The 57,671-nt window shown below is 43.3% G+C and carries 49 protein-coding genes, 1 tRNA gene and 1 pseudogene (1 of these 51 only partly in view); 20 read left to right on the top strand and 31 right to left on the bottom strand.

What is annotated here, in order from left to right; all coding sequences use genetic code 11:
- Both M992_RS06025 and M992_RS06030 read right to left on the bottom strand, forming a co-directional pair.
- Positions 1-512: the beginning of an efflux RND transporter permease subunit gene (locus M992_RS06025; protein ID WP_053907760.1), read on the bottom strand. The gene continues 2,638 nt to the left of window position 1, outside the view; only the first 512 of its 3,150 coding nucleotides appear in the window; its start codon is at positions 510-512; its stop codon lies beyond the left edge, outside the window.
- A gap of 17 nt (positions 513-529) precedes the next feature.
- Positions 530-1,714, bottom strand: coding sequence for an efflux RND transporter periplasmic adaptor subunit (locus tag M992_RS06030; RefSeq protein ID WP_053907761.1), 1,185 nt, complete (start codon positions 1,712-1,714; stop codon positions 530-532).
- Positions 1,715-1,961: 247 nt separating this feature from the next.
- On the opposite strand from M992_RS06030, the gene acrR reads away from it, so the two are divergent.
- The 3 genes from acrR to mscK all read left to right on the top strand — a co-directional run bounded on the left by acrR (position 1,962) and on the right by mscK (position 6,477).
- Positions 1,962-2,612: a multidrug efflux transporter transcriptional repressor AcrR gene (gene acrR / locus M992_RS06035; protein ID WP_047256873.1), complete on the top strand. Its 651-nt coding sequence runs from the start codon at positions 1,962-1,964 to the stop codon at positions 2,610-2,612.
- 11 nt (positions 2,613-2,623) lie between these two features.
- Complete coding sequence (locus tag M992_RS06040) at positions 2,624-2,977, top strand: DsrE/DsrF/TusD sulfur relay family protein (protein WP_047256872.1); 354 nt, start codon at positions 2,624-2,626, stop codon at positions 2,975-2,977.
- 92 nt (positions 2,978-3,069) lie between these two features.
- On the top strand, positions 3,070-6,477 hold the full coding sequence (mscK, locus tag M992_RS06045) for a mechanosensitive channel MscK (protein ID WP_053907762.1): 3,408 nt from the start codon (positions 3,070-3,072) through the stop codon (positions 6,475-6,477).
- Positions 6,478-6,503: 26 nt separating this feature from the next.
- On the opposite strand, the gene rsmS is transcribed toward mscK, so the two are convergent.
- Together rsmS and priC are read right to left on the bottom strand one after the other, a co-directional pair.
- Positions 6,504-6,698, bottom strand: coding sequence for a pleiotropic regulatory protein RsmS (gene rsmS, locus M992_RS06050; protein WP_053907763.1), 195 nt, complete (start codon positions 6,696-6,698; stop codon positions 6,504-6,506).
- 99 nt (positions 6,699-6,797) lie between these two features.
- Positions 6,798-7,346, bottom strand: a complete 549-nt coding sequence (priC, locus tag M992_RS06055) for a primosomal replication protein PriC (RefSeq protein ID WP_053907764.1) — start codon at positions 7,344-7,346, stop codon at positions 6,798-6,800.
- A 132-nt stretch (positions 7,347-7,478) separates the two neighbouring features.
- Here priC and apt point away from each other — a divergent pair, with 132 nt between their 5' ends.
- The 8 genes from apt (at position 7,479) to M992_RS06095 (ending at position 16,606) form a co-directional block, all read left to right on the top strand.
- The gene (gene apt / locus M992_RS06060; RefSeq protein ID WP_047256914.1) at positions 7,479-8,030 is read left to right on the top strand and encodes an adenine phosphoribosyltransferase; all 552 of its coding nucleotides are present in this window, start codon (positions 7,479-7,481) and stop codon (positions 8,028-8,030) included.
- Between the two features lie 97 nt (positions 8,031-8,127).
- A complete protein-coding gene (gene dnaX, locus M992_RS06065) occupies positions 8,128-10,098 on the top strand; it encodes a DNA polymerase III subunit gamma/tau (RefSeq protein ID WP_053907806.1) in 1,971 nt (656 codons plus the stop codon).
- 40 nt (positions 10,099-10,138) lie between these two features.
- Entirely contained in the window at positions 10,139-10,468 is a 330-nt protein-coding gene (locus M992_RS06070; RefSeq protein WP_047256868.1) for a YbaB/EbfC family nucleoid-associated protein, read from the top strand.
- Entirely contained in the window at positions 10,468-11,073 is a 606-nt protein-coding gene (recR, locus tag M992_RS06075; RefSeq protein WP_053907765.1) for a recombination mediator RecR, read from the top strand. The genes M992_RS06070 and recR overlap by 1 nt, the downstream gene beginning before the upstream one ends.
- Before the next feature lie 219 nt (positions 11,074-11,292).
- Complete coding sequence (gene htpG, locus M992_RS06080) at positions 11,293-13,167, top strand: molecular chaperone HtpG (protein WP_053907766.1); 1,875 nt, start codon at positions 11,293-11,295, stop codon at positions 13,165-13,167.
- 191 nt (positions 13,168-13,358) lie between these two features.
- Positions 13,359-14,003: an adenylate kinase gene (adk, locus tag M992_RS06085; RefSeq protein WP_047256865.1), complete on the top strand. Its 645-nt coding sequence runs from the start codon at positions 13,359-13,361 to the stop codon at positions 14,001-14,003.
- A 145-nt stretch (positions 14,004-14,148) separates the two neighbouring features.
- Entirely contained in the window at positions 14,149-15,150 is a 1,002-nt protein-coding gene (gene hemH, locus M992_RS06090) for a ferrochelatase (protein ID WP_053907767.1), read from the top strand.
- A gap of 145 nt (positions 15,151-15,295) precedes the next feature.
- Positions 15,296-16,606 carry an inosine/guanosine kinase gene (locus tag M992_RS06095; RefSeq protein ID WP_053907768.1) on the top strand — a complete coding sequence of 437 codons (1,311 nt, stop codon included), beginning with the start codon at positions 15,296-15,298 and terminating at the stop codon, positions 16,604-16,606.
- 118 nt (positions 16,607-16,724) lie between these two features.
- On the opposite strand, the gene ybaL is transcribed toward M992_RS06095, so the two are convergent.
- Both ybaL and M992_RS06105 read right to left on the bottom strand, forming a co-directional pair.
- A complete protein-coding gene (gene ybaL / locus M992_RS06100; RefSeq protein WP_053907769.1) occupies positions 16,725-18,476 on the bottom strand; it encodes a YbaL family putative K(+) efflux transporter in 1,752 nt (583 codons plus the stop codon).
- A gap of 242 nt (positions 18,477-18,718) precedes the next feature.
- Entirely contained in the window at positions 18,719-19,945 is a 1,227-nt protein-coding gene (locus M992_RS06105; RefSeq protein ID WP_053907770.1) for an MFS transporter, read from the bottom strand.
- Between the two features lie 255 nt (positions 19,946-20,200).
- On the opposite strand from M992_RS06105, the gene ushA reads away from it, so the two are divergent.
- Positions 20,201-21,871, top strand: coding sequence for a bifunctional UDP-sugar hydrolase/5'-nucleotidase UshA (ushA, locus tag M992_RS06110; protein ID WP_053907771.1), 1,671 nt, complete (start codon positions 20,201-20,203; stop codon positions 21,869-21,871).
- Positions 21,872-21,954: 83 nt separating this feature from the next.
- On the opposite strand, the gene ybaK is transcribed toward ushA, so the two are convergent.
- The 3 genes from ybaK to copA all read right to left on the bottom strand — a co-directional run bounded on the left by ybaK (position 21,955) and on the right by copA (position 26,520).
- The gene (gene ybaK / locus M992_RS06115) at positions 21,955-22,431 is read right to left on the bottom strand and encodes a Cys-tRNA(Pro)/Cys-tRNA(Cys) deacylase YbaK (protein ID WP_047256859.1); all 477 of its coding nucleotides are present in this window, start codon (positions 22,429-22,431) and stop codon (positions 21,955-21,957) included.
- A gap of 48 nt (positions 22,432-22,479) precedes the next feature.
- Positions 22,480-23,283 carry a TraB/GumN family protein gene (locus M992_RS06120; RefSeq protein ID WP_053907772.1) on the bottom strand — a complete coding sequence of 268 codons (804 nt, stop codon included), beginning with the start codon at positions 23,281-23,283 and terminating at the stop codon, positions 22,480-22,482.
- 237 nt (positions 23,284-23,520) lie between these two features.
- The gene (gene copA / locus M992_RS06125; RefSeq protein ID WP_053907773.1) at positions 23,521-26,520 is read right to left on the bottom strand and encodes a copper-exporting P-type ATPase CopA; all 3,000 of its coding nucleotides are present in this window, start codon (positions 26,518-26,520) and stop codon (positions 23,521-23,523) included.
- A 276-nt stretch (positions 26,521-26,796) separates the two neighbouring features.
- On the opposite strand from copA, the gene cueR reads away from it, so the two are divergent.
- On the top strand, positions 26,797-27,207 hold the full coding sequence (gene cueR, locus M992_RS06130; RefSeq protein ID WP_053907774.1) for a Cu(I)-responsive transcriptional regulator: 411 nt from the start codon (positions 26,797-26,799) through the stop codon (positions 27,205-27,207).
- On the opposite strand, the gene M992_RS06135 is transcribed toward cueR, so the two are convergent.
- The 5 genes from M992_RS06135 to tesA form a co-directional block, all read right to left on the bottom strand.
- Positions 27,161-27,640 (bottom strand): NfeD family protein, encoded by a 480-nt coding sequence (locus tag M992_RS06135; RefSeq protein WP_053907775.1) that lies wholly within the window; start codon positions 27,638-27,640, stop codon positions 27,161-27,163. The genes cueR and M992_RS06135 overlap by 47 nt on opposite strands.
- Positions 27,637-28,587 (bottom strand): SPFH domain-containing protein, encoded by a 951-nt coding sequence (locus M992_RS06140; RefSeq protein WP_047256370.1) that lies wholly within the window; start codon positions 28,585-28,587, stop codon positions 27,637-27,639. The genes M992_RS06135 and M992_RS06140 overlap by 4 nt, the downstream gene beginning before the upstream one ends.
- A 35-nt stretch (positions 28,588-28,622) precedes the next feature.
- Entirely contained in the window at positions 28,623-29,480 is an 858-nt protein-coding gene (locus M992_RS06145; RefSeq protein ID WP_053907776.1) for a co-chaperone YbbN, read from the bottom strand.
- Between the two features lie 60 nt (positions 29,481-29,540).
- Complete coding sequence (locus tag M992_RS06150; RefSeq protein WP_047256372.1) at positions 29,541-30,326, bottom strand: SDR family oxidoreductase; 786 nt, start codon at positions 30,324-30,326, stop codon at positions 29,541-29,543.
- A gap of 184 nt (positions 30,327-30,510) precedes the next feature.
- Positions 30,511-31,143: a multifunctional acyl-CoA thioesterase I/protease I/lysophospholipase L1 gene (tesA, locus tag M992_RS06155; RefSeq protein WP_072165924.1), complete on the bottom strand. Its 633-nt coding sequence runs from the start codon at positions 31,141-31,143 to the stop codon at positions 30,511-30,513.
- Between tesA and ybbA the strand changes: the two genes are divergently transcribed.
- Both ybbA and ybbP read left to right on the top strand, forming a co-directional pair.
- The gene (gene ybbA, locus M992_RS06160) at positions 31,111-31,797 is read left to right on the top strand and encodes a putative ABC transporter ATP-binding protein YbbA (RefSeq protein WP_053907777.1); all 687 of its coding nucleotides are present in this window, start codon (positions 31,111-31,113) and stop codon (positions 31,795-31,797) included. The genes tesA and ybbA overlap by 33 nt on opposite strands.
- Entirely contained in the window at positions 31,794-34,238 is a 2,445-nt protein-coding gene (ybbP, locus tag M992_RS06165; RefSeq protein WP_053907778.1) for a putative ABC transporter permease subunit YbbP, read from the top strand. Before ybbA ends, ybbP begins: the two co-directional genes overlap by 4 nt.
- 180 nt (positions 34,239-34,418) lie before the next feature.
- Here the strand turns inward: ybbP and M992_RS06170 are convergent, their stop codons facing one another.
- From M992_RS06170 to purE, 3 genes are all read right to left on the bottom strand, one after another.
- Positions 34,419-35,660 carry an MFS transporter gene (locus tag M992_RS06170; protein WP_053907779.1) on the bottom strand — a complete coding sequence of 414 codons (1,242 nt, stop codon included), beginning with the start codon at positions 35,658-35,660 and terminating at the stop codon, positions 34,419-34,421.
- A 288-nt stretch (positions 35,661-35,948) separates the two neighbouring features.
- Positions 35,949-37,016 (bottom strand): 5-(carboxyamino)imidazole ribonucleotide synthase, encoded by a 1,068-nt coding sequence (gene purK / locus M992_RS06175; RefSeq protein ID WP_047256377.1) that lies wholly within the window; start codon positions 37,014-37,016, stop codon positions 35,949-35,951.
- Positions 37,016-37,528: a 5-(carboxyamino)imidazole ribonucleotide mutase gene (purE, locus tag M992_RS06180; RefSeq protein ID WP_047256378.1), complete on the bottom strand. Its 513-nt coding sequence runs from the start codon at positions 37,526-37,528 to the stop codon at positions 37,016-37,018. The genes purK and purE overlap by 1 nt, the downstream gene beginning before the upstream one ends.
- Before the next feature lie 90 nt (positions 37,529-37,618).
- On the opposite strand from purE, the gene M992_RS06185 reads away from it, so the two are divergent.
- On the top strand, positions 37,619-37,891 hold the full coding sequence (locus tag M992_RS06185) for a hypothetical protein (RefSeq protein WP_053907780.1): 273 nt from the start codon (positions 37,619-37,621) through the stop codon (positions 37,889-37,891).
- Here M992_RS06185 and M992_RS06190 read toward each other — a convergent pair.
- Both M992_RS06190 and ppiB read right to left on the bottom strand, forming a co-directional pair.
- Complete coding sequence (locus M992_RS06190; RefSeq protein ID WP_053907781.1) at positions 37,866-38,588, bottom strand: UDP-2,3-diacylglucosamine diphosphatase; 723 nt, start codon at positions 38,586-38,588, stop codon at positions 37,866-37,868. The genes M992_RS06185 and M992_RS06190 overlap by 26 nt on opposite strands.
- 12 nt (positions 38,589-38,600) lie before the next feature.
- The gene (ppiB, locus tag M992_RS06195; protein ID WP_047256381.1) at positions 38,601-39,095 is read right to left on the bottom strand and encodes a peptidylprolyl isomerase B; all 495 of its coding nucleotides are present in this window, start codon (positions 39,093-39,095) and stop codon (positions 38,601-38,603) included.
- Positions 39,096-39,689: 594 nt separating this feature from the next.
- On the opposite strand from ppiB, the gene cysS reads away from it, so the two are divergent.
- The gene (gene cysS, locus M992_RS06200) at positions 39,690-41,078 is read left to right on the top strand and encodes a cysteine--tRNA ligase (protein WP_047256382.1); all 1,389 of its coding nucleotides are present in this window, start codon (positions 39,690-39,692) and stop codon (positions 41,076-41,078) included.
- A 131-nt stretch (positions 41,079-41,209) separates the two neighbouring features.
- On the opposite strand, the gene M992_RS06205 is transcribed toward cysS, so the two are convergent.
- From M992_RS06205 to folD, 9 genes are all read right to left on the bottom strand, one after another.
- A complete protein-coding gene (locus M992_RS06205; protein ID WP_053907782.1) occupies positions 41,210-41,881 on the bottom strand; it encodes a YecA/YgfB family protein in 672 nt (223 codons plus the stop codon).
- 179 nt (positions 41,882-42,060) lie between these two features.
- Complete coding sequence (locus M992_RS06210) at positions 42,061-42,723, bottom strand: MarC family NAAT transporter (RefSeq protein WP_047256384.1); 663 nt, start codon at positions 42,721-42,723, stop codon at positions 42,061-42,063.
- 13 nt (positions 42,724-42,736) lie between these two features.
- Positions 42,737-44,437: an FUSC family protein gene (locus M992_RS06215; RefSeq protein ID WP_053907783.1), complete on the bottom strand. Its 1,701-nt coding sequence runs from the start codon at positions 44,435-44,437 to the stop codon at positions 42,737-42,739.
- Positions 44,438-45,289, bottom strand: coding sequence for an efflux RND transporter periplasmic adaptor subunit (locus tag M992_RS06220; RefSeq protein ID WP_047256385.1), 852 nt, complete (start codon positions 45,287-45,289; stop codon positions 44,438-44,440).
- A gap of 642 nt (positions 45,290-45,931) precedes the next feature.
- Entirely contained in the window at positions 45,932-47,650 is a 1,719-nt protein-coding gene (fruA, locus tag M992_RS06225; RefSeq protein ID WP_053907784.1) for a PTS fructose transporter subunit IIBC, read from the bottom strand.
- Positions 47,651-47,661: 11 nt separating this feature from the next.
- Positions 47,662-48,612 carry a 1-phosphofructokinase gene (gene fruK / locus M992_RS06230; RefSeq protein WP_047256387.1) on the bottom strand — a complete coding sequence of 317 codons (951 nt, stop codon included), beginning with the start codon at positions 48,610-48,612 and terminating at the stop codon, positions 47,662-47,664.
- Entirely contained in the window at positions 48,609-49,757 is a 1,149-nt protein-coding gene (fruB, locus tag M992_RS06235) for a fused PTS fructose transporter subunit IIA/HPr protein (RefSeq protein ID WP_047256388.1), read from the bottom strand. The genes fruK and fruB overlap by 4 nt, the downstream gene beginning before the upstream one ends.
- A gap of 876 nt (positions 49,758-50,633) precedes the next feature.
- Positions 50,634-50,846: a ribosome-associated protein YbcJ gene (gene ybcJ, locus M992_RS06240; protein WP_047256389.1), complete on the bottom strand. Its 213-nt coding sequence runs from the start codon at positions 50,844-50,846 to the stop codon at positions 50,634-50,636.
- A 13-nt stretch (positions 50,847-50,859) separates the two neighbouring features.
- The gene (gene folD / locus M992_RS06245; protein WP_047256390.1) at positions 50,860-51,726 is read right to left on the bottom strand and encodes a bifunctional methylenetetrahydrofolate dehydrogenase/methenyltetrahydrofolate cyclohydrolase FolD; all 867 of its coding nucleotides are present in this window, start codon (positions 51,724-51,726) and stop codon (positions 50,860-50,862) included.
- A gap of 190 nt (positions 51,727-51,916) precedes the next feature.
- On the opposite strand from folD, the gene M992_RS06250 reads away from it, so the two are divergent.
- Positions 51,917-51,993 (top strand) — tRNA-Arg (locus M992_RS06250).
- Here M992_RS06250 and M992_RS15425 read toward each other — a convergent pair.
- The 3 genes and pseudogenes from M992_RS15425 to norR all read right to left on the bottom strand — a co-directional run.
- Positions 51,994-52,182 (bottom strand): annotated as a pseudogene (locus M992_RS15425) (integrase); the annotation flags it as partial.
- Positions 52,183-52,423: 241 nt separating this feature from the next.
- On the bottom strand, positions 52,424-53,311 hold the full coding sequence (locus M992_RS06255; RefSeq protein WP_053907785.1) for a PhzF family phenazine biosynthesis protein: 888 nt from the start codon (positions 53,309-53,311) through the stop codon (positions 52,424-52,426).
- 8 nt (positions 53,312-53,319) lie between these two features.
- Positions 53,320-54,834, bottom strand: a complete 1,515-nt coding sequence (gene norR, locus M992_RS06260) for a nitric oxide reductase transcriptional regulator NorR (RefSeq protein ID WP_053907786.1) — start codon at positions 54,832-54,834, stop codon at positions 53,320-53,322.
- 219 nt (positions 54,835-55,053) lie between these two features.
- On the opposite strand from norR, the gene norV reads away from it, so the two are divergent.
- A complete protein-coding gene (gene norV / locus M992_RS06265) occupies positions 55,054-56,493 on the top strand; it encodes an anaerobic nitric oxide reductase flavorubredoxin (RefSeq protein WP_053907787.1) in 1,440 nt (479 codons plus the stop codon).
- Complete coding sequence (gene norW, locus M992_RS06270) at positions 56,490-57,623, top strand: NADH:flavorubredoxin reductase NorW (RefSeq protein WP_053907788.1); 1,134 nt, start codon at positions 56,490-56,492, stop codon at positions 57,621-57,623. Before norV ends, norW begins: the two co-directional genes overlap by 4 nt.
- Positions 57,624-57,671: the final 48 nt, after the last annotated feature.

Consider the following 57,671-nt stretch of genomic DNA (forward strand, 5'->3'; position numbering starts at 1 on the left):
CCGGTTACACGGCTGAGGGGATCCTTAATACTCGATCCCACATAGTCGGCGATATCATCCTGGTCCATAGAACCATCATTGGAGATAAACCCAGCAACCATCAAGAAGGAGCTGGTGGATTTATCTACGCTAATCCCTTGCTGCTGTACTTCTTGTGGCAGCAACGGCATCGCTAATTGCAGTTTGTTCTGTACCTGTACTTGTGCAATATCGGCATCAGTATCCGCATCAAAAGTCAGCGAGATATTCATGTTACCGGAAGAGTCACTGGTCGATGACATATACACCAAGTTATCGATACCGTTCATGTTCTGTTCGATAACCTGAGTTACTGTATTTTGTACCGTTGTGGCATCAGCACCTGGATAGCTAGCGGAGATAGAAATCGCCGGCGGTGCAATGGTCGGGTATTGAGATACAGGTAACTTGATAATTGCCAGCAGACCAGCAAGCATAGTAATAATCGCTATTACCCATGCAAATATTGGTCTATCTATAAAAAACTTAGGCATTAATCACCCACTCCTTGTTAAGACTTTTTCTCAGGGGTTGCCTGATTGTCTATGGATTGCGTTTCCAAATTAGCTTCTTTGGCTACGACTTTAGCGCCCGGTTTGATTTTTTGCAGGCCGATAACCACAACTTGATCGCCCGGCTGTAAGCCTTCCGTGATCAGCCATTGGTTACCAATGGCTTGAGATGCAGTAACTTGACGCGCCTCAACTTGATTATCTTTATTCACCACCATAACCTGGGCTTGTCCACGAGGTGTACGAGTCACCCCTTGTTGTGGTACCAGAATGGCATTTTCAATCACCCCATCTTCAAGAATTGCGCGGACAAACATTCCTGGCAATAACTCTTTTTCAGGATTAGGGAAAACAGCGCGCATGGTGATTGAACCGGTAGTTTCATCGACAGTCACATCAGAGAATTCTAAGTAACCCTCTTGACCATAAACTTTACCGCCATTCATAACCAAACTAACTGGCGCTTTACCGGGTTCTTTTTGCAATGAACCTTGAGCAATTTCATTTTTCAGACGAATAAAGTCATCACTGGATTGAGTGACATCCACATAGATTGGATCTAATTGTTGAATGACAGTCAATGGCGTTGTTTGGCCAGTAGCGACTAAAGCACCTTCCGTCACGCTTGATTTACCGGTACGACCTGAGATTGGTGCTGTCACTTTGGTATAATTTAGATTAATACGCGCTGTTTCAACCGCAGATTCAGCTGCTTTAACCGCAGCAACGGCCTGCGCATAGGTTGAGGTCGCCGTATCGTATTCTTGTTTACTGATATAGTTAGTACCCAATAGCGGTTTATAGCGATTGACCGTTAAACGGGCCATATCGGCATTTGCTTTGGCTTTAGCTAAATCAGCTTGTGCACTATTATAAGCAGCCTTGAAAGGTGCTGGATCAATTTGGTACAAAGAAGTTCCAGCGTCGATATCGCTGCCTTCTTTATAGTTTCTAGTTAAAATAATTCCACCCACTTGTGGGCGTACTTCGGCAATCCGATAGGCGGAAGTTCGGCCTGGTAATTCAGTCTTAACCGTCAGAGGTTCTGCTTTCAGCGTTACGATACCTACTTCAGGCGCCGGACGCTCTCCGCCACCTTGAGTGTCATCGTTACATCCTGATAAAGCTAAGCTACCTGAAAGTACCAATATAGCCAGAGGTAATACCCCTCTGTTAGTTCGCATAAGTCAACCTCAATTAATCAATATGACTATACCCACGATGCATTGAGCGGCAATTATTCTGCCCCGTATCGATATCCCGTTCCGTTATTTTTATCTGAAGAACAGGCACACTACTTTGCAGATTATCTGCGCTCAAGTTATTTTAGGTAACTATTAAGAAAATTATGACAGAATAAAATTTATCACGTGCTATAGTACAAACATACACGAATGTATGTAAATCAGCTTTCGACAAAAACAAAGAGCAATGGCACGAAAAACTAAACAACAAGCCGAGATAACCCGCCAAGAAATAATAGATGCCGCAATAAAGACGTTTTCAGAGCGGGGTGTATCTACCACATCTTTAGCTGATATAGCCAAAGCCGCGGGAGTCACTCGTGGCGCTATTTATTGGCACTTTAAAAATAAAGCGGATTTGTTTTATCAAGCTTGTGAATTCAGTGATAGCCAAATTCTCCTCGCTGAAAGAAATTATCGATTAAAATATATCAATGATCCACTCTCAAGCCTAAGAGAATTGTTAATATATATTTTAACCGAATTTATTGATAATCCTAAAAACCGTGCATTGATGGAAATATTCTTCCATAAGTGTGAAATGGTAGGCGAAATGGCGGCGGTAGTGGACTTTAAAAGAGAAAACTATATGGCAAGCCACAGTCGGATTGTAGATCAACTTCAATTATGTATCGACGCAGGACAACTCCCCGCTAATCTTAATGTCGAATGCGCTTCAATTATGGTGCATTCGATGATTTCTGGCATCTTAGAAAACTGGTTATTCCAACCTGAGAGTTTTAATATCTATCAACATACTGTTACCTTAGTCGATAGCCTGATTGAAATGATGCGATCATCTCCTTCGATAAGGCGACAACCTGCACCATCGGAATAACGGAGATCATTATGAGTTCTATCTTAATCATTGCAAATGGCGCACCATACGGTAGCGAGACTTTATTTAACTCACTGCGTTTAGCGATTACCTTAAAAGAAAATCATCCTCAAACCGAGTTGAAAGTTTTTTTGATGTCAGATGCTGTTACGGCAGGGTTAGCCGCTCAACATCCTAAAGAAGGCTATAATTTACAGCAAATGCTGGAAATTCTAACTGCTCAACAGGTGCCCGTTAAGTTGTGTAAAACCTGTACCGACGCCCGAGGTATCAGTGGATTAACTTTAGCCGAAGGCGTATCAGTGGGAACGTTAGTCGAACTGGCTGAATGGACCTTGGCGGCAGACAAGGTACTGACATTCTAACGCTATCAGATGCGTATTTTTATTGCGTCGGTTGTTTTGACTGGCGCAATGCTAATACATAATCTGACCAGTATAATTCGGATATATTTACCATGCACACATCAATTGATAATTATAAACTGCGTCGTTCATCATTTATTTTTCCTGTTATTTTATTCTTCTTAGTTTTTTTTATTGCCGCTGAGGCAAGGGCCTTAACTACCGGCACGATCCCTTCTCGTGATGATATACAGAACGAACTTAGCTTATTAAGCAAACGAAGTAATTTGACCGAAGAAGAGAAATTATCGGTTAACGACATAGAAAAAGCGTTAGTTTTTTATGATGGTATTGAAAAGCTCAATAAAGCCTCAGACGATCTGCAAAAAAAAATTAATCGAGCAGATTCAGAATCCAAACAAGCAATTAATAGTTTAAAACGGATTAAATCCCGGGGGCCTCAAGTTCAGGCGGAGTTTATCGCCCATTTAAAAACCTTGTCATTAGCGCAATTAGAAGCTGAGTTAAATAGCTTATTAGCTAAACTACAAACGGAACAAGCTGATTTAGCCAGTTTTAGTGCCCAGTTGGTTGGGTTACAGACTCAGCCCGAACGTGCACAATCAATTATGATGGAAAATGCACGCCGCTTACAAGAAATCCGTGATGAGCTAAACGGTACCTTAAATCGACCGGCCAATTTGCGCCCGACACAGACTGAATTATTACAAATAGAACAATATTACTTACAGCAACAAAATGATTTCCAAAAAAAGGTATTGCAAGCCAATACCCAGTTACAAGATGTATTACAAAAACAGCGAGATTACAGCGCTGAATTTATTGAAGTATTAAATGAGCAGATCCAGCAAGTTCAAGCCACTATTAGTGACAAACGGCTAGATAACTCCGAAGAAACTGCGCGTGAAGTGCAAAGCTCTCCCTCAGCCAATTTGAACGCCAGTAATAATCCGTTAGTGCAAAAAGAGATTGCGATTAATAAACAGTTGAGCGAGCGCTTGATCTCGGTCACCCAAGAAAATAATCTCATGGTGCAAAAGGGCATCAAAGTACAATCGTGGCTGGAAAGGGTGACACAAACTGAACGCAATTTAAAAGAGCAAATTAATGTGCTGCGCGGAAGTTTGCTATTATCGCGCATTTTGTTTCAAGAGCAGGTTAATCTTCCCCCCGATATCTTAACTAAGAATTTACCCAATACGATTGCCGACCTGCGCCTGGAACAGTTTGATATTAATAAACAGCGCGACGCCTTATATTTAACCTCAGATTATATTAATGAGCTGGTGGCTAAACAGTATGAAAATAATCTGGATGAAGCTGAAAAAAATGTGATTACCCCGGAGTTAAAAAATTCACTATCTGAGTTACTCGAGGTACGGCGTGATTTGCTCGATCAGCTTAATATCCAGTTAGGCGGGCAGATATCTCAAGCGATTAATTTGCAACTTGAACAAAAACAGCTGTTGAGTGTGATTAGTTCTTTAGAAAACACCTTAGCTCAGCAAATTTTTTGGGTAAATAGTAATAAACCGATGGATTTAACTTGGCTGCAAAGTTTCCCTGAGGCGGCTAAGAATGAACTGAAATCATTGGATTTTAGCTTATCGTGGAGTAGTTTGCAGAAAGGTTTAGTCAACGCATTACCAATAAGTCTGCCATTGTGGATATTAGCGATAGCTTTTCTGTGGCTTTCTAAAAAAGTAACGATACGCTTGCAGCAAATCAGTACCCAAGTGAATCGATTGTCCCAAGATAGCCAATTTAATACACCGTTGGCATTGTTACTTACCTTGTCGCAAACCTTACCAGCCTCAATGATAGCCATTGCTTGCGGTTATTGGTTTTTAAAAACGGGTAATGCACAAGGCGAATTTATTTGGGCTATTTTTCAACAATTTGCGCTATTCTGGGTACTGTTCGAATTCTGTTATCGCTTGTTAAAGCCGGAAGGTATCGCCGAGCAACATTTTGGTATTGATAAAGCAGTGATTGCACGCACACGCCGTCAGATTGCTAATTTATCTTTACCGTTACTGCCTCTTATTTATTGGTCGACTTACGGGGTTAACTATCCTTTACGGCTTGCTAATGACGTAATTGGACAGTTGGTGGTATTGATTTCGTTGCTGATGGTATTTTTGTTTACTTTACCATTCTGCCGCCACGTTTGGAAAGAAAATGGCAGTCATTTAACCCGTTCGATAGTGGTAACGCTGTTAACTTTCTCGCCATTAATTCTCATTGGGCTGATGATGGCGGGGTATTATTATACCACGCTGAGGCTGGCAAACCGCTGGATTGATAGCCTGTATCTGCTGTTACTCTGGTATATCGTGTATAACACCTGTCTCCGTGCATTGACTTTGGCAGCGCGAAAATTAGCGTATAAACGTGCGATTGAGCGGCGAAAAAGCCTAGGCCAGCCAGAAGATCCAGAAGGTGATCCGGTCAAAGAGCCACCGATGTCGATTGATTTAATCAGCCAGCAATCATTACGTTTAACCACCATGGCGTTATTTTTTATCTTTGTGCTGGCGTTTTATACCATTTGGTCTGATTTTATTACAATTTTTTCGTTCCTCGACAGCGTGACCTTGTGGCACACCACCGTACCTACTATCGCGGGTGAAAATGCATTACAAGCCGTCACGTTAGCTGATTTATTCTTAGCATTAATTATTATGGTCGTTGCTTGGGTCATGACCCGTAACTTGCCCGGATTATTAGAAGTCCTGGTATTGTCTCGGCTCAAACTGCGCCAAGGGTCAACTTACGCTATCACTACGTTATTGACCTACATTATTATTGGTATCGGCACCATTGCTTCTCTCGGAACCTTAGGGGTGACATGGAACCAGCTACAATGGTTAGCGGCGGCATTAACTTTTGGTTTAGGTTTTGGTTTACAAGAAATTTTTGCCAACTTTGTTTCGGGGATTATTTTGTTGTTTGAACGCCCGATCCGTATTGGTGATACCGTGACTATCGGTAATTTTTCGGGCACGGTGAGCAAAATTCGTATTCGTGCGACCACTATCATTGATTTTGATCGCAAAGAAGTGATTATTCCCAATAAAGCTTTTGTTACCGAACGACTGATTAACTGGTCGTTATCAGATACCGTTACGCGGATCACTATCGGATTAGGCGTAGCTTATGGTTCAGATTTAGACAAAGTAAAACAGGTGTTATTACAAGCGGCGACCAGTAATAGCAAAGTGATGACCGATCCTGCGCCAGGGGCCTATTTTACTGGCTTTGGAGCCAGTACGTTAGATCACGAATTACGTTTTTATGTGCGTCAAATTGGTGACCGTGGCGTGACTACCGATGAAGTGAATCGTACTATTGATAAATTGTGCCGAGAAAACGACATTAATATTGCGTTTAACCAGCTTGAGGTTCATCTGCATAATGAGAAAGGCGATCAAATTGAAGAAATTAAAACGCTGAAACCAAATTCTGATAACTCACCCGATAAGCCAACAGAGAATTAAGCTAACACGTTGATTATTTTGATAGATTAGCCGATGGGGGAAGAGTCAATACTAGGCTTTCCCCCTGTTTGTTGTTGGCTTTTTTTGCGTTGATAATCCATTTTAACGATATCTAATGCCTTCAAAACAACATCATTATCAATATGATGGCTTTCTAATAAATAAATTAAATCTACTGCCAGTTTTATTTCGGCAGGGGCATTATCGATATTATGACTCATTTATACAGTCCATGTTTATTATTCACCAAAATAGAAAGTTATTCACCAAAATAGAAAGTATTTATCGAAAATAGAAAGTTACCCCTCGAAAATAGATAGCTATTCACGAAATAGATTTTCTTGCTGCTCGATAGATTTATCAATTCGTAATAATGCTTGCCGGCAGCGGTAAAGTCGGCCAGCTAAAGCGGCTAATTCTTGTTGTAACTTGTGACGTGCCGCGTGATTAGTTTGCTTATCTAACACCAATTCACGATCGTTTATCATGGCGACCAATCGGCGTTCAAAATCTTGATGTTGAGATAGCCGCGCATATAAATCTACCTGCGCTTTTTTCTGGCTATAATTATCTTCTTTTTTGCGCAATGATTGAGTCGACACCTCGCGTGCTAGTGCTTGGATTTGACACACAATTTTTTCGGTTAAAAAGCCCACTTGCTGCTCATGTCCGAGAGAAACCGAATGGCATAGCTGGGCATAATAGTGGTTGAGTTCGGCCAAACAGTCGCCTAATTTTTGGCTTTTCCGATTAAATAAATTTTTATCGAAGCGCGCTTGACTAAAAATGTGCTCTGACAGCGGCGCAACTTGAGTTTCAAGATTATCAATTTGCGCTTTTAGTGCGGCCAACAGTGTTGATATTTTCATTTTAAACCTGAGTTAACCGGTTAAATAGTGGATTATTGATAAAAATCATGCCAAAGATACGGCTTTATGTTGCATTTTTATGGGACTTTGCATAGATTCTATCGTTTAGTGTTTATTAAATTGGCACCGATTATGACTGCAAAAGAGCAAGAACTGCAATTAATTAAAGACAGTATCGCCACCATCGTTGATTATCCGAAGGAAGGCATTCTATTTAGAGATATTACCACGCTATTAGATAATCCGACGGCGTATCAGGCCACTATTCGCCTGTTAGCTGAACGCTACCGTGATAAAGGCGTCACTAAAATTGTCGGTACAGAAGCCCGTGGATTTTTATTTGGTGCGCCCGTGGCATTAACTTTAGGTGTAGGTTTTGTGCCTGTGCGTAAAAAAGGTAAATTGCCGCGCGAAGTATTGAGTATGACATACGATCTTGAATATGGTACCGATACGTTGGAAATTCATAAAGATAGCATTAAGCCAGGAGATAACGTACTGGTTATCGATGATCTGCTCGCAACCGGTGGTACTATCGAAGCGACAGTGAAAATGATCGAACAGCTCGGTGGTAACATTGTTGAGGCCGCATTTATTATTTCTCTGCCTGATTTAGGTGGACAGGAACGTTTAGAAAAAGAAGGTATTCATACCTTTAGCCTGATTGAGTTCCCTGGTCACTAATTAGCCTCTACCTGACATTTTTAATCATAGCCTCGCCGTAATGTGTGAGGCTGTGGTAGCATGGTCATTATTATCATGTTTAATCGCTGCGGAATTCATGAGCTATCAGGTACTTGCCCGTAAGTGGCGCCCCCAAAAATTTTCAGATGTCGTGGGTCAGCAACATGTGCTGACAGCATTAGCTAACGGTCTTGAACACCAGCGGCTGCATCACGCTTATTTGTTTTCTGGCACTCGTGGTGTCGGAAAAACTACTATCGCCCGTTTATTCGCTAAAGGCCTTAATTGCGAACAAGGAATAACGGCTACCCCGTGCGGAAAATGCGTAAATTGCCTTGAAATAGAACAGGGCAGATTTGTCGATCTGATTGAAATCGATGCAGCTTCACGTACAAAAGTTGAAGATACCCGCGAATTGCTAGATAACGTGCAATACGCCCCTGCGCGCGGTCGGTTTAAAGTTTATCTTATTGACGAAGTGCATATGCTTTCTCGTCACAGTTTTAACGCGTTGCTTAAAACCTTAGAAGAGCCGCCTGAACATGTGAAATTCTTGCTGGCAACGACTGATCCACAAAAATTACCGGTGACAATATTGTCCCGCTGTTTGCAGTTCCATCTTAAAGCCCTCGATATTGATCAAATTAGCCAGCAGCTCGCGCATGTGCTTAACGAAGAACATATCGAAAGCGACAATCGGGCAAGGCAACTCTTATCCCGTGCAGCCGATGGCAGTATGCGCGATGCGTTGAGTTTAGCGGACCAAGCTATCGCCATGGGCCAAGGTAAAGTGACTACTGACATCGTTAGCCAAATGCTCGGGACATTGGACGATGAACAGCCTTTAGCTATTATCGAAGCACTAAACCGAGCTGATGGTCCGGCCGTGATGTCATTAGTTGATAATGCAGCGACTCGCGGTGCGGATTGGGAAAATCTACTGGTTGAAATGCTGGCGTTATTGCACCGTATTGCGATGATCCAATTATTACCTGCCGCTCAAGGATCAGATCCCTCATCGATAGATGGGCGCTTACGTCTGTTGGCGCGCGCTATTTCTCCGGCAGATTTGCAGCTGTATTACCAGATTTTACTGGTGGGACGCAAAGAGTTAGCCTATGCGCCGGAATTGCGCATGGGGGTTGAAATGACTTTGTTGAGAGCACTGGCTTTTCATCCGAAAAGTATTATTGAACAGCCACCTGCGGCGCCGCTAATTGCGCCTCAAATGGCAGCAGCACCGTCGTCGGGCGGTTCACCAATGAATACTGTGGCGCGTCAGCATCCTGCGCAGTCAGCGATGCCAACAGGGCAGTTGTCACAAGAGAGTTCTCCGGCGCTAGAAAATAGCCCGACGTTGCAATTGTTGAAAGCTCGGCAATCCTTACAGATGCCTCCTGATGAGGGCTCTGCGTCAAAAAAGGATAAACCGGCTAAGCCACAGGCTAAGCCGGCAATGTCAGCGCTAGAGCGACTGGCAGCGGTGTCTACACAGCGTCAGCAGAATGCCCAGAAAAAAAATACTGAACAGCCACAAAATAAGCCAGAAAAACCTGTACCTTATCAGTGGCGTTCGCAAAATAAACAGATTGCTGAGCCACAAGTCACCACGACTGCAGAAATAAAACAAGCGCTGGAATATGAAAAAACCCCGGAGCTGGCAGCAAAAATCGCACAACAAGCTCGAGAGCGTGATCCGTGGTCAGCACAAATTTTTCAATTAAAAATTCCTAAGCTGGTTGAACAATTGGCTTTGAATTCATATATAGAACAGATAAGTGATACGCAAATTAATCTTCATTTGCGTTCGACTCAGCGTCATTTGAATCTTGCTTCTGCCCATAAAACATTACAAGATGCGTTGAGTGAACATTGTGGTCGGTTGATTGAACTGAATATTATTCAGGATGATAATCCCGCACAAAAAACGCCGTTGGAATGGCGACAAATCATTTATGAAGAAAAACTGGCACAAGCGCGCCAGTCAATTATTGCGGATAAAACTATTGTTAAGTTGCTTAGTTTGTTTGATGCGCAGCTTGACGAAGAAAGTATTCGTCCCGTTTAACCGCTACAGGGCGCTGTAGCCATTGCTATGAGAGATTAATATGTTTGGTAAAAGTGGTTTGGGTAATCTGATGAAGCAAGCCCAGCAAATGCAGGATAAAATGCAAAAGGTTCAGGAAGAAATTGCTAGCCTAGAAGCAACGGGTGAATCAGGCGCAGGTTTGGTTAAAGTGACTATCAACGGTTCACATAATTGCCGTCGTGTCGAAATCGACCCAAGCTTGATGGAAGACGATAAAGAAATGCTGGAAGATTTGATTGCGGCAGCATTTAATGACGCCGCTCGTCGTATCGATGAAACCCAAAAAGAAAAAATGGCCAGTGTTTCTAACGGAATGCAATTGCCTCCGGGCTTTAAGATGCCATTCTAATGCAGACCAGTCCACTTCTGGAGTCGCTGATGGAGGCACTGCGCTGTTTGCCGGGGGTCGGTCCTAAATCAGCTCAGCGTATGGCTTTTCAGTTACTACAGCGTGATCGCAGTGGCGGAATGCGCTTAGCTCAAGCACTGACGCGTGCAATGTCTGAAATTGGCCATTGTCAGGATTGCCGGACATTTACCGAGCAAACTGTGTGCAATATTTGTGCTAATCCTCGCCGTCAGCAGAATGGACAAATTTGCATTGTCGAAAGCCCTGCGGATATTCATGCTATTGAGCAGACAGGTCAATTTGCCGGTCGTTATTTTGTCTTAATGGGGCATCTATCGCCTCTAGACGGTATCGGTCCGATGGATATTGGTTTAGATAGACTGGAAGAACGTTTATCGAGTGAATCGATAACAGAAGTTATTCTCGCGACTAATCCAACCGTTGAAGGCGAAGCTACCGCCAACTATATCGCCGAAATGTGTGGCCAATATAATGTGATGGCCAGCCGTATTGCCCACGGTGTGCCAGTGGGTGGCGAGTTAGAAATGGTGGATGGCACTACCTTGTCTCATTCCTTGGCGGGGCGTCAGAGACTGCATTATTAATTAATCCGTTTACGTTCTATCGCCGATATTATTATCGGCGATAGTCTTTTCCTCTACAGATGCTGCCATTTTACTGCCAGTCTTCCCTTTTCAGTGTATTTATTTCCCTTTCTAGTTAGATTTATTTATTGATCGTCGCTTGAAATTTTGCTTTTAACCCCCAAATATTGTTCATCGAAACAAAAAATTTTCCTTATTGGATTTGAATAGAGGTCATTAATGAGTATGAAAGGACAGGAAACACGTGGATTCCAATCAGAAGTTAAACAACTGCTTCAGTTGATGATCCACTCACTTTACTCGAATAAAGAAATTTTCCTTCGCGAGCTTATTTCAAATGCGTCAGATGCTGCTGATAAACTGCGTTTTCGTGCACTTTCTAAGCCAGAGCTGTATGAGAATGATGGCGAGTTACGCGTACGTATTTCGACAGATAAAGATAATCGCACCCTGACCATTAGTGATAACGGTATTGGTATGAGCCGCGACGAAGTGATAGACAATTTAGGGACTATCGCAAAATCAGGCACCAAAGCTTTCTTAGAATCATTAGGTACCGATAACGCCAAAGACAGCCAATTAATTGGTCAGTTTGGTGTGGGTTTCTATTCTGCATTTATCGTGGCAGATAAAGTCACCGTACGTAGCCGCGCAGCAGGACAAGCCGCAGACCAAGGGGTATATTGGGAATCTGCCGGTGAAGGTGAATATACCATCGCGGATATTGAAAAAGCCGATCGCGGGACTGAAATTACTCTGCATTTACGCGAAGATGAAACCGAGTTTTTAGATGACTGGCGTTTACGTTCAATCATTAGTAAATATTCAGACCATATTGCTTTGCCCGTTGAAATTGAAACTAAAAATGAAGAAGACGGCACAGTAACATGGGAAAAAATCAATAAAGCCAAAGCGTTATGGACTCGCAGCAAATCAGACATTAGCGACGAAGAATATGTTGAATTTTATAAACACATTTCGCATGACTTTGCTGACCCATTAGCATGGAGCCATAACCGCGTTGAAGGTAAACAAGAATATACTAGCTTGTTGTATATTCCGTCGAAAGCTCCATTTGATTTATGGAATCGTGACCAAAGCCACGGGTTAAAATTATATGTTCAGCGTGTATTTATTATGGATGACGCTGAACAATTTATGCCGAATTATCTGCGTTTCGTGCGCGGTTTGTTGGATTCCAACGATCTGCCATTAAACGTGTCGCGTGAAATTTTGCAAGACAGTTCATTGACCCGTAATCTGCGCAGCGCACTGACCAAACGTGTTCTGCAAATGCTGGAAAAAATGGCTAAAAATGAGCCTGAAAAATACCAAACTTTCTGGCAGCAATTTGGCTTGGTGATGAAAGAAGGCCCAGCCGAAGATATGGGCAACAGCGAAACCATTGCTAAGTTACTGCGTTTTGCTAGCACGCATAATGACAGCGATTTACAGAATGTCTCGCTGGAAGACTATGTTAGCCGCATGATTGAAGGTCAGGATAAAATCTATTACATCACCGCAGATAGCTACGCAGCGGCTAAAAATAGCCCACATTTAGAGCTGTTCCGTAAAAAAGGCATAGAAGTGCTGTTGTTATCCGATCGCATTGATGAATGGATGATGAATTATCTTTCTGAGTTCGATGGTAAAGCTTTCCAATCGGTCAGCAAAGCCGACGAATCATTGGATAAACTGGCTGATGAAAATCAACCAGAGCAGCAAGAAGCCGAAAAACAGTTAGAACCCTTTGTGGAACGGGTTAAAAAACTTTTAGGTGAACGCGTTAAAGAAGTGAAATTAACTCATCGTTTAACCGACACGCCAGCGATTGTGACCACAAGTGCAGATGAAATGAGCACCCAAATGGCCAAATTATTTGCGGCGGCAGGGCAACCGGTACCTGAAGTTAAATATAACTTTGAAATCAACCCAGCGCATCCATTAGTCAAATTGGCCTCTGAAGTTGAAGATGACGCTCAATTTGCGGATTGGATTGATGTTTTGTTTGATCAAGCCTTATTGGCTGAGCGCGGAACCTTAGAAGATCCGAACCAATTTATACGTAAAATGAATCAGTTATTAGTAAAATAATTAAACTAATGAATGTTCGTTTTTAAACAAAAACCACGCTTTAATGTATTTTTAAGCGTGGTTTTTTTCTTTTACGAAATAAGATAAATACTGAAACGGTTACCTACGTTCTTGAGTAATATGCTGGCATAATGGTAAGGTAGCGCGATTTCTTTCAAATTATAAAAAACAAATAGCAAGGGGTTTACGCAATGCGTATCATTCTTCTGGGCGCTCCGGGCGCTGGTAAGGGCACACAAGCTCAATTTATCATGGAGAAATTTGGGATCCCTCAGATTTCTACAGGTGACATGCTGCGTGCCGCAGTGAAATCCGGTTCAGAACTGGGATTAAAAGCTAAAGAATTGATGGATAACGGAAAACTGGTGACTGACGAATTAGTTATCGCACTGGTTAAAGAGCGCATCAAACAAGAGGATTGCCGCAATGGATTCTTGTTGGATGGGTTCCCGCGGACAATTCCACAAGCGGATGCAATGAAAGAAGCCGGCATTAACGTCGATTTCGTTCTTGAGTTTGATGTACCAGACGATATTATCGTTGATCGTATCGTTGGTCGTCGCGTGCATGCGCCATCAGGCCGCGTTTATCATATCAGCTATAATCCACCTAAAGTTGAGAATAAAGATGACGTTACCGGTGAAGAACTGACTATTCGTAAAGATGATCAGGAAGAAACTGTCCGTAAACGTTTAGTCGAATATCATGCATTAACAGCGCCTTTGGTGGCTTATTATGAGCAAGATGCCGCAGCAGGAAATACTAAATATTTCAAACTGGATGGCACACGCAAAGTGACTGAAGTGAGTGCTGAATTAGCTAAAATCTTAGGCTAACATATTAAGTATTCTATGATTAAGGCAGCTTATTTAGCTGCCTTATTTTTAGGGTAGTCATCAGTTAAGTTATTACAGGAACAGGTAGAGCTGTTATTGATTTATGTTATAGTTGGGAATAATTATCAATAAGGAGTAATCAACCATGGCGCTCAACACCTCGGTGAAGAAATACGGTATTTTATTAGTCAATTTAGGTACGCCTGATGCGCCTACTACGGCAGCCGTAAAACGCTATCTGGCCGAGTTTTTAACCGATCCACGAGTGATTGATGTCTCGCCGTTGATTTGGAAACCGATACTGTATGGCGCGATTTTGCCTTTTCGTTCGCCAAAAGTGGCTAAATTATACCAATCCGTCTGGATGGAAGGCGGCTCTCCTTTATTGGTGTATAGCCAAAGACAGCAACAGAAATTAGCCGCATTGTTGCCAGAGACGCCGGTTGAATTGGGAATGAGTTATGGTTCTCCTTCGATAGCCAGCGCAGTTAATAATTTATTAGCTAAGCAAGTGACTGATTTTATTATCTTGCCGTTGTATCCTCAATATTCATGCTCAACCACTGCTGCGGTCTATGAGGGGATTAGCCACGCATTTTCAACCCATCGCACTATTCCTAGCGTGAATTTTATTCGCAGCTATGCCGAGCATCCCGATTATATTCAAAGCTTGGTCAATTCCATTGAAGCCAGTTTTGCTAAATATGGTGAACCGGACCGATTATTGCTGTCGTTTCATGGTATCCCTCAGCGTTATGCTGATACTGGGGATATTTATCCGCAACAGTGCGAAGCAACTACTCAGCGGTTAAAAGAGGCGTTAAATTTCCCGACAGAAAAAATTATCATGACTTATCAGTCACGTTTTGGACGTGAGCCTTGGTTGATGCCGTATACTGATAAAACGATGGAAAAATTACCTGCTGAAGGGGTAAAACATGTGCAAGTTATTTGCCCCGGTTTTGCGGCTGATTGCTTAGAAACTTTAGAAGAAATTAGTGAACAGAATAAAGAATTCTTTCTGGAAAATGGGGGAGAGCAATTCCACTATATTCCAGCGTTAAATGATAATGACGATCATATAAAACTTTTTGCGGCTTTAGCGGCACCCTTTATAAACAATCATCATTCCGCCAACGGTGATTGATAAAATCGATATACGTAGACGGATATATTTTAGACGAAAATGATTGATATTCCTCATTGGAATGGCCAATATCCGACAGCTAAGCTGTCGGTTTTTTTTTATCATGCTAAAATGAACAATTGAACCACACATCAGTCAATTAATTATGAAATTCCCCGGTCAACGAAAATCAAAACATTATTTTCCTGTCAGTCATAGAGATCCATTATTACAGCCCATCAAAGAAATGATGGATTCTGAAAATAATAAAGCTTATATCGTCGGTATTGATCAAACGCTGGTTGATATTGAAGCTAAAGTAGATGACGAATTTATTGAACGTTATCAACTAAGTAAAGGGCATTCTTTAGTTATTGAAGATGAAGCCGCTGAAGCGCTATACCGTGAACTGACTGAAAAAAACTTAATCAGCCATGAATTTGCAGGGGGAACCATCGGCAATACACTGCATAATTACTCGGTATTGGCTGATGACCGCTCGGTACTGTTAGGCGCAATGTGTAACAATATTCAAATTGGTAGCTACGCTTACCGCTATCTTTGCCATACCTCGAGCCGTATGGATCTCAATTATTTACAGAGCGTCGATGGCCCTATAGGGCGCTGTTTTACCTTGATTACTGAAAACGGTGAACGTACATTCGCTATCAGCCCCGGTCATATGAACCAATTGCGCCCTGAGAGCATCCCTGAACAGATTATTGCTGAAGCTTCAGCCTTAGTCTTAACGGCATATTTGGTGCGCTGTAAGCCCGGTGAACCGATGCCTGAAGCGACGATGCAAGCGATCCACTATGCGAAAAAACACAATGTGCCGGTGGTACTGACACTAGGTACCAAATATGTTATCGCACAGGATCCTCAATTTTGGCGTGAATTTTTGGCCAATTATGTCTCCGTCGTCGCAATGAATGAAGATGAAGCCTTTGAACTTACTGGGTTTAATGATCCCCTCTTAGCGGCAGATATGGCGTTAAATTGGGTGGATTTAGTACTGTGTACCGCAGGACCGGCAGGGCTTTATATGGCGGCGTATACCGAGGAAGACGGTAAACGTAAAACTCAGCACCCCTTATTACCGGGGGCGATTGCCGAATTTAATCTGTATGAATTTAGCCGCGCCATGCGTAAACAGGATTGTGAGCATCCACTGCGTATTTATTCGCATATCGAGCCTTATATGGGTGGGCCAGAAAAGATCATGAACACCAATGGTGCGGGCGATGGTGCATTATCTGCTTTGCTGCATGATATTACTGCCAATAGCTATCACCGTATGAATGTGCCTAATTCCAGTAAACACGGGCGCTCGTATTTGTGTTATTCATCGTTGGCTCAAGTCTGTAAATATGCTAACCGCGTGAGTTATCAGGTATTAACCCAACATTCGCCACGTTTAACCCGAGGTCTACCCGAGAAAGAAGACAGTTTAGAAGAGTCTTATTGGGAACGCTAAACCTCGGCTGATTGCCGCTTTAGGGTCTATTTAAACAAATAGCAGTCAAATAAAAGGGAAGCCTTAGCTTCCCTTTTTTAAGGCCACTAATGTGGCATTATATCGGGTATATTAATGTTTAATTTGAAGGTTTTAGATATTCATCTAAATTGATGCCGTTATCTTTATGATGTACAGCGGCAGTATTTTCATTTTCAATACTACAGCCAAACTCATCGACTTCATCGTTCATGATAGCGGCCATGGCTTTAGCGATTTCATGCTCGCCAATAATGATATGATCTGCGCCACGCTCTTTGATATAGCTAACTTCATCATCATAATGCGCTCGGACAATCACTGACAGCCCCGGATTTAGCTCTTTGGCGTTTGCCACGATTTCCCCGGCTTCATAGCCATTAGGAATAGTCAGTAACAGTGTTTTAGCACATTCAACTCTGGCTAATGCAATGATATCTTTATTTGCCCCATTACCAAGGATGGCACTAAAACCGTTCTCTGCCAGCTCTTCAAATTTTGCGCGAGTATCTTCAACTACCACTAGCGGAATATTTTTGCGGCGCAGTTTATCCGCTAACATGGCGCCCACACGACCGTAACCGACAATCACTGCATGACCACAGATATCGACCGGGATTTGGGTTTCCTCTTCTAGCGTCTCTTCAAGCAGCTGTTCTTCGATAGTTTCGGTTCTTTCCAGATATTTATCCAACAAGCTGAATAAGAGTGGATTAAGCATAATCGAAGCGATAGCTCCTGCGAGTACCAGATTTTGTGCTTCTTTATCCAGAACCCCGAGAGTAAGGCCCATGCCGGCAAGAATAAAGGCAAATTCACCGATTTGCGCCAAGCTAACAGAAATTGTTAACGCGGTACGTCGAGAATGCCCAAATAACTTCACTATTCCTAGCGCGGCTAAAGATTTACCAACAATGATAATCGCTAAAACGGCAAGAACAGCAAGTGGCTGTTGTATCAGAATAATAGGATCAAACAACATACCTACAGAGACAAAGAACAGCACGGCAAACGCATCGCGCAGCGGTAAGGTATCCTGAGCGGCACGGTGGCTTAGTTCGGATTCATTTAATACCATTCCGGCGAAGAAGGCACCTAATGCAAATGAAGCATCAAAAATAGTCACTGCGGCGTAAGCGATACCAAGAGCCAAAACTAGCACACATAGGGTAAACAGTTCGCGTGAACCGGTAGACGCGGTACGCGATAAGATCCAAGGGATCACACGGCGACCGATAATAATCATGATTAGAATGAAAGCAATAACTTTACCGATAGTTAAGCCCAGTTCTAACAGTAATTGGCTGATACTGGCGTCATTATTTCCCATAATACCAGCGGCGGCAGGTAATAGAACCAGCGCTAATACCATCGCCAAATCTTCAACAATCAGCCAGCCGATAGCAATTTGCCCGCGCTGACTATCAATTAATTGCCGTTCTTCCATCGCCCTGAGTAGCACGACGGTACTGGCCGTCGATAAACACAGACCAAAAACGATGCCGGAGAAAATGCTCCAGCCAAAGATCATCGAAAGACCTAATCCGAGTAAGGTGGCGGCTGCAATTTGTACGATAGCACCGGGAATAGCAATGGCTTTAACTGCCAATAAATCTTTCAGTGAGAAATGTAAACCTACACCGAACATCAGTAAGATGACGCCAATCTCAGCTAATTCAGGGGCGAGGTTAGTATCTGCTACAAAGCCGGGAGTAAATGGACCAGCAAGTACGCCAGCGGCCAAATAACCGACTAAAGGGGAAATTTTTAATCGTTGAGCGATCATGCCTAGCAGATACGCTAGGACAAGACCGCCAACAATTGTAGTAATTAAGGGTGTCGAATGCTCCATTTAATCTCCTCTCGGTTATTGGGATAGTGAATGGTAAGAAGTGCGGGATAAATATATTTTATCTTTTTTATATAAAAATTGCGCGAAAAAATAACCAAAATAGCAAAAAAAAATGGATTTAAGCCTAGCTCTAGCTAAATTCAGGCTATTTATATGAATTATAGAACAGAAATTTACGTTAAAATATGAAGAATCCCCATACTTACATAATGGTAAGTATGGGTAAAATAAGGTTTTTAATGTTATTTTCTTTCAATATTGGGCAAAAGAATAGTAAATATTCCGAGTAATGGTAAAAATGCACAAAGTTGATAAACCAACTCAATACTGGTTTGATCAGCAATATAGCCTAATACCGCAGCACCCACCCCGCCCATACCAAAAGCTAAACCAAAGAATAACCCTGAAACCATTCCTGTTTTTCCCGGGATCAGCTCTTGGGCATACACCAATATCGCCGAGAATGCCGACGCTAAAATTAAGCCAATAATTACGGTTAGTACACTGGTCCAATATAATGAAACGTAGGGTAGCGCTAGCGTAAAGGGGGCAACGCCCAAAATCGAGAACCAAATAACGTATTTACGGCCAATTTTATCGCCGATAGGCCCGCCAATCATGGTGCCTGCAGCGACGGCAAATAAGAAGATAAACAAATGAATTTGTGCGTTTTGTATTGAGACGCCAAATTTGTCGATCAGATAGAAGGTATAGTAGCTGCTGATGCTAGCCAGATAAAAATATTTAGAGAAAATTAAAATCAGCAATACCGATAGAGAGCCGATGACCGTTTTTCGTGGCAAGCGTTTTACCACTGCCTCGGCTTGTGCGCTTTTTTTAAAGTTGATATGTTGCTGTTTATACCAGCGGCTGACTTGCAGCAAGACGATAATGGCAAGCAGTGCCGCGAAAGAGAACCAACCAACGTTACCTTTGCCGTAAGGCTCGATAATCAAGGCGGCTAATAGTGGGCCCAAAGATGAACCGAGGTTTCCGCCAACTTGGAAAAAGGATTGCGCTAAGCCATGACGTCCTCCGGAGGCCATACGTGCGACGCGCGATGATTCCGGATGAAATACTGATGATCCTGTACCGACTAAAGCGGCGGCTACTAATATCATTGGGAAGCTTTCAGCCATCGCTAACAGCAACAAGCCAGTTAACGTAAAGCCCATACCGATAGGCAGTGAGTAAGGTTGGGGATATTTATCGGTATAGTAACCAATAATCGGTTGCAGTATTGACGCTGCCATTTGATAAGTGAGTGTGATCATCCCTATTTGTACGAAGCTCAGCGAAAAATCAGCTTGTAACAAGGGATAAATGGCTAATATCAATGATTGGATCATATCATTGAGCAAATGTGAAAAACTGATCGCGGTCAGAATACTGAACACGGTTTTTCCGGTTTTAACGTTAGCAGGCGGCGGTGAACCCGCTTTATCTGTGGGCGTTGTTTGTTCAATCATAGTGAATAACCGTGCATATTGAATAAAATTAGTAAGTTGTCATTCAATATATATGATTTAGATTAGATTTAAATGAATAAATTCTATACGTGATAATTACTCAGGTTAAAATATCAAAATAGGACACTTTACCTGATAGGTATCTCAATTTAATGAAACAAAACATGATTTAATACAAAAAAATACGACAACGCAGTAATATTCCAGTCTCTGGTAAAAAACTTTTATATACATAATCCCCGATGGAGAAAAACCATGAAGTTTACATTTAAGGCATCGGTTTGTGCATTAACCGTCTCTTTGGCATTGATCCCCGCTAGCATGGCGAATGCATGGCAAAAAGATCAAACTTATAATATTACTATCCTGCACACCAATGACCACCATGGACGCTTTTGGCATAATAATCAGGGGGAGTATGGATTAGCGGCACAAAAAACCGTAGTAGATCAAATTCGCAATGAAGTCGAAAAACAAGGTGGCAGTGTATTATTACTCTCGGGGGGCGATATAAACACTGGCGTGCCTGAATCTGATTTACAAGATGCCGAACCCGATTTCAAAGGGATGAATTTGGTCGGCTATGATGCCATGGCGCTGGGTAATCATGAATTTGATAATCCGCTAGAGGTGCTGCGTATGCAGGAAAAATGGGCTAAATTCCCGTTCTTGTCAGCTAATATCTATGATACTCAAAGTGGCAAACGTCTGTTTAAACCCTATCAAATCTTTGATAAACAAGGGGTTAAAATTGCAGTGATGGGATTGACCACCGACGATACTGTGCGTATTGGTAATCCGGCTAATTTTCCGGGCGTAGAGTTCCGTATTCCGGCACAGGAAGCTAAAAAAGTGGTTGAAGAACTGCGTGCTAACGAGCAACCGGATATTGTTATTGCTGCTACTCATATGGGACATTATGACAATGGAGAGCACGGCTCCAATGCCTCAGGTGATGTTGAAATGGCTCGTAGCTTGCCCGCAGGTTATTTGGATATGATTGTTGGTGGCCATTCACAAGACCCAGTATGTATGTCGGCAGAGAATAAAAATTATAAGCAGGCAGATTATATCCCTGGGACACCGTGTGCGCCCGATCAGCAAAATGGTACTTGGATTGTACAGGCACATGAATGGGGTAAATATGTTGGGCGTGCTGATTTTGAATTTAAAAATGGCAAATTTACCTTGAAACACTATCAGCTTATTCCGGTTAATTTAAATAAACAAGTCACCAAAGAAGATGGCTCTTCTGAGCGGGTTTATTATACCCAGCAGATTGAGCAGGATCCTATCATGATGAAATTACTGACGCCTTATCAAGAGAAAGGCAATCAGCAATTAAATATTAACGTCGGATCTGTCGATGGTAAGTTGGTTGGCGATCGTAATAAAGTACGCTTTGAGCAAACCAATATGGCGCATTTACTATTGGCAGCCCAGAAAGAACGAGCGAATGCGGATTTTGCTATCATGAGTGGCGGTGGGGTACGTGATTCTATCGAACCGGGGGATATCACGTACAAAGATGTATTAAAAGTTCAGCCATTTGGTAATGAATTAGTCTATATCGATTTTAAAGGCCAAGAAGTGGCTGAATATTTAACGGCAGTTGCCAATATGAAGCCAGATTCTGGAGCTTATGCACAATTTTATAATGTTAGCTTAACGGTTAATCCTGACGGCAGCATTAGCCAAGTTAAAATTGAGGGTAAACCACTAGAGGCTGATAAAACCTACCGTATGGCAACACTGAATTTTAATGCCATTGGTGGCGACGGTTATCCAAAAATTGATAGCCATCCGGGATATGTGAATACTGGATTTGTCGATGCCGAGGTCTTGAAAGGCTATATTGAAGCTCATTCGCCATTAAAAGTGGCAGATTATCAGCCTAAAGGCGAAATTATTTATAATAATCAATAACCGCCAGATATCGCCATAGCTCATATCACGGATATAACGTGTCTATCCGTGATATGAGTCTTTGCTGAGGCAGGCATGGGTGACTACGCTTTTTTGATCTCGGCAAATGTCGCTTGTAACACGCGGGCTAAATCTTCAGGCGCGAGTTCAATATCTAATCCGCGCTTACCGCCCGAAATAAACATTGAGCTAAATTCCTGAGCTTGGCTATCAATGACGGTTGGCAGGCGTTTTTTTTGCCCCAGTGGACTGATGCCACCGACTAAATACCCGGTCACTTTTTGCGCTATTTGCGGATCAGCCATTTCGACTTTTTTCACTTTAAACACTTTAGCTACATGTTTTAAATCCAATTGACCAGAGACGGGCGTGACGGCAACCGCTAAGGTTTTTTGGTCGCCATTCAGCGCAACCAAGAGCGTTTTAAATACTTGGCGTGCATCCAGCCCCAGTTTGGTCACCGCCTCATCACCGAAATTACTGACGCTCGGATCATGTGAATACGGATGCAATGTGAAATTAATTTTTTGTTTTTCGAGTAACTTAATTGCGGGAGTCATTCTGATTACCTAGTAAATTTTAATCGGCTAAAACCGATCGTTATTATTTCAGTGCCGTAGCAATTCGACAAGGTTTCCTTCACCATAAAGATGCAGCGCGCCAACCGCGACGACATATTTACCCGCCGGCAGCGCCATGAGTTTTTTCTGCCACAGCAGATTACGTTGGCGCATTAGGATATCGTACATATCTTGGCTGAATGTCATCGGTAATTTATCTTCTTGCCGAGGTCGAAAATTGAGCCACCAGCTGAGCATTAATTGCAGCGAACGTGCATTAGTTCGCCAGTGCAGTAAGGTGTCTCGCAATAAATCTATACCATGCTCAGGCATTTGTAATAATAATTCTACTTGTGAATCAATCCCTTCCAGTTCAATGACGGGTTTTGCATGCCCATGTGCGACGCGTAACAATTGATAATCAATGCCATATTCGGGGAGTAAACCGAGTCGTTGGGCTTGGGTTGCTTGCAATATTAAGGCAATTTGCCACGCCGGCAGCAGATCAAAGGAGTCGCTAGGCTGTTGCAGTTCTTTACAGCAGGCCATAAAGCGTGCGTAGTCATCCGCGCTTAGACGTTGTTGCATGGGCGGAAACTGTATATCGCTATTAGGACGAAAAGGTGAGCGATTGTCGGTGACATCGGCTTCAACAATCAGCGCGTCAGCGGCGGCGAGTTTGTCCAACAACGGTTGTGGCAGTGGTGCCATATTTTCACTGCCCATATGAATACTGCCGACTAAATGTAGACTTAAATCAGTCGAGATATCGATATCCATCGCAGGATAGGGGTAATGGGGAGTTGCTTGTTGTCGAAACCAACGTTTAACCCCATCGAGCAGTTTTGCCATCATAAATATCCTATCGTTGCACGCTTATGTCTGGTTACAGTAAACAATTTAGGCCAAAGATTCGAGCTATCCTAACAATAAAATAGCCAAGCTCGCCGAATAAACGGCGATAACTTGGCAGTAAGCTACTATTATTTTATTTTTATGACGGATTATTCTTATGGCAGATTATTAGCGCTGATTTTATCCCTCAATTTTAATGACTTCTGTTTATCGTTGGTCTTGATGAACGATAATTTATGGCTTAGGTTTAAAGCGCAATAAACGATTAGCATTGCTAACCACAGTAATCGACGACAACGCCATAGCTGCACCCGCGACAACCGGATTTAGTAAAGTACCCGTGAACGGATATAAAATACCTGCCGCAATCGGAATGCCCAGAGCATTATAAACAAAGGCGCCAAACAGATTCTGTTTCATATTGCGCAGCGTGCCTTTGGCGATGGACAATCCATCCGCCACCCCATGTAAGCTAGAGCGCATCAACGTTATTGAAGCCGTTTCAATGGCGATATCACTGCCGCCACCCATGGCGATACCAACATCAGCGCGTGCTAATGCGGGCGCATCATTAATACCATCACCGACCATCGCCACTTTGTGCCCCGCAGCTTGCAGTTGTTCAATCGCGGCAGATTTGCCTTCGGGCATGACACCGGCAATCACTTGGTCGATTCCCGCTTCTTTGGCAATTGCATTTGCCGTGATGGGATTATCTCCAGTCAGCATAATCAAACGATAGCCTTGGTTATGTAAACGTGTTAATGCATTAACGGTATCGGTTCTCAAGGGGTCGCGAATCGATAATAAACCGGCAACCTGTCCATCAATAGCCAATAGCACCGGGGTGATCCCTTTGGCAGCTTGTTGTACCACGGTATCGGAAACCGCCTGAATATCGATTTTATGCTGTTCGAGCAGTTTTTGATTACCCAGCAACACCGTTTTGCCTTCGACTATGGCACTGACGCCTAATCCGGCTAAGGTACGAAATTGTTGCGGTGCCGGCAGGGTTAGATGCTCGGCTTTACTGACGATAGCGCGAGCCAGGGGATGATTAGAACCCATTTCTAATGCAGCGGCATAACGCAAGATATCGTGATGGCTATTCTGATCAGCATAGCTATTAAAACCATGGATTTCAGTCACCTGAGGCATGCCTTCGGTCAATGTTCCGGTTTTATCGAACACGACGGTATCAAGTTGGCTCGCTTGCTGTAGTGCATCAGCGTCACGCACCAATACCCCGTATTCGGCGGCACGCCCAACGCCAGAAATAATCGACATCGGGGTGGCTAAACCTAGGGCACAAGGGCAGGCGATAATCAGCACCGTGGTGGTGATCACCAGTGCGTACATAATTTGTGGTGCAGGGCCGACAAAATACCAAATAGCCCCAGAAATTAAAGCAATAGCCACGACGACCGGTACGAATATTGCTGAGATCCGGTCGGCTAATTGCCCTATCTGCGGCTTACTGCTTTGTGCTTGACGCACTAAGCGAATAATCCGAGCCAATGTGGTTTGGCTGCCGACAGCAGCTGCGCGGAATAACACGCTGCCATCTTGAACCACCGTGCCTGCATGAACTTGAGCGCCCACGGTTTTTTGTTGCGGGATAGGTTCTCCCGTGAGCATGGCTTCATCAAGCCAGACTTCGCCTTCAATAATTTCACCATCCACCGGTACACGATCGCCCGTTGCTAAGCGTAAAATCATACCTTGGGTCACTTGAGATAACGGAATATCGTGTTCGCCTTGCTCATCGACGACTCTGGCAGTCGGCGGGGTTAAATCTAACAAACGCTCTAACGCTTTGGATGAGCGCTGACGTGCCCGTTGTTCCAAGGCATGCCCCAGATTGATTAAACCGATAATCATCGCACTGGCTTCATAATACAGATGCCGTGCTTGTGGCGGAAACATATCAGGCCAAAGATTGACAGTTATTGAATATAGCCATGCTGCGCCTGTTCCTACCGCGACCAATGTATCCATAGTGGCACTGCCATTTTTCAAGCTCTGCCATGCATTGCGATAAAAATGTCCGCCGGCGAAGACCATAACCGCCAAGGTCACCAGTCCAATAGTCAGCCAAATATTGTGATTCGCCGAGGTTAAGTGCATATTGTCGCCGATCATTCCCCAAACCATGACCGGAATACCCACGGCTAAGGCGACGGCAGACTGCCAGCGAAAACGACGCATATTGTGATCAGCAACTTGCTGCTGACGTTCACGGCGTTTAGTTTCATCTTGGATAATTTCAGCCCCATAACCGGCATTTTGTACCGCGCTGATTAAGGCTTCTGGCTGCATAGTGCCCGTAACTAACGCGCTACGTTCAGCCAGATTAACGCGTGCATTTTCAACGCCATCGACGCTCATCAGGGCTTTTTGTACTCGGTTAACACAGCTGGCGCAGGTCATGCCATCGAGCAGCAATTGCAGGCTGCCGTCATCGTCGATAACCGGGGCTTGCGTCGTTATATTGCGAGTTTCAGCGCGATCAGCTACAGCTGCTGGTGGCTCAATGACTGTATTGGATTGGCGATTATCCTGATGTTGTAAAGTCATCGCCTCTGCTATCGGTGCAGCGCTTGCCGCCGGCGTGGTTTCGCTATCCACAACCTGAGCCTGATAACCAAGCTGTTCAACGGCAGCTATCAGAGTCTCGGCGGTGGCTGAACCATAAACTTTGGCGCTGTGGGTATCGACGTCGGCAGAAATCACTCCCTCAACAGCTAACAGAGCTGTTTGGGTTTTTGCCGCACATTTCATGCAATGTAAACCAGAGAGCGCTAAGTCTATTGTTTTAGCGCATATTGCTTTAGCGCCCGGTAATTCAGCCTGATAACCAAGCTGTTCAACGGCAGCTATCAGAGTCTCAGCGGTGGCTGAACCATAAACTTTGGCGCTGTGAGTATCGACGTCGGCAGAAATTACCCCCTCAACAGCTAACAGAGCTGTTTGGGTTTTTGCCGCACATTTCATGCAATGTAAGCCAGATAAAACTAAAACAAGATCGGGTTGGGTGGCGAGTTGAGCATGATATCCGGCATCTTCGATGGTCTTAATCAGTGCCTCTGCCTCGGCATCCCCGTCAATCACCGCATAATTAAGGGTGACATTAACCTGGGAAATATCGGGACGCGCTTTTAGCGCGTCTGTCACTGTATTGACACAATGCATGCAACTTAGCCCGTGCAGTGAGAGTATTATTTTATTAGCCATCAGGTTTCCTTAGTATTTATTACTGTGTGTCACCGTTATTATTAGTATGAATGCTCGCGGTTTATGTTCTCTTTTTATTTATGCTGACTTATCGTCAGCAGTACGCTAGGAGCTATTGCTGACCGAGGGCGCTAATTTTATCTTACCAGTGAAATTGCTAACGCGTTATTGTGTTGCAGAGCGCTATATGTATTAATAATAATCTAACGCATTATATTATTGTTTGAGGTTAAACCCTCCCACAAGGGGAAGGTCAAGGGGGAGAAAGTCAGATTGATGAATATTAGTCAAATAGGCGCTAAAATCGGTTTAACACCAAAAGCGATTCGATTTTATGAAGATAAAGGATTAATTACTCCGCCATTACGTGGAGATAATGGCTATCGCTATTATCAGGATAAACATATCGATGAGCTAACGTTATTGCGTCAAGCCCGAGAGGTAGGTTTTACGGTCGAAGAGTGTCGTGAGCTAATGTCGTTATTTCATAATCCATTACGCCACAGTGCCGATGTAAAATCAGCGACCTTAAATAAGATCGCTGAGATTGAACAAACCATGCAAAAATTGGCACAAATACGCGATAAATTAACTCAATTGGCTGAATCATGCCCGGGCGATGATAGTGCAGATTGTCCGATTATAGATCATTTAACCGGGGGATGTTGTCATCAGACACGGCGCTAACTTTGAGAGTAATACCATCAACGCTGATCACCACTACTTCGGTGCCGGCAGGTAAAGCCTGCTGTGCATAGACACGCCAACTGCCATCCGCGAGACGAATACGGCTATAGCCTTCATCGGTATCGGTTAGTAGCCGAGCTTTAATGCCTATCAGCTGGTGGCTTTTCTGATTTACGTTATCCAACCGCTCTGCACTGCGTTGACTGAGCCATTTGCGCCATATAACCACTGATGCCAGAGAAAATACCGCGAACAAAATTCCCTGCCATTGCCAATTTACTCCCGGGAAAAGCCAGGCTATCAGAGCCACGGCAATACCGGCAATCCCTGACCATAACAAATAACCGCCGGTACCTAATAATTCTGCGATAAGTAATAGCCCGCCAACACACAGCCAAAACCAGGCGGGCTGTGTGCTGATCAGTTCTATCATGATGACTGGCCTTTATCCACGGGAGCGGGATGATGTTGCTTACTGCTTTGAATCAGCTCGCTAATACCGCCGATTGCCCCCATTAAATTACTCGCTTCCAGCGGCATCATAATCACCTTGCTATTATTGGCGCTGCCGATACTGATCAGTGCGTCGGTATATTTTTGCGCCACAAAGTAGTTAATTGCCTGCATATCACCTTTAGCTATCGCTTCAGATACCATTTGGGTTGCTCGGGCTTCCGCTTCTGCTTCACGTTCACGGGCTTCAGCTTGTAAAAAAGCTGATTGTCGTTGCCCTTCGGCTTTGAGGATCTGCGATTGTTTTTCACCTTCGGCAGTTAAAATGGCCGCTTGGCGGATCCCTTCGGCTTCCAGAATATCAGCACGTTTTGTACGCTCAGCCTTCATTTGCGCGTTCATCGCATTGATCAGCTCTTTCGGTGGTCGCACATCACGAATTTCGATACGGGTGATTTTCACGCCCCATGGGTTGGTGGCTTCATCTACGATATGCAGCAGACGGGTATTAATCGAATCCCGTTGCGATAACATTTCGTCTAGCTCCATCGAGCCTAAAACGGTACGAATATTGGTCATCGTCAAGTTGAGAACTGAAAGCTCAAGATTACTGACCTCATACGCGGCACGTACCGGGTCGACTACCTGAATAAAACACACCGCATCGATAGTCACATTGGCGTTATCGCGCGAAATAATTTCTTGCGAAGGAATATCGAGAACCTGCTCCATCATATTGATGCGTCGCCCAATCCTATCCATAAATGGCACCAGAATATGTAATCCAGGCTGCAAAGTACGGGTATATCGACCAAAACGCTCTACCGTCCACTGGAAACCTTGTGGCACGGTTTTGACGCAGGTAAAAATAATCACCAAGGCGATAAAAATAATAATTGGGATGGCGCTTAGTGCGAACAGATCCATAACAATATTCCTTGTAAGTACCGCTGCGAATAAAACTAGTACAACAATGAATACATCTTACGGCGATATTGACTGGCTAATGCATCGCCGGTACCCATCGCAGACATAATATCCATCATGGTTTTTTTCATTGCTCCGTCGGCTACCGAGAGATCGGTTTTTAAGAAGCTGAATAATAAGGCTAAAGCTTCTTCGTTGCGGCTGACTTCATGCAATTTGAGGGCTAACTGAATAGCCAACGCGGTATTTTCAGGATCAGCAGCAAACGATTGTTGCAGTTGCTGAATCTCAGGGGTATCCGCCGCTTGGCGTTGTAAATCAATTTGCGATACTAAACCCTGATAGCGACTGTCTTTATCTTGCAATGGCACGCTATCTAGCAAGGTTTGTGCTTCATCTAATTGATTGAGCGCAATTAATGCTTCAGCATATAAAAGGGTAATATCACTGTTTTTCGGCGCTAGTTGATGGGCTTCTTTTAACAGCGGTAGAGCCTCTGCGGTTTTACCTTCAGCCATTAATTCCGCCGCTTGTGAGGCGCTAATTTCTTCAGGTTTCGGTAAGGCACGAGACAGCATATCACGTACGAATTCTTCCGGTTGCGGGCCTTGGAAACCGTCAACAGGTTGACCATTTTGCAATAAATATACCGTAGGAATAGCGCGTAAACCAAACTGAGCCGCCACGGAGGGTTGTTCATCACAATTGACTTTAGCGAGAACAAACAAACCAGCATATTCGTTTGCCAGTTTATCCAGTGTGCCAGTTAGTTCATGGCAATGAGGGCTTTGTGCGGACCAAAAATAAAATACCACGGGGATATTCATTGACTGTTCAACGAGTTGGGATAAATTACTTTCGTTTACATCGAAAATCTGTGCGGTAGCAAGCATAAACAATCTCTTTAATTAATTAGGTTGATTAACTTAAATATGAGGGCTGATGTTTAAAATTCAACTCGGCTTCTCTTGTTTTGCCAGAACGCGGTCGATTAAACCATCGGGCAATAGCCTTTTCAGGATTTTTACGCCATGAGTAAGTAGCGTCACCGCATAGCGGATCCGTGGGCGTGGGCTTTCTAAGGCGTGAATAACCTTGGCGACCACATCGTCTGGTGTAAGCGTAAAACGTTTGGCAATGCCGGGATTTTTCACCGGTTTATTTTTTTCTGTTTGGGTGACATTCGCACTAAAACGAGTGCTTATAGGCCCTGGTTCAATCAAACTAACACGCACACCGCTGCTTTTTAGCTCTAGCCGTAAGGCATCAGACCATGCCTCGAGAGCATATTTACTGGCGGCATAAGCACCGCGACCGGGAGTAGAGATAATCCCCATCACCGAACTGGTTTGAATAATGCGTCCTTCGCCGTGGGGCACAATAGCCGGCAATAAACGCAGCGTTAATTGATGAACCCCAAAAAAATTGCTGGAAAATTGATGCTCCATCTCTTCACGACTGATGGTATTTAATGGACCATAGACGCCAAATCCGGCATTGTTAAATAAGCCATAGAGCCGGCCTTGTGTTAGGGCAATCACTTGATCGGCGGCATTATCGACGCTGTGTTTATCGTCTAAATCGAGCAATACGGTTTCGAATCCAAGTGAGGTTAAGTGTTGTAAATCAGCTTGTTTACGGCAACTGGCGATAACCCTAAATCCCCGTTGGCGTAATTTTTCTGCGGCGCACAGACCAATTCCACTCGATGCCCCGGTGATAAATACCGATTTTTGCATAACTTTACCTATAGATAGATGATGTAACATATTTATACGCAGCAATTCTCGCTTAGCCCTAGGTTGCTGATTATATTAATGACGAATCGGGACTAGATTGTGCACCACGTGGCGTGCAAGGCGGTGCGCTCAAATAATCAGCGTCTTTGCCAAGATAGCATTATAAGGCTGCTAGAGAGCGGCTTTATTTTTTAACATAAGGTGACAATGCGCTGTCCATATAATCCGCAATAAAGGCTTGTGCTTCTTCAGTTGGATGAATACCATCGGCTTGTAGCCATTCGGGTTTTATCACCACCTGTTCCATATAAAAAGGCAATAAAGGAATCTCTGCCTCATGGGCCAGCGCCGGATAAATCTGTTCAAAGCTGCGAGTATATCGCTGCCCATAGTTAGGCGGAATGCGGATTTGCATTAATAGCGGTTGTGCTCCCGATTGCTTGATTAGGGTGATAATCTGTTGCAGATCGCGGTTTAATTGCTGAACGGCTAGCCCTTGTAGGCCGTCATTAGCGCCTAATTCAATCAGCACCCAATCCGGTTTATGTTGTTCAAGTAAGGCGGGCAGACGTGCTAAGCCTTGGGCCGCAGTATTACCGCTGATACTGGCATTGATTACGCTGATTTTTTGTGGCGATTGTTGCCATTTATCCGCCAATAACTTGGCCCACGCACTGTCAGCAGGCAGTCGGTAGCCCGCACTTAGGCTATCACCGAGGATCATCAATTTCGTCGCGGCTAGCACGTTGCCACTGGCGGTTAGCATTAATAAAAGGATCACTAAATGTCGGCAGAAAATATTCTTGAAGTTCATCATCTCATTAAACGTGTTGGTCAAGGGGAACATGAACTGACTATATTGCAGGGTGTTGAACTTATTGTCGAGCCCGGGCAGACCCTGGCGTTAATTGGTGAATCGGGTTCGGGTAAATCGACCTTGCTCGGAATTATCGCCGGTTTAGATGATGGTAGCAGCGGTGAAGTCAAGCTACTCGGGCACTCCCTAACAAGAATGGATGAAGAACAGAGAGCGCGTTTACGGGCAGAAAGCATCGGTTTTGTGTTTCAATCTTTTTTATTGATCCCCACTTTGAACGCTCTTGAAAACGTGCAACTCCCAGCTTTATTGCGTGGCGAGTCTGAAGCGGCTAGTACTCAGCAAGCGGTCGAATTGTTAACTGAACTTGGCTTAGGTCAACGGTTAAAACATATGCCAGCGCAATTATCCGGTGGCGAACAGCAGCGCGTTGCCTTAGCTCGTGCTTTCAATGGGCGTCCGCGTTTACTGTTTGCCGATGAACCGACCGGTAATCTGGACAGACAAACCGGGGATAAAATCGCCGATCTGTTATTTTCACTCAATCGCGATTACGGCACCACCCTGATTTTGGTCACCCATGACAGCCAATTAGCCGCACGCTGCCAGCGTAGGTTACGATTGGTAGATGGAAAATTGAGGGAGGAAGCATGATTTGGCGTTGGTTTTGGCGTGAATGGAAAACGCCTTCGCTATTGATAGTGTGGTTAGCATTAACTTTGGCGGTAGCCTGTGTGCTGGCGTTAGGGCGGATTAGTGATCGAATAGAAAACAGCATGAGTTATCAGAGCCGTGAATTATTAGCCGGTGATCTGGTGCTGCGATCTTCGCATCCAATCGATGAAACCTGGCTACAGCAGGCAAAAGAAGACGGTTTAACCGTCAGTCGGCAGTTGAGCTTTTCGACCATGACTTATGGATCATCGGCGCTGGATGCTGTGCCCCAATTGGCGTTAGTCAAAGCTGTCGATCACGCTTATCCACTGTATGGCGATTTAATCACCGATCCGCCGGGATTACGGCCGCAAAAAGGCCAGGTACTGGTTGCGCCTCGGTTATTGGATCTGCTCGAGGTTAAGGTGGGTGATACCATTGATGTGGGTGATAGCGCGTTGGTTATTTCAGGGGTGTTATTGCAAGAGCCGGACAGTGGATTTAACCCGTTTCAAATTGCGCCAAAAGTGTTAATTGATTGGCAAGATGCGCTGGCTACAGGGGCTATCCAGACGGGCAGTCGCTTAACCTATCGCGATATGTTTGCCGGCCCAACGGCTTCAATTGATGCCTTCGAGGCACGTTATAACCCCGAATTAAGAAGCGATCAGCGTTGGTATACGCTGAATCAAGACAGCGGTGCGGTCGCGAAAACGTTTCAACGTGCTCAGCAATTTTTACTGCTATCGGTGCTGTTGACTCTGTTGTTAGCCATTGCGGCGATTGCTATCTCAATGGCACATTATTGCCGCAGTCGCCATCAGTTGATTGCGGTCCTTAAAACTTTAGGTGCAGGGCGTAACGCCTTACGCCAATGGATTATTGGCCAATGGTTAGTGATTTTAGTTGCCGCCACTGCTGTAGGTTCATTGTTGGGGCTAGGATTTGAAGCTATTTTAATCCATATTTTAGGCGCGATGTTACCCAAAGAGCTACCGGCACCGGGGTATTGGCCATGGGGATGGGCCGTAGGCACTTTGTTTGCCATTGCCTTGCTGGTGGGATTACGCCCGTATCGTCAGTTAATGGCCACTCAGCCATCGCGAGTCCTGCGTAATGATATTTCGGCGCCGGTTTGGCGCTTATCGTTCTATTTACCCATCATGGGATCCATCGTGATTGGCGGCTTATTGTTGTTGGTCGGGGTTAAGCCGCTGTTATGGTCTATTTTAGCCGGAATAGTGATGGTTGCTGTGTTGTTGGCCCTGTTCGGTTGGCTCGGTTTATGGCTATTACGCCAATGTAAATTCCGTCAATTGAGTGTGCGTTTATCGGTGAATCGACTCTTACGCCAGCCACTACAGACTATTACTCAGATGAGTGCTTTCTCTTTATCCTTCATGCTATTAGCATTATTGATTTTAGTTCGGGGCGATTTATTAGACCGCTGGCAGCAACAATTACCGGCAGACAGCCCGAATTACTTCTTGATCAATATGAGCCAACCGCAGATCCCCCCGGTGACCGAATTATTGGCGCGCCATCAAGTTAAACCCACGGCATTTTATCCGGTGATATTGGCACGTTTAACTGAAATTAATGCAATCCCTGCGCTGCAATGGGCAGATGAAATTGCTCCTAATAGTAATACAGTACGGCGTGAGCTTAACCTAACATGGCAGCAGTCACTGCCGGAGGCTAATGTGCTGGATGTTGGTGTTTGGCCACCTAAAGCCGGTGAAGTCTCTATTGAACAAACCGTCGCCAAAGAATTACAGTTAAAACTGGGGGATAAATTAACATTCAATGCCGATACTCACCCGTTTACTGCCACGGTAAGCAGCATTCGAACTGTTGATTGGGAAAGTTTGCGACCTAACTTCTTCTTTATTTTCCCTGAATCGACTTTAGCCAACATGCCGACCACTTGGCTGAGCAGTTTCCATTATGACGGTGATGGTAAGTTACTTACTGAGATCAATCGTGCTTTCCCGACGATCAACGTGCTTGATACTGGCGCCATGATTTCGCAAATTCAGCAAATTTTACAACAGGTTAGCCAAGCATTAGAAGTCATGGTCGTGCTGGTTATTTTTTGTGGACTGTTGCTGTTATTAGCCCAAATTCAAGTAGGAATGAGCCAGCGTGAATTAGAGCTGGTCGTTTATCGTACCTTAGGGGCCAGTAAAAAACTGATGCGTCGTACTCTGTGGTGTGAGTTTGCACTGTTGGGATTAATGGCCGGTTTGGCAGCCGCTTTTGGGGCAGAGGTCGCTTTATGGTTATTACAGACCCAAGTTTTTGATTTCCCTTGGCAACCTGAATGGCGCATGTGGATTGGATTACCGCTGGGTGCGGCTTTGTTACTGTCAATGTGTGGCGGTTGGTTAGGGATTAGGTTATTGAATAATAACAATCAGCATCGGCGCTATTCGGCATAGTTATTAGTAATATAGCTATTGCCGCACAGCTATTACGGCACAGTTATTACAGTATCGTTATTGCCGTACCGTTATTAAAAAATAGCGTATATTGTGATGTTAACTGAGCATAAAACAGCCCGAATCAATAACACGGTTCGGGCTGTTTTTTTAGCGGTTTTTGCTAGTTAAATCGCTGGATTATTTCAATACTGGCGGGCGCATCAGTAAAGTGAAAATCAAGATAATCACTACAGGGGCGGCGATAACCAGAAAGGCCGGCGTAAAACTGTGAGTATAATCTTTGATTGCCCCGGCAAAGAAAGGCGCTAAACAGGCCAAGGTAGAAATAAGATTGACCACCGAGAATAGTTCCAGATAAGGGCCTCGGCCAAAATAGTTAGAGAGCAGTACACTGGAGGCCAAAAAGGTCATACCGTAGCCAATACCGACACACAGTGTAAACATCAGCAGCCAAAACCATGACGTAGCAATACTCAATGAAATCAAGCCAATAACGATTATCCCTAAGCTGCAAATTAACAGCTTTTTAGGATCCAGCCATTCCCCCGCCGCGCCACCCAGTAAGCGTGAAAAGGCGTTAACAAAAGCCATGGTGCTTAATAATGACACCGCAATCGTCAGGCTAAAGCCGCGATCTTCAATATGTGCCACTGCGAAGCTGTTAACGGTGATCCCACACCATAAAAATGCGGTATAGGTGGCGGCAATTAAATAGAATTGCCAAGTGCGTAACGCGCGTCGAGCGGTCCAAATATCTTTGGTACGATAAATCGCTTTAGGGGGTTCCGCCGCTTGTTTTTGCATAATGTTTTTAGCATGAGCCCGTTCTTTATCCCCCTCACGCAGAGTACACAAAGTGATAAAGGTGACCACAGAAAGATAAAGCGCGCACAGGATCCAATGTATTCGCCACGAGCCCATTTGATTCGAGGCGTAAAAGTAAATCCACGGCCCGGCCACGCCGCCCAATCCACCGATAGTAAAATACAACCCAAACGCCATCGATTGTTTTTCAAACAAGCGTGAAATAACGTAAGTCCCCGGCACGGTGGCTAAAAAAGTAAAGCCAATGCCTAATAAGGCGGTGCCTAAAAAATAGGTGCTGATATTTTGGGTAATATATAAGCTATAAAATCCGCCAATAAAGACCAATGTGCCAAACAATAAAGTCAGACGCACACCGATATTGCGAATAAAAATAGAGGGTAAAAAGCTGGATAACCCGCAGGTCAGCCCCAGTAAGGTGAATCCAAACCCGGCTTCTGTCCAACTCCATTTTAGTTCATCTATCATACCCGGCAGCACCACTCCCAGAGAGGTAAAGGTGGTCGCAGTAGCTAGAAAATAAATCGCGCCTAATAAAATCAGGATGCTCCACTGATAGAGAGCACTGAAGTGTGGGGACGGTTGTGATGTCATTAACGCTCCAAAACGTGACTCATCATACGTTGGTTGCCACTGGCTCGGGAGCGCGGCAGTTCAAGGTAGGTTGAGTAAAACTCGTCATGCTGTTCTTAAGATCTTTCATTGCCGCAGAAATCTTTATTGTTGGCCGCAATATTGACCAAGAAAATGCGATCCCTTCAAGAATAGAATAACGATAAAAAATAGCTTAATGCCCGAGAGTGCAGCTCGGGCAAAGTTGGTTCAAAATGGGGATTGGCCATTAAGATATGGCGCTATTTTGGCTGTTTATGGCGCAGACTACTAGCTTAATTTTATTTTTGCCCACTCAATGCCGCTTTGATACTCTGGCGGCAATAATGTCACCAAGACATCCAACGTAGCGGTGAGGGTATCATTGTCTGGATGCGAGAGATTAAGATGGCCAACTTTACGCGCTGGGCGCACCTCTTTTTGATACCAATGCAGATGAACTAATGATAAATCAAGCCATTGCAGATTAACCTCGGTACCGATTAAATTGACCATAACGGCCGGGCAATAGACTTCGGGCTCCGGCAGAGGCAGATTTAAAATCGCCCGCAGATGCAGTTCAAATTGACTGATAGTGGCGCCGTTTTGGGTCCAATGACCGCTATTGTGGACCCGAGGCGCTAACTCATTAATCAGTAACTGATCACCGACAATAAAGCATTCCATCGCCATTACGCCGACATAGTCTAAATTATTCATTACCGCCGTCAGCATAGATTCAGCTTGCTGTTGACGGTGGGAGAGATGTTTCGGGAAGGCGACACTGGTGCGTAAAATACCGTCTTGATGCAGATTATGAGTCATCGGATAAAACACGGTTTTTCCGCTGGCATTCCGAGCGCCAATAATCGACACCTCGCCATCGAAAGGGATCCCTTGTTCGACAATAGCTTGGCCGTAGATCTCTGGAGGTAAAGCGGCTTCATCACCGGGTTTAATCCGCCACTGGCCGCGGCCGTCATAACCGCCAGTTCTGCGTTTAACAATCAAAAAATTTCCTAGCGAGGCAAACAGCTCAGGCCATTGATCTGGCGATTCAAGCGCGACCCAAGGCGAAGTCGCGAGCGATAGCGAATCTAATAACTGTTTTTGCGGTAATCGGTCGGCTAACCGTGGGAAAATATCGCGATTAATAAACGCATTATGGCCCGCCAACTCTCGAGTTAACGGGGTTTCTGGCCAGCGTTCAATTTCAGCCGTAATCACGCTTTGCTGATAAGGAACTGACTCCGGCTCGGCATCGATACCAATCGGATAAACGGCTATTCCCAGCGGTTCACCTGCTTGGCGCAGCATTCGTCCTAATTGACCATTACCTAAGACACAGACTGGTTTCATTATGCCTCCCGCGGATCTGGATTATCGAGAACATCGTTAGTTTGCTTTTCACGCCACAGCGACAGACGACTAAATAGCGAAGCGTCATGGATAGCGAGAATTTGTGCGGCTAATAATGCGGCATTGCCCGCGCCAGCTTTACCAATTGCCAAGGTACCGACCGGGATCCCTTTAGGCATTTGAACTATCGAATATAAGCTATCGACGCCACTTAAGGCAGCGCTTTGGACCGGCACGCCTAATACCGGAACCAATGTTTTGGCAGCGATCATACCGGGTAAATGCGCGGCTCCCCCCGCTCCAGCAATAATAACCTCAAAACCTCGTTGTTTGGCCTGTTCAGCAAAAGAAAATAGTTTATCTGGCGTCCGGTGGGCCGAGACGATTTCAACATGAAAAGGTAAGTCTAACTCGGTCAGAATATCAGCGGCATGTTGCATGGTGGACCAGTCACTTTTAGATCCCATGACGATAGCAATTTTTGCTGCTGGGGGTACGGCGTGGGTGGTCATTGGGAAGAGGCTCCTTTATTGATCTCTGGCATATTTAATCAAATCATTTATAACGCCGATGATATCACGGTATAACAGTAAGGAAAACGTTTGCGTGAGGCTGATTTAGCCAAATTATGCCAATTTTTATTATTTATTGCCGCTCAATATTTTATGCCAAACTTTTTATCGCCAACATTTTATGCTACGAGTACGGCAAGCACGGCACCGGATAATCAGCATGAAAAATACATTGCTGAACCGCCAGTCAAACTGTGGACAGGTTTTGGAAATATCGTTGGGGATATGGTTAAGCTGACCGCTGAACAGGGTGGGGGGATTAGCAGCCGCCTAGCAGTTAAAAAGGAAACGAAATTAAGGTAATTCCTTGTGCATTAATCACAAATGCAGAGCCTTCGTGGTGCCATGCCCCGAGTACACCGCGAAAATAATGTTGATCATGATGGATAATTTCATGAATTGCAGGGCGATGAGTATGGCCGTGGATCATCCAATCGGCGTGATAGTGCTCTAATTGCTCAATCACCGCTTGTGGATTAACATCCATAATCGACTCCGCTTTCATACGGCTGGCTTGTCGGCTATTTTGACGCATTTTTTGTGCGATACGGCGGCGAATAAACAGTGGTAAGGCCAAAAATAAACGCTGGATCCACGGTGTATGCACTTTTTTGCGGTAATTTTGGTAGGCTTGATCATCAGTACATAGCGTATCGCCATGCAGTAAAAGTATTTTTTGACCGTACAATTCGATCAGATGCGATTGGGCTAAAATAGTCATTCCGCATTGCTTGGCATAGCGTTGGCCGAGCAAAAAATCACGATTACCGTGCATAAAATAGCATTTAACCCCTTGCTGTTGAAGGTAGTTTAGCGCCTCAGCAATTTGGGTATGCAACGGATTGGGATCATCATCGCCAATCCAATAATTAAAGAAATCACCCAGAATATACAGCTGCTCAGCATGAACCGCTTGCTGATAAATAAAATTAATAAAACCGGCGGTGATCGCCGGTTCATCTTCACTTAAGTGCAAATCTGCAATAATCAGTGTCGACATAAATTGTCTGAATTATTCGCTGATAGTTACGTTAGTGATAATAACGTCTTCGCGTGGCACATCTTGGTGTAAACCACTGCGACCGGTTGAAACAGATTTGATTTTATCTACCACATCCATGCCTTCAACCACTTCAGCAAATACACAGTAGCCCCAACCATCTGGGCGCTCTGAACGGAAGTTCAGGAAGTCATTATCAACCACGTTGATAAAAAACTGAGCAGTTGCAGAATGAGGATCGTTAGTACGCGCCATTGCCAGCGTACCACGGCTGTTTTTTAAGCCATTATTGGCTTCATTTTTAATCTCAGCCTTGGTTTCTTTTTGTTTCATGCCTGGTTCAAAACCACCGCCTTGGATCATGAAACCGTTAATAACACGGTGGAAAATAGTATTATTGTAGAAGCCTTCACGGCAGTAGTTTAAAAAGTTCTCTACAGTCACTGGTGCTTTATCATCAAAAGTTTTAATAACGATATCACCGTGATTGGTATGAAAAGTAACCATAATAGCATTCCTGAATAATTGTTATTTATTTGCCCTTTAATGGGCATTAAGATCACAAAGTTTATATCATAGATGAAGCTTGGCGTCAGCTATTCTGCAAACATAGCTGTGATATTAACGATTATTTATCAATGTTTATTCCGTCTATTTTTAGTGCCAGCTTATGCGCAATCCATTTGATCATCGGAATATGTTTGGCGATTAAGTTTATTGCTTAAAAGGGGGACATTAATTGATGATACTGCGAGCGAAATGGCTCATATGCAGATAGCGCGGGAGCAAATACCGGCAGTGCGGTCGGTGTTCAGGCAGGCATCTATATAAGAATAACATCCGTTGCAATCTGTATAAGATAAGGCTTCAATACCCACTGAGTTAGCATTTAATCCAGCATGATAGACCTAAGCCGGTATTAAACCACGCCAACTTAACTTATAATTCATTTTAATACCCGTCATACTTCAGGTTGTTGGCAGGTGGCAACTTCGGTTATTGTTAACTGAGTTTGTCTACCTTTAATTATTACTTTCCTGTCCACCGAATTATTTTGGGCATATATATTATGTGTACAGCTAAATAAACGGAATAATGTCGATGCTACAAATTTTTAATACACTCAGTCGTCAAAAAGAACAATTTAAACCTATCCATCCGGGAAAAATAGGGATGTACGTGTGTGGTATTACAATTTACGACTTATGTCATATTGGGCATGGGCGTACCTTTGTTGCATTCGACGCCATCAGCCGCTATTTACGTTATTTAGGTTATGATTTAACCTACATTCGCAATGTAACCGATATTGACGATAAAATTATTAAACGCGCCGCTGAAAATAATGAATCCGTCAGTGAATTAACCACCCGTATGCTGGCAGAGATGCACAAAGATTTTGATGCATTAAACATTCTGCGCCCAGACCATGAGCCTAAAGCTACAGAGCATATCGCAGAAATTATCGAGTTAACCGAGCAATTGATCGAACGTGGCCATGCCTATGTTGCCGATAATGGCGATGTTATGTTTGAAGTCAGTACCGATGCGGATTACGGCGTACTTTCACGCCAAGATTTAGAGCAATTACAAGCAGGTGCGCGAGTTGAAATCGCTAACGCAAAACGTAACCCAATGGATTTTGTGTTATGGAAAATGTCTAAGCCGGGCGAACCAAGTTGGCCATCCCCGTGGGGATTAGGTCGTCCAGGATGGCATATCGAGTGTTCTGCAATGAATGGCAAACAGCTTGGTCACCATTTTGATATTCATGGCGGTGGTTCAGATTTAATGTTCCCACACCATGAAAATGAAATCGCGCAATCAACCTGTGCCCATGACGGCCCTTATGTTAATTACTGGATGCACTCTGGCATGGTGATGATTGATAAAGAAAAAATGTCTAAATCATTGAACAATTTCTTTACCATTCGCGATGTTTTGGAATATTACGACGCCGAGACTATCCGTTATTTCTTACTTTCTGGCCATTATCGTAGCCAATTGAATTATACCGAAGATAATTTAAAACAGGCACGAACGGCATTAGAGCGTTTATACACCGCATTACGTGGCACCGATAAAACTGCGCAACCTGAAGGTGGCGAAGCCTTTAAAGCGCGTTTTATTGAGGCGATGAACGATGATTTTAATACGCCAGAAGCCTATTCTGTACTGTTCGATATGGCGCGTGAAATCAATCGCTTAAAAACAGAAGATAGCTCATTAGCTCATGGTTTAGCCGCGGAATTACGTATTTTAGCGGGGGTTTTAGGATTATTAGAACAAGATCCTGAGCAATTCTTGCAAAGTGGTGCACAGACTGAAAGTGATGAAGATGTGGCTAAAATTGAAGGGCTAATTAAACAACGTAACGATGCTCGTGCCAACAAACAGTGGGCATTAGCTGATTCCGCCCGTGACCAATTAACTGACATGGGAATTGTGCTAGAGGATGGGCCACAAGGTACGACTTGGCGCCGTAAATAATCCTTACTCGCGGATTTCTTTTGATTTAAGGGGGCTATTTTGTTGCCCCCTTTTTTATTTGATTGGCTTTAAAACGCTTATTTTATCGGGCGTTAGGCCGCTTTATGGTTAAATACTTGGCTGATGGCCAATTATTTACTCAAGCAGCATTGCTTATATTTTTTGCCACTGCCGCATGGGCAAGGGTCATTACGACCTATTTTTTCAGCCACGACTACCGGCACATTGAGCGCCTCTTGGTGTGCTATAACTCGCTGTGGTTGATAAAATTGGTGCAATTTAACAATGGCGGGTTGAATTGCATGAATGCTTTCGAGCAGTTGTTCTTCGTTCATTTCGCTCAGCAAAGGAAAGTTTTCTTCCCGGCCGTGCAGGGCGATGGCGTCAAAATCAGCTTGTCGTTCACTCGGTAATCCTGACCAATCTTGTAAGGCAGCACCGCGCATAAAGCCAAAACACCACTCTTCAACGATCAGATATTCTTTTTCTTGATCTTCGCGGTAATTAAACATGGGTTCGAATTGGTCAGGATAATCGATCAGCGTTTCTTCAATAATATTGCCTAATTCGAGAATTAAGGTGATAAAACGTTTTAATTCTGCATCAGATTGCCAATCCGGCGTATGCTCTTTACCGCCCCAGATTGCAGGCATCCATTCGTTAGGGGGCAAAATTGTCGGGCCGGTAATAATCGCCGTTAACATGCCATCAAGTTCAGACACATCTAGCACAGAGTCTTTATTACCATATTTGGTTAATATTCTGTTTAGCCAAACAAAATCTTTATCAGTTATTGTGCTCATGGTGAGTTACCTTTATTTTTAACGGCGATTTATCTTAATCTATCGATTCTTACCTTCAGAATTAATTTACATACTAAGTTAAACTGCCAAGGGCGCTGTAATATCGCTTGGATTAATGCCCAGAGTGTATAATAAAATTGGGCAAAATACTGATTATATCCATAAATATAGAGTGAATATTAAGCGCTAAAAAATCCACTGCGAGTTAATTCAGCGATCCCAGTAATAATAAATTGAACGCCCATACAAACTAATAAAAATCCCATGATCCTAGATATAGCATCAATACCATTTTTACCGAAAAATGACATAATCATTCCTGAACTGCGTAAACAGGCCCAGAGAATAATAGCAAATATGATAAAGACTAAAGGTGGGGCGATTAATAGAACCCAGTGCGGATAAATATCGGAATTAGAGATGGCTGAAGATGCCATACTGATGATCATGGCGATAGTTCCCGGGCCGGCAGTACTTGGCATCGCTAAGGGAACAAAGGCAATATTAGCTGCGTTTTCATTATGCTCTGTGGATGAATGTGCTTTATTAACCGTGGGTGCCGGAAATAACATCCGAAAACCAATATAAGCGACAATAATTCCTCCAGCTATTCTTAACCCCGGAATTGAGACGCCAAAAGTATTCATAATGGCTTGCCCCGCATACCAAGAGACAATCATAATAAAAAAGACATAAATTGGTGTTGATTTGGCGATTCTATTGCACTCTTCTTGAGTCATATTTCCGGATAAGCCAAGAAATAAAGCTACCGTAGTCAATGGATTCGATAATGGTAAAAGAACAGCTAAGCCAATACCAATAACAGTTAATAAATCAAACATATAAAGTCCTTAATCAAGATTGATACTGTGAGTATGAATAATAATATTTGATCGAACCTATGGCATATCGCAGATATTCATTATCTTGTGCTGATGAAGATAATGAACATTGGCTTATGGTCGCAATAATATCGTCTGTTGTATATTTTTCTATCATCATAGACATGGCTGTTAATAATAAATTTTTATGTTCGGAGGTTTCCATCAGCGCATGCAGACTAATTAACACATGTAACACGTAGAGAGTATTAAGATAATGATTATATTTATTTGGATAAGCATTAATTTTATTAATAGTAATTAAAATTGTATTATTTAATTTAGTTGGGTGTTGTGGTTTTTTAATAAAATCGGTAATTTTATTTAGAGTAAATAAGTATCTGTATTTTAAGAGGGTTTGTTCACTAGTGAAGGGAATTAGAAACAACAGCAAAATAACGATAATGATCGAAAGAAATATACCTAGTGATATATTAGCAAAAAAGAGAAAATCATAATTCATTGGATTAGTGAAGTTTATTAGAAAGATGATTGTAATAGACAGCACATGTGAAGCGAGAAAGAGTAATTTACTGCCTGATTTTAATAATCCAAGAATTAAAAATAGAGGAAAGAGGATCAACCATGCTTGTACTGGACTTTCTGCTTGGATTAAAAAGTAAAATTTTAAGATATAGCTGAAAGTGATCGCGATAATGGAAAGCCCCATGACGATAAAAGCCAGCATATTGACCTTGGGGAAACTAACCCCAAAAGTGAATGAAATGCTGACCAAAATCGGAAGGACAAAACCGTAGTCCCAGCCGCTGTTAAGCCAAAATAATAGGCTAATAAATAGGCCTATAAATAACCTAAGCATATTCAGTGCGGCGTTAGTCCAATCAATAAATATAAAGTAACTAGGCCGATGATTATTTTCATGATTAGCTTTACACGATGTAAAGATAAAATCTTTATATGCACGATAAGACAATATACTTCTGTTGGCTAAGGCGATAATAACAAAAGTAATTTGTGAGTTTATTTTATTGATGGGAAAAATGGGGTTATTTACAATGCTAAATTTATTTTCATAGGTATTGAACTCATCATAAGCAATAACATTAGCGATAATCTCGTTTAACTTATTTAATGTTTGGTTTTTATTTTTTTTAACTAAACTAGCCAATAATTGAGTTTTTAAATGAGTAATATCTTTTTTTATTTCATCAGTTTGCAGTTTTATACGATTATGCGGCGTTATTTTCATTATGAGGGAATAAACTAAAATACCAATCATAATTTCTATTAATCTTTCTTGTGATAAAGTAAATATAGTTGTCGGGGTTGGTGCTAATGAGGCACCAAAGGCGATAATTGCTGAAGTATAGCCAGATAATGAAAATAAATAAGGCATCATATATTTGGATATAGACGACAAAAATAGGCACAGAGATACCCAGAGGATAATTAATGAACTAAACCACCAATAATCATTTAAGCTAACATTCGCAATCACGGTTACCGCAATAACCCCAATCAAGCTACCTATTAAGCGCGCACCCATTTTAGCAAAACTTAATGATACGTTCGGGTAACTAATTATCGCTACGGTCATCATCGACCAATAAGGTTTATCAAAACCTAAATATGAGGGAATATACCAAGATAAAAATAGTGCTAACGTATATTTCAGTGCAAATTCCCAAGAATAAATTTTATTATTTGACATCATTTAATTTTCAATTATTACCGTGCATGTGGTCCCCGGAATTAAGATATGACTATCATAGTTATCTATTGAGATCTTAATTGGAACTCTTTGTGCCAGTCTGACCCAAGGATAGGTCGGCTCAACATTTTGTAGCAGCTGATTACCTGTAGTCGCGTTTTTATCTACAATCGCTCTGCCGATACTTTCTACTTTTCCTTCGAGAGATTGATCATTGCTATAAAGTTTTATAATTGCAGGCTTATTTACTGCAACATTCTTCATTTTTGTTTCTTCTAAATACGCGATAACGTAATAGGAATCTTTATCAATAATGGCAAACAGTGGGGTACCAGCATTGATATAATTACCTACCCTTAAACTAAAGTTAGTAATATAGCCATTAACTGGGGAAGTAATTTTAGTTCGACTAAGATCTAATTGTGCTTTTTCGATTTTTACTTTCGCTAAATCTATTTTCTTAGTAATTGAATCAAGTTTTGCTTTTGAATCTTCATATTCTTCTTTTGAAATAGCTTGCTTGGAGAGCTGAGAACGTCTGGCATATTGCTTTTGTACAAAATTATGCTGCACCATTAGATCATTTAACTCTAACTGAGCTTGCTTTAATTTTATTTCATAATCTATTTTCTCAATAGAGAATAAAATATCACCTTTTTTAACTTCTTGATTATCAACAATATAAAGATTATCTATTTTCCCGGATACCTCCGATGAGATTTCACTGATTTCAGCTCTCACTCGGCCGTCTCGAGTCCATGGGCTTAGCGCATAGTACTGCCATAGCATATAAATAGAGGTAATAATAAGTAATACAGAAATAACAATCAGGAGATACTTTTTTAAATTTATCATGTGGATAGCCAAAATTTTAGAGCTAAGTGTGTGATTAAAAAGCAAGTAAATAAAATGGAGATATCAAAAACATTACCCGCATAGTGTAATTTTTTTACTGATCCTACATAACAGATCCGCACTAATAACCAGAGGAAAAAACCAAAGAAAAAGACTAAGGTTATCCCCGGTAAATAAACGACTCCGCCCAAAAGAATATCTTTCATTTTAACTCACTATAAATTCACGCTATTTTTTAATTAATATATTATTTTTATACTAAAAAATAAAGTGTATTTTAAAATACTCGCATTTATTATATCGCAAATTGACTAATTTTGTTTTTTTAGTTGTAAACCAATGACGAGTAATTGTAACTATTCTATTCATTAGCTAGGTATGTTTACGTTGAGCAAAATAGCAGAAAGGTCGATTAAAAAAGCACGAAAAGAATAAAAGTATATCGATAAATAAAATAACACCAATAAATAAGAGGATAGCGGATAATAAAAGAATGACAATAGCCAAATAATGAGAATATATTGCAATAACGAAGAGAAAAGAGATTATATGATCAGATAACAATAAAGAGCTAAAAATAAAATCGACGGCATTTAAATTAAATACCGTCGATTAATATTGACAGGTTAACGGTTAGAAAGATTAAGCCATGCTAGCCATTTCTTTTTGCGCTTCCTGAGAACTGCGTTTTTTAATAACCGCATACAGAATACCGCTGACCGCTGTACCCGCAATAATTGCTAGCAGATACATCAACACGTGGTTGATAGCGCCTGGAATTAATAGCACGAACAGACCACCGTGAGGTGCCATTAACTGAATACCAAAGTACATAGACAGTGCGCCAGTTAACGCGCCACCGATAATACAACTTGGTAATACACGGATAGGATCTTTCGCGGCAAACGGGATTGCCCCTTCAGAGATAAAGCACAGACCGAGAACAAAAGAAGCTTTACCGGCTTCGCGCTCTGCGGGCACAAATTTATGGCGAGCTATTAAGGTGGCAACGCCCATCGCCAGTGGTGGAACCATACCGGCTGCCATAATTGCAGCCATAGGCGCATAGGTTTGTGAACTCAGCAAACCAACACCAAAAGCATACGCGGCTTTATTTAATGGACCACCCATATCGGTACACATCATCGCCCCCAATACTGCGCCAAGAATGACTGCATTGGTGGTTCCCATGGTATTCAGCCAGTGAGTTAACCAATCCATTAACCATGCGACTGGGCTACCGATGACATAAATCATCGCCAAACCTGTCACCAAGGTCGAAATTAATGGTACGATCAAGATAGGTTTTAGGGCTTCCATGGTTTGAGGCAGTTTCAACTTGGTGCTGACAAAGTGCGCACAGTAACCGGCTAAGAAACCCGAAATAATACCACCGAGGAAACCGGCACCTAAGGTTGTGGCTAACACACCGCCCACTAACCCCGGGGTGATCCCGGTACGATCTGCAATCGAATAAGCAATATATCCCGAGAGTACCGGCACCATTAATGCCAGCGCTGTGCCACCACCGATGAGTTTCAGCGCCCAAGCTAATGAACCTTCCACATTGGCCGCATCTAGCCCGAAAGCAAAAGACAGTGCCATACACAGACCACCGGCAACTACCATCGGCAGCATATAAGACACCCCGGTTAGCAGATGGCGATAAACACCGCGTTTTTCTCCCTTGCTGCTCGATGCCTCAGAAGAGGAGCCACCGGAGGCTTGGAACACACGAGCCTCTTTCAGCGCTTTATCCATTTCTTGCGCGGTTTTCTTCAATGCCGCACTGGTTGACGTACGATACATACGTTTGCCGGCAAATTTATCCACATTAACTTCAATATCGGCAGCCACGATCACCAAATCTGCCTGAGCAATTTCTTCGGCACTGATTTCGTTCCCTACACCGACAGAGCCGCGGGTTTCGACTTTAATTTGCCAGCCGCGTTTTTTGGCTTCGGCTTCTAACGCCTCGGCAGACATGTAAGTATGGGCAACACCTGTTGGGCAAGCTGTAACCGCTAATACCGACATTTTGCCTGAATTTGCGCTGTTTTCTGGCGCTTGAGCATTGGTGCTATTATTTTCAGGGCGATAAACAGCAGCTTGCGTTTTAGCATTGGCAATCATTGCCGCAGGGGTACGGATTGCCTCTTCGATAGCCGCAAAATAGACATTTTTTCCGTTTAAATCGATGCCGCTAGGTGCATGATTACCGGCAACTATCACTAACTCGGCTTGATTAATATCATCGACGACTACCAGCCCATTATCAGCGGCAACACTTTTTAATGCCTGACTAGCCATCATGGCCGCAGCAGGGCCTTGTGCGCTATTGGCGATAATAAATGTTTTCATAGGTCCTTTCCTTATTCGGCTTCTGCGTTGAAAGGTTGAAGATCAACTCGCGCCATCATTTTGGCTAGCTGTTCGCGATCAGAGAAACCCACATTCGGTTGTGAAACGGCCAACGCAGCAACTGCGGTGGCTAAACGTAAGGTATGTTCACTGGTTTGACGCATCATCAAGCCGTAAATCAATCCTCCCACCATTGAGTCGCCGGCACCTACAGTGCTGACTACTTCACATTTTGGTGGTTTGGCTAACCATGCACCGGAGGAGTTAACCCACATTGCGCCTTTTTCACCTAATGAGATAACCACGTGCGCAATACCTTGATTACGCAGTTGATTCGCCGCTGCAACCACATCTTTCAGGGTTGGCAGAGGTTTGCCTGCCCAAATTTCTAATTCACGGTGATTCGGTTTAACTAGCCATGGTGAAGCTTTCAAGCCGGCAACCAGTGCGTCGCGGCTGCTATCAAAAATAACACACATGCACTCGTTGCGTAGGCGTTCCATCCATTGAGTGAAGTCATTTAATGCCACGCCTGCCGGTAAGCTACCGCTGACACAGATCATATCAAATTGACCCGCCCAGCTTAGCGAATCACTGGCAAAACGTTGCCAATCGGCTTTTGTTACTTCGAATCCTGAAAAATTAAAGTCTGTGACAACTCCGTCACCTTCCGTCAATTTAACGTTGATGCGGGTGCGGCCTTCGACGACTTGGAAGCGATTAGCAATACCGGTTTCGCTGAATACTTTTTGGAATCCGTCTTGGTTTTCTTTCCCCAAGAAACCGCCCACAGTCACATCGATACCTAAGTTTTTCAGAACCTTGGCGACGTTAATTCCTTTACCAGCCGCGTGTAAACCGGCGGTTTTTACCAGATTAACTTCACCACGTTCGATTTCAGGCACTAAACCGACCAGATCATAGGCTGGATTTAGGGTAATTGTTGCAACTCTGCGGCTCATGCGACCTCCTCGCCAAGACCTTCGCGGATGGCATTACCGATAGTTTCCAAGGCGACTTGCGCATCCGGGCCTTCCACATTAATACGTAAACGGTGACCTTTTTTCACCCCAAGGCTGACGACTTTCATCAGGCTACGGCCATTAACCGGTACACCTGAGCCATCGAGATTAGTTACGGTCACCGCACTGTCGAATTTTTTAATTGTGCTCACCAGCATAGTGCTTGGACGAGTATGCAGACCGTGTGCATTGCGGATCACGAATTCTTCACTTAGCCCACTTTCAGGTTGTTGTGCGCCGCTATTTTCATTATTGAGTAAATTAACTAATGTTTCTGCATCAGTAATTTTTAGCATGTTGGCTGCGTGTTGCTGTAACAAAATTTGGCTTAAATTATTCAATACCGCTTCAGGCTGATTATCCGCCATCGCGACAGTAACTAACATAGCGACGGCATGTTCATCCTGCGTCGAGAAAATTTCTTGGGGGGTTGCAATGGCGATAGCACTGCCAAGATTCCCAACAGGGCTATCACTTAACCAAATACCTTGGCCTAAATGCAGCGGTTGATGGGTTAACGCGTGTGTAATGAACTCATTGGCGATCGCGCCAGTTTGTTGTAAGCGCGCAATATTCATCGCTTGCAACACGTTCAGGCTGTGCGCATCCATGCCTAAAGACAGAGTTTGCGGAGAAAAAGCCAAGGCTTGGCTAGTTTTTTCGCCCATTAATAAACTGCGTAATGTCTCGGCAGAGTCTGTTTTTGCCATTTCGGCAGCAATAGCTTCATCGCTCAGTACTTTAGTGAGCTGACGTAATAAAGATAAATGCTCGTTTGATTGCGCAGCGATACCGATAACGATATATGCGGTTTGATCATCACCCCAATTAACGCCCGCTGGAAATTGGAATACCGCCACACCGGTTTTTAATACTTGATCACGAGTATCAGTGGTCCCGTGCGGGATAGCGATACCATTACCCAGATAGGTCGGTGCCTGATTTTCTCGGTTTAGCATGCCTTGGACATAGCCATCTTTGACATATCCGGCTTCAGTCAGCGCAGCGGCGACCTGTTTAATGGCGCTTTCTTTATTCTGTGCTGTGGCTGCAAGATGGATATCTTGTGTTAACAGGTTAAACATAATATCTCCTGATCATTACTGATAAAGAATCGATTCAGCTTAATATTATGTTTAACAACGGCTTGTTGCATTGCGCTGCATTTGCCGTTCTCATCGAGACTGAATCGATTCAAATTACGTATACAATGTACTCGAACAAATAATGATCTGACTAATGAAGTGATTCGATAATGTGATCCGAATCGCATAAAAAGATAGTATCAGCCAGAGAGGCTGAAAGTTGCTGAAGTTTGTATTACGGCCAATATTTTAGCAGTAGATTTATAGAATTCAACCTCAAGCTGTGGGCAAAAGATAGCTGCGGTTATCCATTGTCTTTATTTGATAGGTTTATAGAGTAAAGTATATACTGAGGCACATTATACAACATAAGAGTGTTACCCGCAGAGAGCGTAAGGCATAACATCGAGAGTGGCTGAATTTTGATCAGATTAGCCTTGATCCTCACGACGCGCTGAATAGCGATTTAACGCGGATTTATTCGTAAGTAAAATAAAAAAGAGAATAAAATTATTGAGTTATGCTAATGTTCTCAAAGAAAATAATTGGTGAGGCAGATAGCTTTTAAGATAATCGCCGAGTTAACGGCTGATAATTTGCTGAAGTAGAGAAACAAAAAGCTGAAATAAATTTCAGCTTTTTTATTTCTCTTAGCACTTGCCAAATTAATCTTTATCACTTGCTACATTACAGGCTAATTACTGGCGACTGAATGCATCTTATCGCCTGACTTTATTGCCATTAAATATAGCGAGGCAATAGCCGCACAATATAGCGATAGACTGTAGCTACAGAGCCAGGCAATCATGCCATACAATATAGTGTAGCGAGATAATATAGTGTAGCGATACAGTGCAGCTACAGCCAGCGACAGAATTAAGCGTTGATCTCAATTTGTTGATCGCCCAAAGAAACCACTTTGCCCGCGGTAATTTTGCAACGTTTACGTGTTTCAATTTGCCCATCAACAGACACTAAGCCTTCTGCAATGATGGCTTTCGCCGCGGCACCGCTTTCTGCCCAGCCTTCTATTTTCAATAGGTCACAAAGTTCGATATGAGGGTGACCCTCAAGATGGAAGATATCCATGTTATTCCTTAGATTATTTATTATCAGTATCGTGATACTCTTCGCACGCTTGCAGAGTATTTTCAATCAATGTTGCGACGGTCATCGGGCCGACACCGCCAGGAACTGGCGTTATCCATGCAGCATGCTTCGCAGCCTGTTCGAAATCGATATCCCCGGTAACTTTACCGTTCTCTAAGCGGTTAATACCCACATCAATTACGATTGCTCCCGGTTTAATCCAGTCTCCCGGAATAAAATTCGGTTTACCCACAGCCACTACTAATAAATCGGCTTGTCTGACATGTTGTTCGAGATTTTTAGTAAAACGGTGTGTAACCGTAGTGGTACAGCCTGCCAGCAGCAGCTCCAAGCTCATCGGGCGACCAACAATATTGGACGCACCCACAATAACTGCGTTTAAGCCATAAGTATGAATACCACTGCGCTCTAGCAAAGTGACAATACCGCGCGGCGTGCAGGGACGTAAACGCGGTGCGCGTTGACACAGGCGGCCTACATTATAGGGATGAAAACCATCCACATCTTTATCTGGATGAATGCGTTCGATAACTTTTACATTATCAATCCCCGCGGGTAAGGGCAGTTGCACTAAAATTCCGTCGATTTCGCGATCGTTATTCAGTGTATCTATAAGCTTGAGCAATTCTGCTTCAGTAGTGGTGTCCGGTAAATCGTATGAACGCGAGATAAAACCCACTTCTTCACAGGCACGGCGTTTACTGCCGACATAGATCTGTGATGCGGGATTAGCACCGACTAAAATTACGGCCAAACCGGGAGCGCGTTTACCTTGAGCCAGACGCAGACTGACTTTCTCCGCAACTTCTTGCCTGATTGTCTGCGCAATCGATTTCCCATCTATAATTTTTGCTGACATCTATTATCTAATCCATTCGTGAAACATTGGTATGGTGACTATTTTGGCAGAACTCAGCGCATCTGTCAGTCTTAATAATATTACACAAAATGAGCAATCAATAATTTTAGGCAATAAAAGCGATTGACTACCGGCTCAGCAACCGTATAATCCAACGCTATCAGCCAGATAGGCTGAAGCCATCCTCAAGGCGCCCTTAGCTCAGTTGGATAGAGCAACGGCCTTCTAAGCCGTAGGTCGCAGGTTCGAATCCTGCAGGGCGTACCATTAAAAACAATGAGTTATACCTGTTTTAATTCCGCCTAATTCCCTACCTATATCGTTATCATTAAAAATGACGTCAATATGTCGTACGTGTTTACATAGATGATTAGACGTTAGGTGCTCATATCTTCTCACCATATCAACCGATCCCCAGCCGCCCATTTCTTGTAGAACTGAAAGTGGAACGCCAGCTAGTCTGTTATCAGCGATGAAAATTACAATTCTCAATGCTTGCTTTTTAATCCAGCACGGGGTGGATAAGGTGAAGGAATTAAAGGGGGCGAGGTGAGTATTATTCCCCCACGATGATAACGGGTACTCGTGTAACAAATAACAACACAGTAATAAATTATTTTATACTCAAATAGTTAAACCTAATTTACCCGTGATGTTTTTCTGGCTTTCGGGAATATTTATGCTGAATTTTACACAGTTAATAGTTAATTAATTTTGTACCAATTAAAGTTGCTTGCCCACCAACGCTAACTTGATTAATAACTTTTGCGTGTTCCTCAATCATCACTTGAATAGTTGATGAACATCCCATAGCTCGACCTTGTTCTAATACGAAGTGGCTTCCACTGGATGAAATATGGTTCACCAGATAGCACCCTAAAGCGCCACTGGCACTACCGGTTGCAGATTCTTCATTTATTCCGTACAGAGGGGCGAAATTACGGCAATGAGCCGTGATGTCAGCATGATTGCTCAGTTCAAAAACATGGAAACCGATAGCGTCAAATTTACGGCTCAGATCGGCGATTGCTGTATGATCGGGTTGCAACGTATCTAATATACCGGGTGGAACTGGAACAATAATATCGGATAATCCGGTGGAAATAATCTCGATCGGAAGGCCCGTACTCGCAATTACTTGGTGATGAATTCCAAGAGCAGCCGCAATATCTTCGATAGCCGGCCCTATTCGCCGAAGGGGTAAGGCTTGTTCCATGACTATATCGTCGGGGCTGACAATGACATTCAAAATTCCCGCTTTAGTTTTTTGCTTATACTGACCCGGAACAACTAGATTAAGTGACAATAAAGTAAAAAAAACCGCTAAAGTTGCATGTCCACAAAAATCGACCTCTCCTTCCGAGGTAAAAAAATCAACTTTAAAATCAGTATCTTCGCCACTATAGACAAATGCAGTTTCGGAAAATCCTACCTCTCGTGCGATAAATATTTTTTCTTTGGTGCTTAAATTGGGCGGAAAAAGCACCACACCAGCAGGATTACCGCCAGAATTATTCTGAGTAAATGCGTTTACAAGATAGACCTTGATATCATGCTTCATTTGACGCGTTGTATTATTTTGCATTCTGATTATCACTTTATCCCCAGCCGTTTAGCCAAACGGTGTAAATTGCCAACATCCAATTGTAATTGCCTTGCACTTGCCGCCCAATTTCCGTCATTGGCACGCAGCGTGGTGCGAATAATCTGGCGCTGATATTCATCGGTAGCGATACGCAAATTATTGACAACTGGTACCGATGTACTTGCTAAGTTGACAGGCCTAATATCAGCATCTGCCAATTGAAAATGTTGTGGCTGTAGCCAAATCTCACCTTCTGGATGGCCAGAACGCGCGAGTACAATAGCACGATATAGTGCATGTTCTAATTCTCGAATATTACCTGGCCAGTTATAATGCAGCAATAACTCACGTGCGGCATCGCTGAGTGCGACTTGTTTTAACCCCATTTTTACTCGGCTTTGCTCGCAGAAGAATCCGGCCAAAAGTGTGATATCGTCATCTCGCTCCCGCAGAGGGGGAACGTGCAGTGGAAATACACTCAAGCGATGGAAGAGATCTGCCCGAAATTCACCGGCCATAACCTGCTGTTTCAGATCACGATTAGTTGCTGCCAGTACCCGTACATTGACGCGATGACTACTATCATCCCCCACACGTTGGATATCACCGTATTGTAAAACACGCAATAATTTAGCTTGTAGGGTTAATGGCAATTCGCCTATTTCATCCAAAAAGAGTGTACCATTATCAGCCATTTCAAATTTACCGGTTCGATGATGGATAGCACCGGTAAATGCGCCTTTGACATGACCAAATAACTCACTTTCAGCCACGCTTTCCGGTAAAGCGGCGCAGTTTAAATAGACTAATGGTCGAGAGGCACGTGCTGATTTATTGTGTATTGCGCGTGCGACTAGCTCTTTACCTACCCCAGTTTCACCAGTAATTAAGACATTCAGGTCAGAGCTTGCCACGATATCAATCTCTTTTTTCAGCTGAATTATCCCTGCCGATAACCCTACCATATCCGTGTTTCCCGTTTTAGGAACGATAGAAAGAGTGGGAACGGTAGAGGTTTGATTTTCCAGCTGTTCCATTAATAGCGCATTATTTAGAGCCCCTGACACTAATACACTGATTAAACGTAGTTCTTCATCACTAAAATGGTCAAACTGCGCAGGATCCATTCCATCAACGGTCAATGCACCGATAAGATTTTGATCGGCAAAGAGTGGTAGCCCAAGGCATGCATGAACTTTTAATTCAGTATGATCGGGGATCAAGCCATCGTAAGGATCCGGTAATTGGCTATCGGCCGGAAAACGAACCACGTCTCCTGCTCGTGCAATGGCCTCTAGGCGAGGATGTGCTTTTAAATCAAAACGCCGCCCGAGTACATCTTGTGCTAAGCCATCGATAGCCAAAGGACGAAATCGCTGTGCTTCATAGCGCAGTAATGCCGTAGCATCGCCACCTAGCAATTGACGCAGCGTACGGATTAAACGAGAAAATCTATCTTGATGAGAAATACCGCGTTGTAGCTCAATGGCAATCTGAGCAAGCGAAGTCATTGATAGGCTCATAAGGGGCTCCATAAAGTGATTGAAATAAGCTAACGCGGCGCTGTCAAAAAGACAAGATGATTGTCAAAAAGACTTATTTTATATTTGTCATAATGACAATCTAAATATCGATTGTTTAACGTAATATTATATTAATCATGCACTTAAAAAGTTGGCATGTGATTTGCCTTATAAGAGTAGGCGCACCGTTTTTTTTAACTCTATTTAAGGTAATGACAAATGGCTATTTTAGTTAAGAATAATATTCAATGGGTTGGTCAGCGTGACTGGGAAGTCCGTGATTTCCACGGTACTGAATACAAAACATTGCGTGGCAGTAGCTATAACAGTTATCTAATTCAGGAAGAGAAAACCGTACTGATCGATACTGTCGATCATAAATTCAGTCGTGAATTTGTTCAAAATTTAAGCCGTGAAGTTGATCTGAAGGCTATTGACTATATTATCATCAACCATGCGGAAGAAGACCATGCAGGTGCACTTTCTGAACTGATGACACATATTCCGAATACCCCCATTTACTGCACCGCTAATGGAGTAGACTCTATTAATGGTCACCATCATCATCCAGAATGGGATTTTCATATTGTTAAAACAGGCGATAGTCTTGATATCGGTAATGATAAAAAATTAATTTTTGTAGAAACACCGATGCTGCATTGGCCTGACAGCATGATGACTTACCTTACTGGCGATGCGGTATTGTTTAGTAATGATGCTTTTGGTCAACACTACTGCGATGAGCATCTGTTTAATGATGAAGTCGATCAAACTGAGCTGTTCGAACAGTGCCAACGTTACTATGCCAATATTTTAACCCCATTTAGCCGTCTGGTGACGCCAAAAATAAATGAGATTTTAGGTTTTAACTTGCCTGTTGATATGATTGCGACTTCTCATGGGGTGGTATGGCGTGATAATCCCACTCAAATTGTTGAATTATATTTAAAATGGGCTGCAGATTACCAAGAAGATCGTATCACTATCTTCTACGATACTATGTCCAATAATACACGAATGATGGCTGATGCTATTGCTCAAGGGATCACTGAAGTTGATCCTCGTGTTGCAGTAAAAATCTTTAATATTGCCCGCAGTGATAAAAATGAAGTTCTGACCAATATCTTCCGTTCAAAAGGTATTTTAGCTGGGACTTCGACCATGAATAACGTCATGATGCCTAAAATTGCCGGTCTCGTCGAAGAGATCACCGGTCTGCGTTTCCGTAATAAACGCGGCAGTGCCTTTGGTTCACATGGCTGGAGTGGGGGGGCTGTAGACCGCCTATCTACCCGCTTACAAGATGCAGGTTTAGAAATGTCACTTAGCTTAAAAGTTAAATGGCGCCCAGATAGTGCAGCACGGGATCTTTGTCGTGAGCATGGTCGTGAAATTGCGCGTCAGTGGGCACTGACCCCAATACCAACAGCAAATGATAAAGTAGCCGCAGAAGATACCGCTCAAAAAGCCAATAGTGATGTTGATCTTGGGCCTCGAATGCAATGCAGTGTTTGCCAATGGATTTATGATCCAAAACTTGGTGAACCGATGCAAGGTGTAGAGCCTAACACCCCTTGGAGTGAAGTGCCTGATAATTTCCTGTGCCCTGAATGTTCACTAGGTAAAGATGTTTTTGACGTATATACGGAGGCAAAATGAGTCATGGTATTGTGATTATTGGTTCTGGTTTTGCTGCCCGACAACTGGTAAAAAATATCCGTAAGCATGATGAGCAGATCCCGATACGCCTAATCGCTGCTGACAGTATAGATGAATATAATAAACCTGATCTTAGTCATGTGATCAGCTTAAAACAGCGTGCGAGTGATCTCACCCGTCAAACCGCTGGAGAGTTTTCTGAGCAATTTAGTTTAATTTTACATGCGAATAGCCAAGTTACTGAAATTAATCCCAGTGAGCGTTTAGTTAAGTGTGAGCATCAATCATGGCCATACGACAAACTGGTGCTTGCTATGGGAGCACGTGCTGTGCTACCGCCAATACCCGGGAAAGAGCTTATGCTGACGCTCAATAGTCAGCAAGAATACCAAGCCAATGAACCTCAATTATATGGTGCTCGACGGATCATGATTTTAGGGGGCGGGCTGATTGGTACCGAGTTAGCAATGGACTTTTGCCGAGCTGGAAAACAGGTCATTGTGATTGATAATTCGGCCAGTCTACTGAGCTCGTTGATGCCTGTGGAGGTTAGTAGTCGGCTTCAACATTGTTTGATTCAAATGGGGGTGGAACTACTGTTCAACCAACGTTTAGAGTCCCTGAGTAAAACGCCTCAAGGGATTAACGCAATTTTAAGTAATGGTCGCAATATTGAGGTTGATGCCGTTGTCGCGGCGATTGGGCTTCGCCCAAATATTGAACTGGCTAAAAATGCAGGATTAGAGGTTAATCGTGGAATTCTGGCTAATCGCCAATTGCAGACCTCAGATGCTAACATTTATACCTTGGGAGACTGTGCTGAAATTGAAGGTAAAGTACAGCCGTTCTTACAGCCGATTCAATTTGGAGCCATAACATTAGCTAAAAATTTACTCGGCGGCAGTGAAAATCTCACGCTTCCAGGCATATTGGTTAAAGTTAAAACGCCAGAATTGCCGTACCAACTCGCAGGGCAAACTCAGCGAACAGACTTACATTGGCGTATTACGACTGATCCACTAGGTATAGTTGCAAAAGGTTTTGATGAAGCGCAGCAGCTACGCGCATTCATTGTCAGTGAAGATCATACTAAATTAGCCTTTGGATTATTACGGGAACTACAGATTTAGCGCCTTATTTTATTGAAATGCTTACGCCGCATTATGGGCGTAAGCGTT

The organism is Moellerella wisconsensis ATCC 35017 (assembly GCF_001294465.1).
Taxonomy (GTDB): Bacteria; Pseudomonadota; Gammaproteobacteria; order Enterobacterales; family Enterobacteriaceae; genus Moellerella; species Moellerella wisconsensis.

What these genes read in the sequence shown, in the direction of transcription:
- M992_RS06030 (WP_053907761.1), bottom strand. Translation starts at nt 1,714, where the DNA reads ATGCGAACTAACAGAGGGGTATTACCTCTGGCTATATTGGTACTTTCA.
- acrR (WP_047256873.1), top strand. Translation starts at nt 1,962, where the DNA reads ATGGCACGAAAAACTAAACAACAAGCCGAGATAACCCGCCAAGAAATA.
- M992_RS06040 (WP_047256872.1), top strand. Translation starts at nt 2,624, where the DNA reads ATGAGTTCTATCTTAATCATTGCAAATGGCGCACCATACGGTAGCGAG.
- mscK (WP_053907762.1), top strand. Translation starts at nt 3,070, where the DNA reads ATGCACACATCAATTGATAATTATAAACTGCGTCGTTCATCATTTATT.
- rsmS (WP_053907763.1), bottom strand. Translation starts at nt 6,698, where the DNA reads ATGAGTCATAATATCGATAATGCCCCTGCCGAAATAAAACTGGCAGTA.
- priC (WP_053907764.1), bottom strand. Translation starts at nt 7,346, where the DNA reads ATGAAAATATCAACACTGTTGGCCGCACTAAAAGCGCAAATTGATAAT.
- apt (WP_047256914.1), top strand. Translation starts at nt 7,479, where the DNA reads ATGACTGCAAAAGAGCAAGAACTGCAATTAATTAAAGACAGTATCGCC.
- dnaX (WP_053907806.1), top strand. Translation starts at nt 8,128, where the DNA reads ATGAGCTATCAGGTACTTGCCCGTAAGTGGCGCCCCCAAAAATTTTCA.
- M992_RS06070 (WP_047256868.1), top strand. Translation starts at nt 10,139, where the DNA reads ATGTTTGGTAAAAGTGGTTTGGGTAATCTGATGAAGCAAGCCCAGCAA.
- recR (WP_053907765.1), top strand. Translation starts at nt 10,468, where the DNA reads ATGCAGACCAGTCCACTTCTGGAGTCGCTGATGGAGGCACTGCGCTGT.
- htpG (WP_053907766.1), top strand. Translation starts at nt 11,293, where the DNA reads ATGAGTATGAAAGGACAGGAAACACGTGGATTCCAATCAGAAGTTAAA.
- adk (WP_047256865.1), top strand. Translation starts at nt 13,359, where the DNA reads ATGCGTATCATTCTTCTGGGCGCTCCGGGCGCTGGTAAGGGCACACAA.
- hemH (WP_053907767.1), top strand. Translation starts at nt 14,149, where the DNA reads ATGGCGCTCAACACCTCGGTGAAGAAATACGGTATTTTATTAGTCAAT.
- M992_RS06095 (WP_053907768.1), top strand. Translation starts at nt 15,296, where the DNA reads ATGAAATTCCCCGGTCAACGAAAATCAAAACATTATTTTCCTGTCAGT.
- ybaL (WP_053907769.1), bottom strand. Translation starts at nt 18,476, where the DNA reads ATGGAGCATTCGACACCCTTAATTACTACAATTGTTGGCGGTCTTGTC.
- M992_RS06105 (WP_053907770.1), bottom strand. Translation starts at nt 19,945, where the DNA reads ATGATTGAACAAACAACGCCCACAGATAAAGCGGGTTCACCGCCGCCT.
- ushA (WP_053907771.1), top strand. Translation starts at nt 20,201, where the DNA reads ATGAAGTTTACATTTAAGGCATCGGTTTGTGCATTAACCGTCTCTTTG.
- ybaK (WP_047256859.1), bottom strand. Translation starts at nt 22,431, where the DNA reads ATGACTCCCGCAATTAAGTTACTCGAAAAACAAAAAATTAATTTCACA.
- M992_RS06120 (WP_053907772.1), bottom strand. Translation starts at nt 23,283, where the DNA reads ATGGCAAAACTGCTCGATGGGGTTAAACGTTGGTTTCGACAACAAGCA.
- copA (WP_053907773.1), bottom strand. Translation starts at nt 26,520, where the DNA reads ATGGCTAATAAAATAATACTCTCACTGCACGGGCTAAGTTGCATGCAT.
- cueR (WP_053907774.1), top strand. Translation starts at nt 26,797, where the DNA reads ATGAATATTAGTCAAATAGGCGCTAAAATCGGTTTAACACCAAAAGCG.
- M992_RS06135 (WP_053907775.1), bottom strand. Translation starts at nt 27,640, where the DNA reads ATGATAGAACTGATCAGCACACAGCCCGCCTGGTTTTGGCTGTGTGTT.
- M992_RS06140 (WP_047256370.1), bottom strand. Translation starts at nt 28,587, where the DNA reads ATGGATCTGTTCGCACTAAGCGCCATCCCAATTATTATTTTTATCGCC.
- M992_RS06145 (WP_053907776.1), bottom strand. Translation starts at nt 29,480, where the DNA reads ATGCTTGCTACCGCACAGATTTTCGATGTAAACGAAAGTAATTTATCC.
- M992_RS06150 (WP_047256372.1), bottom strand. Translation starts at nt 30,326, where the DNA reads ATGCAAAAATCGGTATTTATCACCGGGGCATCGAGTGGAATTGGTCTG.
- ybbA (WP_053907777.1), top strand. Translation starts at nt 31,111, where the DNA reads ATGTCGGCAGAAAATATTCTTGAAGTTCATCATCTCATTAAACGTGTT.
- tesA (WP_072165924.1), bottom strand. Translation starts at nt 31,143, where the DNA reads ATGATGAACTTCAAGAATATTTTCTGCCGACATTTAGTGATCCTTTTA.
- ybbP (WP_053907778.1), top strand. Translation starts at nt 31,794, where the DNA reads ATGATTTGGCGTTGGTTTTGGCGTGAATGGAAAACGCCTTCGCTATTG.
- M992_RS06170 (WP_053907779.1), bottom strand. Translation starts at nt 35,660, where the DNA reads ATGACATCACAACCGTCCCCACACTTCAGTGCTCTCTATCAGTGGAGC.
- purK (WP_047256377.1), bottom strand. Translation starts at nt 37,016, where the DNA reads ATGAAACCAGTCTGTGTCTTAGGTAATGGTCAATTAGGACGAATGCTG.
- purE (WP_047256378.1), bottom strand. Translation starts at nt 37,528, where the DNA reads ATGACCACCCACGCCGTACCCCCAGCAGCAAAAATTGCTATCGTCATG.
- M992_RS06190 (WP_053907781.1), bottom strand. Translation starts at nt 38,588, where the DNA reads ATGTCGACACTGATTATTGCAGATTTGCACTTAAGTGAAGATGAACCG.
- ppiB (WP_047256381.1), bottom strand. Translation starts at nt 39,095, where the DNA reads ATGGTTACTTTTCATACCAATCACGGTGATATCGTTATTAAAACTTTT.
- cysS (WP_047256382.1), top strand. Translation starts at nt 39,690, where the DNA reads ATGCTACAAATTTTTAATACACTCAGTCGTCAAAAAGAACAATTTAAA.
- M992_RS06205 (WP_053907782.1), bottom strand. Translation starts at nt 41,881, where the DNA reads ATGAGCACAATAACTGATAAAGATTTTGTTTGGCTAAACAGAATATTA.
- M992_RS06210 (WP_047256384.1), bottom strand. Translation starts at nt 42,723, where the DNA reads ATGTTTGATTTATTAACTGTTATTGGTATTGGCTTAGCTGTTCTTTTA.
- M992_RS06215 (WP_053907783.1), bottom strand. Translation starts at nt 44,437, where the DNA reads ATGATGTCAAATAATAAAATTTATTCTTGGGAATTTGCACTGAAATAT.
- M992_RS06220 (WP_047256385.1), bottom strand. Translation starts at nt 45,289, where the DNA reads ATGATAAATTTAAAAAAGTATCTCCTGATTGTTATTTCTGTATTACTT.
- fruA (WP_053907784.1), bottom strand. Translation starts at nt 47,650, where the DNA reads ATGAAAACATTTATTATCGCCAATAGCGCACAAGGCCCTGCTGCGGCC.
- fruK (WP_047256387.1), bottom strand. Translation starts at nt 48,612, where the DNA reads ATGAGCCGCAGAGTTGCAACAATTACCCTAAATCCAGCCTATGATCTG.
- fruB (WP_047256388.1), bottom strand. Translation starts at nt 49,757, where the DNA reads ATGTTTAACCTGTTAACACAAGATATCCATCTTGCAGCCACAGCACAG.
- ybcJ (WP_047256389.1), bottom strand. Translation starts at nt 50,846, where the DNA reads ATGGATATCTTCCATCTTGAGGGTCACCCTCATATCGAACTTTGTGAC.
- folD (WP_047256390.1), bottom strand. Translation starts at nt 51,726, where the DNA reads ATGTCAGCAAAAATTATAGATGGGAAATCGATTGCGCAGACAATCAGG.
- M992_RS06255 (WP_053907785.1), bottom strand. Translation starts at nt 53,311, where the DNA reads ATGCAAAATAATACAACGCGTCAAATGAAGCATGATATCAAGGTCTAT.
- norR (WP_053907786.1), bottom strand. Translation starts at nt 54,834, where the DNA reads ATGAGCCTATCAATGACTTCGCTTGCTCAGATTGCCATTGAGCTACAA.
- norV (WP_053907787.1), top strand. Translation starts at nt 55,054, where the DNA reads ATGGCTATTTTAGTTAAGAATAATATTCAATGGGTTGGTCAGCGTGAC.
- norW (WP_053907788.1), top strand. Translation starts at nt 56,490, where the DNA reads ATGAGTCATGGTATTGTGATTATTGGTTCTGGTTTTGCTGCCCGACAA.